The following is a 55,863-nucleotide window of genomic DNA, read 5'->3' as shown; positions in this document are numbered from 1 at the left end:
ATGGGTCGTGCTGGTGGTCTGGCGCCTGCGCGTGCGTCCCACCGCGCTGTGGCGCGGTACGGTCATGTCGGCAGCGGGCCTGGCCGCCACGTGGATACTGCTGGTACTGCTGTGGCAGCCGCCGGTCGACTATGCCCGCAGCTATCGCCAGGTATCGGGCGAACTGGCCGCCGCGCTGGCGCGCAATGTGCGCCCGGGTGAATGCGTACGCGGCCTGGGGCTGGGTAACGGGCAGCGCGCCTCTTTCCTGGTCTTCGACAACCTGAGCTTCCCCTACGACAACCGTTGCACGCTGATCCTGCAGCAGACCACGCGCAGCAGTCTGCGCGACGGCACGGCGGCGTATAGCGATGGCGCGGACGTCCTGTGGCAGGGCGGACGCCTTTCCGACCGCACCGAGGTATTCCGCCTGCTGCGAGTGCCCGCGGGGCCACGATGACAATCGCACTATCGACGGCGGCGCCTTTCCGCGCCGCCCTGCGTGCCATTGTCCGCCAGGCCTGGCCGGTGCTCATCAGCCAATGGGCCGGCATCGCCTTCGGCGTGCTGGACACCGCCATGACCGGCCACGCCAGTCCGGACGACCTGGCGGCCATGGCGCTGTCCGCGTCCGTGTACATCACCGTGTTCGTCGGGCTGATGGGGGTCATACACGCGTTGATTCCCATCCTGGCGCAGCATTACGGCGCTGGCCGCCACTCTGCGGTGGGATCAATGTGGGGCCAGGGCGTGTGGCTGGCCATCGCGCTGTCCGTTGTAGGCGGCGCGCTCATGCTGTTTCCCGACCTGTGGTTATCCATGTCGGGCAATGTGGCGCCGGATGTGCGCGCCCGGGTCGCCAGCTATCTGCAGGCCTTGACCATCGCCCTGCCCGCTTCGCTGGTGTTCCGCACCATCTACTCGCTCGGCACGGCAGTATCGCGGCCCAAGCTGGTCATGGGAATCAACCTGGCGGCGGTGCTGTTCAAGGCCTTGTTCAACTGGGTGCTGATCTACGGCAAGTTCGGGCTGCCGGCGCTGGGAGCGACGGGGGCGGGTCTCTCGTCCGCGCTGGTATCCTGGATGAGCCTGGGGGCCGGCCTTTGGATCATCACGCGCGACCGCTTCTACAGGCGGTTCAACCTGCGCATCGGCCGCCCGGACTGGACCGCCCAGAAGGAACTGCTGCGGCTGGGACTGCCCATGGGCGGCTCTTACCTGGTGGAAGTCTGCGCCTTCACGTTCATGGCGCTGCTGGTGGCGCGCGAGGGCACGTATGTGACGGGCGGCCATCAGATCATGTCGAACCTGGCGGCGCTGTGCTACATGATGCCGATGGCGATCGGCGTGGCCAGCGCCGCGCTGGCGGCGCAGGCGATCGGCGCGGGACAGATGACGTTGGCCTACCGTACCGGCCTGGCGGGCCTGACCGTCGGACTGGGCGGCGCGGTGTTGACGGCGCTGGTACTGTGGACCGGCCGGCCGCTTATCCTGGAAGCCTATACCGACAATGCCGAGGTCGCCGCCGTCGCGGCCACGCTGCTGCAGATCATCCCGCTGTTCCACCTGTGCGACGCGATGCAGTGCATCAACTCCTACCTGCTGCGCGCCTACAAAGTCGCCGTCGTGCCGCTGCTCATGCAGGTGCTCGCCCTGGGCGTCATCGGCCTGGGCGGCGGCTGGTGGCTTGGATTCGGCCCGCAGGCCGGGCGGTTGGACGGGCTGCGCGAATGGCTGCTGCCTGGGTCGCCAGTGGGGGCGGGCACCATGTGGCTCATGGCCGTCGTCGGCCTGAGCATTTCCGCACTATTGCTGCACGCCTGGTATCAGCGCATCGCGCGGCGCGGGCGGATCGCCGGCTCACCCGTGCCCCGCTAAAGCCGCCATCCTGGAACCGCGACCAACCATGCCGCACCGGCCGGCCGGTGCCTCGGGGGTCTCGCGCAGATCCGTAGCGTGGGCTTGCGGGGCGCCCCGGCGGTGTCCCTGCAACGGACATGCGCCCTACTTCGGCCGCCTGTCGACGACACGGCGGGCCTTCCCCGTCAAGGTACGTTCCACTGCCCCGCATTCCAGCACGCGGACCGACGCATTCACGCCGATGTGCGCCTTGATGGCATGGGCCAGTTGCGCGCCCAGCGCCGCACGTTCGCCCTCCGGCATCCCGTCGAGCTCCGGTCGCGGTTCGGCCAGTATTTCCAGCTCGTCCAGCGCGCCGCTGCGGGTCAAGACAAGCTGATAGTGCGGCGCCAGCCGGCCTGTCTTGAGGACAAGTTCCTCCACCTGGGTCGGAAACAGGTTGACCCCGCGCACGATCAGCATATCGTCACTGCGGCCGGTGATCTTGCCCATGCGGCGCATGCTGCGCGCGGTCGGGGGAAGCAGGCAGGTCAGGTCGCGCGTGCGATAGCGGATGACCGGCATGGCCTGCTTGGTCAGGGAAGTGAACACAAGCTCGCCCGCCTGCCCCTCGGGCACCGGCTGCCCGGTGTCGGGGTCGATGATCTCGGGATAGAAATGGTCTTCCCAGATCACCGGCCCATCCTTGGTTTCGACGCATTCGTTGGCCACGCCCGGGCCCATCACTTCGGATAGCCCATAGATGTCCACCGCGTCGATGCCGCCCCGTGCCTCCAGTTCTTCGCGCAGGCGTCCGGTCCAGGGTTCGGCGCCGAAGATGCCGACACGCAGGGAGGACGCGCGCGGGTCCAGGCCCTGGCGTTCCATCTCCTCAAGGATGTTGCAGAAGTAGGACGGCGTGACCATGATGATGTCCGGCTGGAAGTCCTGGATAAGCTGCACCTGCTTTTCGGTCTGCCCGCCGGACATGGGAATGACGGTGCACCCCAGGCGCTCGGCGCCGTAGTGCGCCCCCAGCCCGCCGGTGAACAGGCCATAACCATACGCAATGTGCACGATGTCGCCCGGCTTGCCACCCGAGGCGCGGATCGAGCGCGCCACCAGGCCGGCCCAGTTGCCCAGGTCCTCGCGGGTATAGCCCACCACGGTCGGCTTGCCCGTCGTTCCGCTGGAGGCATGCACGCGCGCCACCTGATCGCGTGGCACGGCGAACATGCCGAAAGGATAGTTGTCGCGCAGGTCCTGCTTGACCGTGAAGGGAAAACGCGCCAGGTCGGACAACTGTTTGAGGTCGTCCGGATGCACGCCGGCCGCGTCGAAGGCTCGACGGTAATGCGGCACGTTGCCGTAGGCGTGCGCGAGCGTCCACTTCAAGCGTTGCAACTGCAGCGCCTCGATCTCGTCCCGACTGGCATGTTCGATGGGATCCAGTCCCGGTTTGCTGAGCGTGGCCATGATGCTGTCTCCGTGATCCTTTTATCGAGGCAGCCGGCCGGTCGCCTCGCGGATTTTCATACCCCTTGCTGTCCTGTCCCTTGCCCGCGGCCAGCCAATTGCCTGCGTGCCGCTTTGGCACGCTAGGCCTCCACGATCTGCCCCTTGATGCGATACGAACGTCCGCGAAACAGCGCGACCGCACGCCCGTCCTGGTTAAACACCGTCACGTCATAAACACCGGTGCGGCCGGCCAGGGAGCGCTCCTGCGCCTCGGCCGTCAGCACATCGCCTTCCAGCGCGGGGGCCAGAAAATCGATGGTGCAGCCCGACGCCACCGTGCTGACATTGCGCGAATTGCATGCGAAAGCGAACGCGCTGTCCGCCAGCGAAAAGATCAGGCCGCCATGACAGGTCCTGTGGCCGTTCAACATATCGGCCCGCACCTGCATGGTCAACGTGGCGCGCCCCGGGCCGACCGCCAGCACGCGCATGCCCAGCGCCTGGCTGGCGGCGTCCGCCGCGTACATGGCCTGCCCCACGGACCACGCCAGGGCATCCGCATCCGTGTCGTTCATCAGCGTCCCTTGAAACGCGGTTCACGTTTATCCAGGAAGGCGGCGACACCTTCGGCATAGTCTTCGCTGCGTCCCAGTTCGCGCATCATCTCGCCTTCCATGGCCAGCTGTTCGTCCAGGCTGTTGCCCAGGCTGGCCTGCATGGCGCGCTTGGTGTAGGCCAGGCCCTTGGTCGGCGCCGCGGCGAAATGCCGGCACAGGCGGTCCAGCGTGGCATCGAAGGCGTCGTCCGCCACGCATTGCCAGATCAGTCCCCACTGCTCGGCCTGGCGGGCGCTGAGCTTGTCGCCCAGCAGCGCGAGCCCCATGGCGCGCGCGTGGCCGACCAGGCGTGGCAGGGCGTATGTCCCGCCGGTGTCCGGAATCAAGCCCAGGCGGCAGAACGCCTCGATGAAACTGGCCGACTCCTTGGCGATGACAATGTCACCGGCGAGCGCCAGATTGGCGCCCGCCCCGGCCGCCACGCCGTTGACCCCCACCAGCACGGGCAGCGGCAAGGCGTGCAGGCGCCGCACCAGCGGGGCGTAGTACTTCTCCACTGTCTCGCCCAGGTCGACCGGCGGCGCGCCGGCCGTGGGGCGCCGCTCGCTCAGGTCCTGTCCCGCGCAGAAGCCGCGTCCGGCGCCGGTAATCAGCAGCACCCGGGCTTGGCCGCTCTCCACCTCGTCCAGGGCCTGGGCAACCTCGGCATGCATGCGCGCGGTGAAGCTGTTCAGCTTGTCCGGACGGTTCAACGTCAAGCGGGCGATGCCATCGTCGAGGGTGAAGCGGATGTCCTGATATGAAGGGATCATGATGCGGGCGTTCCGGGTTCGGTGGAAAGGATCATGCCTGTCGCGGCAAGCGGGGACGCGCGGCCGGCACGACCGCGCAACGCAGGCGTGACGTTACACGTGCCAGCGCGTCTGCACGACGCGAAAACGGCTCGCCACGAAGGCCGTATCGCACAATGCCGCGTTGGCCGCGGGGTTCGCGCCGGTACCGTGGAAGTCGCTGAAGGCCGCCGACTGGTTGACGAAAATGCCGCCGGTCAGGTTCAGCGACAGCGACACGCCCGCTTGCTCCGCGGTCTCGCGCACTGCCTGCGCGACGGCCTGGTCGGTGGTATAGGCCGACAGCGTCAAGGCGCCGTGGGTGCGCGCGCCGGCGCCAGCCAGCGCGATGCTGTGCGCGGTGGAATCGGTAGCCACGACGAAAGCCACCGGGCCGAACCATTCGCGCTGGATGGCCGGATGCCCGGCTTCCGCGCGCAGCAGCAAGGGCGTACGGATGCGGGCTTTCGGGAATTGCGAATGCACCAGCGGGCGGCTCTGCGCCAGCACCGGCAAGCCTAGTTCCTCAGCGGCCTCGATGCGCGCTTCGGTGGCCGGGCTTTGGATGGCACCCAGCAGTTCCGGTGCCTTGGCCGCATCCGCCGTCAGGTTCTCGAGCGCCGCGGCGATTTCTCCTGCCACCTCGTCGAAGCCGACGTGCCCTCGAGCCGTGCGGATGCCGTCCCTGGGAACGTAGATGTTCTGCGGCGCGGTACACATCTGGCCGCTGTACAGGGTGAGCGAGAACGCCAGGTTGCGCGCCACTGCCTTGACATCGTCGGCCGAGTCCACGATGACCGCGTTCACGCCGGACTTCTCGGTATAGACCTGCGCCTGCCGTGCGTGCTGCTCCACCCACTCGCCGTTCGCCTTGCCGCCGGTGAAGTCGACGATCCGTACCTCCGGATGCGTGGCCAGTACCTGGGCGGTGTCGTCCCCGACGGCGTGCACCGCCAGTTGCACGACATCCGGATCGACGCCCGCCTCGGCCAGCACCTCACGGGCGATGCGCACCGTAATTGCCAAAGGCAGAATGGCCGTCGGATGCGGCTTGACAATGACCGTATTGCCGGTGGCCAGGCTGGCGAAAAGGCCGGGATAGCTGTTCCAGGTAGGAAAAGTGGAGCATCCGATAACCAGCGCCACCCCGCGCGGGACGATGGTGTACTGCTTCTCCATGCGCAGTGGTTCCTGCTTGCCCTGCGGCTTCTCCCAGCGCGCCTGCTGCGGTATGCCGGCCATCTCTTTCCAGGCATACGCGACGGCCTCCAGGCCGCGGTCCTGGGCGTGCGGCCCGCCCGCCTGGAACGCCATCATGAAGCCCTGTCCGCTCGTGTGCTGCACGGCGTACGCAAGCTCGAAGCTGGCGCGATTGAGACGATGCAGGATTTCCAGCGATACACCGACCCAGGTTTGCGGGCCGGCGCGGCGCCATTCGGCCAGCGCGCGCGCGGCCGCACCCACGGCCTGTTCTGGAGACAGGCGCGGATACGCGACGTTCAGGTCGAGGCCGAAGGGCGACGCCTCGTCGCCCGGCATGCGAGTCGCGCCGGGCAGGTCCAGTGGAAAGTCCGTGCCCAGCACGGCTTCGAACGCCCGGCGCCCCTCCTCGTTCGCCGTTTCGCCATAGTTGCGTGGGCTGGGCGACTCGGGAAAAGGCGTCCAATATGCGCGGCTGGCCGCCGCGCGCACGGCTTCTTCCAGGACAGCCTGGTGGCGCGCGAAAAAATCTACGGTCACGATAGTCTCCTTGTGTTCTGTTGGGGGGCGTGCCTGCTCAGGTTTCCTGGTCGAAGTCCAAAACCAGCGTATCGCTGACCGGATAGCTCTGGCAGCTCAGCACGAAGCCGCGCGCCACCTCATAGTCTTCCAGCGCGAAATTGGCGTCCATATCGACTTCGCCCTCCACCACCTTGCAACGGCAGGTGGAACAGACGCCGCCCTTGCAGGAATACGGCAGTTCGATACCTTGCGCGAGCGCCGAGTCCAGCACGCTGTCGCGGTTCTTGTCGAGCGTAAAGCTGCGGCTGTGGCCATCCTGGATCACGGTGACACGGCATTGCGCCTTCCCCGCCGCCTGGCGCGTCTGGCCTCCAGTACGCAGGCTGCGGGGGCCGCGCGGCGCGCCGAACAGTTCGAACTTGATACGCGCGCGCGGAATGCCCAGCCCTTCCAGGGTCGGGACCACGTCCTCGATCATGCCCTGCGGTCCGCACAGGAAGACCTGGTCGACGTGCTCGGCCGGCAGCCATTGCGTCAAGAGCCGGCGCACCTTGGCCCCATCCAGGCGGCCGTTGAACAACTCGATGTCCTGGGTTTCGCGGCTCATGATGTAGACCAGCGAAAAGCGCGACATATACCGGTTCTTGAGGTCTTCCAACGCTTCGCGGAACAGCACCGCCGACGAGGCGCGGTTGCCGTAGAACAGGGTGAAGCGGCTGTCCGGCTCGGTGGCCAGCGCCGTCTTGACCAGCGAATACACCGGCGTGATGCCGCTCCCCACGGCGAACGCCACGTAGTGGCGGGCATTGCCCGGCGCGAAGTCCACGGTGAATTCGCCGTCCGGCGGCATCACGTCCAGCACGTCGCCTGGCTTGATCGCCTGGTTGGCCCAACTGGAGAACGCGCCGTCGTCCATGCGCTTGATGGCGACACGCAGCACTCCGTCGCCGGGCGACGAACAAATGGAATAGGAACGCCGCAGCTCCTGGCCTTGCACCCGCGTGCGGAGCGTCAGGTATTGCCCGGGCCGGAAAGCGAAATCCCGCGCCAGCGCGGGCGGCAGGTCGAAGGTCAGCACCACCGCATCGCGGGTATCGCGCGATACGTCGGCGACCTTCAAGGGGTGAAACGGGCTGGACATGGCGATGGATCAATGGGCCTTGAAGTAATCGAACGGCTCGCGGCAGGCATTGCAACGGTACAGGGCCTTGCATGCCGTCGAGCCGGAACCGCTCAGCATGCGGGTGTCATGGGCGCCACAGCGCGGGCATGGGACCCGGGGCCCGGCGCGGCGCCCGATGCCCGATACGTCTATGGCGCGCTCCACCGGCGCCGCGATCCCATAGGCCTGCAGGGCCCGGCGCCCGCTTTCGGTGAGCCAGTCGGTGGTCCAGGCCGGCGCCAGGCGCGTGCGGACCATTACCTTCGGTACGCCATGCGCGCGCAACACGCGCTCGATGTCCATGCTGATTTCGCGCATGGCGGGGCAGCCCGAGTACGTCGGCGTCACCGTCACGACGCAGATGTCGCCCTCCCAGCCGATGTCGCGCACGATGCCGAGGTCCATCACCGACAGCACCGGGACTTCAGGGTCGCGCACGGCGTGCAGCCAGTGTGCGACACGCGCCGGGTCGCCGGCGCCGACCGGCGCCGCACGGCCGGGGATGGCGGCGGCTACCATGACGCCCCCGGATACGCCCGCTGCAGGAATTGCATCTCGGCCAGCAAGGGCCCCAGCGCTTCCGTATGCCGGCCCTGCCTGCCACCCCGATAGGCTGCATGCCGTGCCAGGTCCTCGGCGGGCAGCGCCAGGGTGGCCTCGTCCACCACCGCGCGCACATGCGTGATCCATGGCTCGCGCAGACTGGCCGGCAGCGGGGCGACGCCGCGCGCCGCCAGATCCGCATCGACGTCGTCGTCGACGAACAGTTCGCCGGTGTACGGCCACAAGGAGTCAATGGCCGCCTGCATGCGGCGGTGGCTTTCTTCGGTCCCGTCGCCGAGCCGTACGACGATATCGGCGGACCGGCGCGCGTGGTACGCCGCTTCCTTCACCGCTTTCGCGGCGATGTCCGCCACCCGCGCTTCCGTGGAGCCAGCCAGCGCCTGCAGCTGGAAATAGTGCCAGGCGTCGAAAAAGAACTGCCGCGCCATCGTGTCGGCGTAGCTGCCGTTGGACCGCTCCACAAGCAACACGTTGCGGAACTCATGCGCATCGCGCAAATACGCCAGCTTGTCCTCGTCGCGGCCGGCGCCTTCGACTTCGCCCGCCAGCGACAGCCACAGCCGCGCCTGGCCGAGCAGGTCCAGCGCGGTATTGGTCAGGGCCAGGTCTTCTTCCAGGATGGGACCATGGCCGCACCAGGCCGAGAGCCGCTGGGCAAGGACCAGCGTGGTGTCGCCCATGCGCAGCGCGAAGTCGTACAGGGACCGGTCCATCGCGCCTCCTACAGGTGCTTGACTTCGTCAGGCATGGGGAAGAACGTCGGATGCCGATACACCTTGCCGCGCGCCGGCTCGAACAGCGCGTCCTTGTCGGCGGGATCGCTGGCGACGATGTCCGCCGCAGGCACGACCCAGATGCTCATGCCTTCATTGCGCCGGGTATAGACGTCGCGTGCATTCATGATGGCCATTTCGGCATCCGGCGCATGCAGGCTGCCGACGTGCTTGTGGGCCAGGCCGTGCTGGCTGCGTATGAACACTTCCCAAAGCGGCCAATCCTTGCGTTCCATTGACGTGTCTCCTGCGATATGGCAGCGCCCGGCCGGTTTCATGCGGCCTTGCGCAGGCGCTGCTTGTCGGCGTAGGCCACCATGGCGTCGCGCACCCATGCGCCCTCTTCATGGGCCCGCACGCGCGCGTTCAGGCGATCGCGGTTGCACGGTCCGTGGCCATCGATGACCGCGCGCAGTTCCGACCAGTCGATCTCGCCAAAGTCGTAATGACCGCGCTCCGCGTTCCAGCGCAAGGACGGGTCGGGAATGCGCAGCCCCAGGTATTCGGCCTGCGGCACGGTCTGGTCCACCATCTTCTGGCGCAGCTCGTCGTTCGAAAACAGCTTGATGCGCCATTGCACCGAGCGCGCGCTATGCGTCGACTCGGCATCGGGCGGCCCGAACATCATCAGGGCCGGCCACCACCAGCGATCCAGCGCATCCTGGCACATGGCTTTCTGCTCCGGCGTGCCATGCCGGCACATCTGGATGAGCAGATCGTAGCCCTGGCGCTGGTGGAAGGATTCCTCCTTGCAGATGCGGACCATGGCGCGCGCGTAGGGGCCGTAGGAGCAACGGCACAGCGGGATCTGGTTGATGATCGCGGAGCCGTCGACCAGCCAGCCGATCATGCCGATGTCGGCCCAGCTGAGTGTCGGGTAGTTGAAGATGCTGGAGTACTTCGCCTTGCCGCGCAGCAGGTCGCCGATCATCTCGTCGCGCGACACGCCCAGGGTTTCGGCGGCGCTGTACAGGTACAACCCGTGACCGCATTCATCCTGCACCTTCGCGAGCAGGATGGCCTTGCGCTTGAGCGTCGGCGCGCGGGTAATCCAATTGCCTTCGGGCAGCATGCCGACGATTTCGGAATGCGCATGCTGCGAGATCTGCCGTATCAACGTCTTGCGATACGCCTCCGGCATATCGTCCTGCGGCTCGATGCGCACGCCGGCATCGATACGCCGCTGGAAGGCCTGCTCCGCCTGCCCGGCGTCCGCGGGACCCGGCGGCGATATTCCTGTGTCGAGCGCTTGCGCGTCCATGATCGTCTCCTCCATGGCGCGTCGATCGCGGATGCGGAACCCGCCCTTCGGCCGCCGGATGATGCATCGATTATTTAATACAGATTTTTGTCTGTCAAACGTATTTCTGTATCACATCCGATTTATGTATCATGTGGCGGTCGCCCCGAAGCCCGGCCTTCTTGCACCATCATGGCCCTTGCCGCCTCTGCGCTGGATCGCCTTACCGCCCGCCTGCTCAAGACGGATCCTCCACGCGCCAAATCGCTGTGCGTCACCCTGCTGGGAGACGCGCTGGAACCGCATGGCGGCGCGATATGGCTGGGCGACCTGATCGCCCTTTTGCAGCCCCTGGGCATCAACGAACGGTTGCTGCGCACCAGCGTCTTCCGGCTGGTGGCCGAAGGCTGGCTGCATGCGGAGCGCCACGGCCGCCGCAGCCTCTATCGCCTTGCCCCGCAGGGCGTGCGCAGTACGGCGCATGCGGCCCAGCGCATCTATGGCGGCACGCAGCCAGCGTGGAACGGGGACTGGACCGTGGTGGTGGTTCCTCGCACTGGCAACAACGGGTTGGCCGAACGCACCGAACTGCGGCGGGCCCTGGAATGGGAGGGATTCGGCATGGTGGCGCCCGGGGTGTTCGCCCATCCTTGCGCCCATTCGGATACCGCGGGGACCATCCTGCGATCCCTGGATATCGCGGACAAGGCACTGGTCCTGGCGGCGCGGGACTTGCCGGGCGCCACGGCCCTGCCCTTCGCGGAATTGGCGCCGCAGTGCTGGGATCTGGCTGGCCTGGCCGAGCAATACCGGGCGTTTATCCGGCAGTTCGGGTCCCTGGGCAAGCTGTTGCAGGAAGGCAGCGAGGCGGCGCAGCCGGCGGCGGCCTTTGCCACGCGCATGCTGCTGCTGCACCGGTGGCGCCGGATCGTCCTGCATGACCCGCAATTGCCGGCGAGCATGCTGCCGCCCGACTGGCCGGGACACACGGCACGAGCGCTATGCCGCACCGTCTACTGGGCGCTGTTCGACGCGTCGGAGATCCATCTGGCCGAGATCGCCGGCCGGGCGGGCGGGGACTATCGCCCCCTCTCCCCGGTCGCGCTGCGACGATTCGGCGGGCCCGTCACACCTTCAGGAAATGCTCCCGGTAGTGCTTGAGCTCTTCGATGGAGTCGTAGATATCGGCCAGGGCTTCGTGGCGGCTTTTCTTTTCGAAAGACTTGTAGACATCGGGCCGCCAGCGCCGCGCGAGTTCCTTCAGCGTGCTGACATCCAGGTTGCGGTAATGGAAGAACTGTTCCAGCCTGGGCATGTAGCGGAACATGAAACGCCGGTCCTGGCTGATGGTGTTGCCGCACAGCGGCGATTTGCCGGCGGGCACGTGCTGCGCCAGGAAGGCAATCAGGATGTCCTCTGCCTCGGGCTCCGAAATCGCGGATGCCTTGACCTTGTCGATCAGGCCGCTTTTGCCATGCGTGGACTTGTTCCAGCTGTCCATGGCGTCGAGCAGTGCGTCGGGTTGGTGAATTACCAGTACCGGACCTTCGGCGACCACAGTAAGATCGGGCTCGGTCACGACCACCGCCACTTCGATAATGCGTTCTTTTTCCGGATCCAAGCCCGTCATTTCCATGTCGAGCCAAACCAGGCGGTTGTCGTTCAGAGCCATATAATTTGCCTTTTAAAACCCGATTTTCTCATATCGGCCCGCGCCGGCGATCCTCCCCATGCTGACACTGTTGTTCGTTGTACTGCTGCTGGTCGATATCGGCGTCAGGCTCTGGCTGTCCACCCGGCAGATCCGCCATGTAGCGCGCAATCGCGACCATGTGCCGCCGGAATTCGCCGACCGGATCGGCCTGCCCAGCCACCAGCGTGCCGCCGACTACACCGTCGCTCGCGTGCGGCTCGGCATGTTCGAACGCGTCTTTGACGCCGCCGTGCTGGTCGGGCTGACCCTGCTGGGGGGCTTGCAGATGATCGATGTGCTGGCCGCCCACGTCACCGACAGCGATTTCCTGCGCCAGTTGCTGCTGCTGACCATGGTGGCCGTGTTGCTCGGAGCGCTGGAATTGCCGTTCACCTTGTGGCGCCAGTTCAGGCTGGAAGCGCGCTTCGGCTTCAATCGCATGACGCCGGCCCTGTTTTTTTCGGACGCGGTAAAGGGCATCCTGCTTACCGCCGTGATCGGGCTGCCATTGGCCTCGGCGATTTTATGGCTGATGGCCAAGGCCGGCAGCTTGTGGTGGATATGGGCCTGGGGCCTCTGGGTCGGCTTCAGCCTGCTGACGCTGCTGCTGTTTCCCATGGTGATCGCGCCGCTGTTCAACAAGTTCACGCCCCTGGCGGACGCGGATCTGTCCGGCCGCATCCAGCGGCTGGTGCAGCGCTGCGGCTTCGCCATCAACGGTTTGTTCGTCATGGACGGCTCGCGCCGTTCCGGACATGGCAACGCGTATTTCACGGGCTTCGGCAAATCGCGCCGCATCGTGTTTTTCGACACGCTGCTGTCACGCCTGAACGGCGACGAGATCGAAGCCGTGCTGGCGCATGAACTGGGCCACTTCGCGCGCCGGCATATCGTCAAGCGCATCGTGGTCAGCTTCGCGGTGGCCCTGGGCTTCTTCGCCGTGCTGGGGTGGCTGGCGCGCCAACCCTGGTTCTACGAGCAGTTGGGCGTCCTGCCGCGCATGGACGGTCGCAACGATGCCATGGCGCTGCTGCTGTTCTTCCTGGTGGTGCCGGTGTTCACCTTCCTGTTCACGCCGGTCGCCAGCTGGTACTCGCGGCGCGACGAGTTCCAGGCCGACGACTATGCCGCGCGCCAGAGCTCGGCCGACCAGCTCGTGTCCGCACTGGTCAAGCTGTACGACGACAATGCCGCCACGCTGACGCCCGATCCGGTCCATTCCGCCTTCTACGATAGCCACCCACCGGCCGCCGTGCGCATACGGCATCTCGGCGCGGCCGCTCGATGAGCCGGCACGACCGCAATTTCCGCACTGCGCGGCAAACCCCCGTCCCGGCGGACAAGCCGCCCGTCCAGGCCGGCGCCGACACCGCCGGGGACCCGAGCGGCACCGGCGGCGGTGCATCCCAGGGATTGCTGCCGGGACGTATCGTCGCCGCGCATGGACGGCATTACTCGGTCGAAATGGCGGATGGCACGCTGCGCCAATGCTATCCCCGCGGCAAGAAAGCCGGCGCCGCCGTGGGCGACCATGTGGAAATCGCCCCGCAAGGCCGTGACGAAGGCGCCATCGAACGCATTCTGCCGCGCAGCAACCTGCTCTACCGATCCGACGACATGCGCGCCAAGCAGTTTGCCGCCAATGTGGATCGGCTGTTTATCGTGGTCGCGACCGAACCGACTTTTTCCGACGACCTGGTCGGGCGCGCGCTGGCCGGCGCCTGGAGTGTGGGCATCACCCCCTTCATCGTGCTGAACAAGATCGATATTCCGCAAGGACTCGAACACGCTCGTGCCCGACTGGCCCCGCTCGCCCGGCTGGGCGTTCCCGTGCTGGAAGTCAGCGCCGTCGACACGGCAAGCGCCCGGCGCGCGCTGTTTCCCCACATGGCGGGGCATGTCAGCCTGCTGCTCGGCCAGAGCGGCATGGGCAAATCCACGCTGCTCAACGCGCTGGTGCCCGACGCGAACGCGGCCACCCGGGAACACTCGACGGCTCTGGACATGGGCCGGCACACGACCACCAGCACGCACCTGTATCACTTGCCGGAGGGCGGCGACCTGATCGACTCCCCGGGATTCCAGGCCTTCGGACTGCAGCACCTGACCCGCGATGAAATCGCTCGCGGCTTCCCGGAATTCACCGCCCCGGCAGAGCATTGCCGCTTCTACAACTGTACGCATCAGCACGAGCCCGGCTGCGGCGTGTTGGCGGCGTTGGCCGCGGGAACGATAGACCGCGCCCGTCATGCCTTGTATCTGCGCATCCTGGAAGAAAACGCGGCGGCGCCGCGTTATTGAGGCCGCACGCCGGTGACCGCTATTCCGACGGTCCGCGCAGCAGGTAATACAGGTTGCGCAACATCGCGGCCGTCGCTCCCCAGATGAAATACCCACCCCATGGCATGGAATAGAACTGCCGCACCCGGCCGTCGGGCAGTTCGACGCGATGCAGGCGATGGTTATCCGGGTTGGCGATGAAGGACAGCGGTACCTCGAATACCTCGGCCACTTCGAAAGTGTCGGGGGCGAGTTCGAATCCCGGGCGCACCAGGGACACCACCGGCGTGATGGAGAAGCCGGTCGCCGTGAGATACGGCGGCATGGTACCCAGTACGTCCACCCATTCCGCGCTCAGGCCGGTCTCTTCCTGCGCTTCGCGCAGGGCCGCGGCGACCGGGCTGGCGTCGGAGTCTTCGATTCGCCCCCCCGGGAAGCTGATCTGGCCCGCGTGGTCGTACAAATGCGCCGTGCGCTGCGTCAGCATGACCGTCACGCCCTGCTCCCGCGCGACCAGGGGAATAAGCACTGCAGCCAGCACGGGAGCGCCTTCGCGGCCGGGATAACGGCTATCGTCGTTCAGCGGCATTTGCACGGACCAGCTTTCCGGGCGCCCCAGGACGCGCCGCAGCGCATCCGCCGTCAGCGCCTCCGGCGGCAGGGCCCGCAGGCCCTCATTGGCAACGATCCAGGGTTGCTCGGCCGCATCGAAAGAAGGCCGGACGGCGGAACGGCGCGGTCGCGAGGACGGTTGGTCAGGCATGGTCGGTATGGCAGCGTGGAAGGCGGGGAACTTGAGGCAACAGGAAAAGAGCGAGCGGGAACGAGCGAAAAGCCAGGCCGCATCAGGATACCGCGAGGCGCGACACAAGGGGCCGCGACGGAAAAGACCGACAAAAAGACGGCTGGCCCCTTCGGGGGAAAACAAAAAGGCACCCGCGGAGGGTGCCTTTGCTGCTCGGGGACCGGCTGGGAAAGCCAGTCATCCCGATCAGTCCGCTGAGGCTTCGGCGGCGCGGGCCGATTGGGCGGCAGCCTGGCGGCTCACCAGCTTTTCCTTGATGCGAGCCGACTTGCCCGAACGGTCGCGCAGGTAGTACAGCTTGGCGCGACGCACGTCGCCACGGCGCTTGACCTCGATGGAGGCGATCTGCGGCGAGTACAGCTGGAACGTACGCTCCACGGCCTGGCCCGACGAGATCTTGCGCACGATGAAGGCCGAATTCAGGCCGCGGTTGCGCTTGGCGATGACGACGCCCTCAAAGGCCTGCACGCGCTTGCGCGTGCCTTCGACGACGTTCACGTTGACAATCACGGTGTCACCCGCGGCGAAGGACGGAAGCGTCTTGTCGCCCATCAGGCGCTTGATTTCTTCCTGTTCCAGGATAGCGATAAGGTTCATGAAAACTCCGGAATCATCATTTCTGTGCGGTGCCGTGCCAGGTGGCCCGATGTCGGGCCTGTACTAACTTTGCCGTATGTATTGCCTGTTCACGACGTTTTGCCGGGGCGGGATAAACCATGCGCTGGAACCGGGAGGTTGAAACCGCGCGATCAAATCCACATCGCAAGGTTCCCGCACCGTTCCGTTCCGCCGCACCTGCCGCCACCTTTTGCGCTTTTGCGTTATGAAGCCCGCACGCAGAGGATGAGTTTTGGCAAACCCAGCATTTTACATGAAATCAGCAGCTTAGGTAAGTCCGCGGGGCGTAGTCAGAACCCGGCGGCGGCGCCCAGCCACATCAGCGCCGGGATCATGGCGCCCCACATGGCCACGAGCAGGATATCGACGATCATTTGCCGCAGGCTGACGCTTTGGGATGCCATCCCAGCGGAAGGACCGGACGCCGCCGCCGACACAGGACCGCCCAGCGAAGCCCCCGAAAAGGCGTCCGGGGCGCCCTCCTGACGGCTGAAGTTCGCCCTCGGCGTGGCGCGCCCACGGCCGGACCGGCTCCAGCCTGGCAGGCCCCAGCTGCGTCGCGCCGGCGGCGCGGGTGGAAACGGCCACTTGGCGGGGAATTGTTGTTCTGCGGCGACGTTCATGCGAGTTCTCCTTGGGAGACGACGTTCAGTCGAATAGACCCAACTGCCGCGCGGCCGCTGGTCCATGGGAAAAGACCGGCCCTTGCGTCGGAGCCGGAGGTACGAATTGGTGGGTGTCCAGCTGCAGGCGCTGCTGGTTCAGTCCAGCCTTGCGCACGGCCAGGGCAAACCGCTGGCGCAGCAGATCCGCCCAGATTCCTGTGCCCCGCATCCGGGTACCGAAACGAGGATCGTTGCGCCTGCCTTCGCGCATGTCTTCGATCCGGTGCAGCACGCGGTCGGCGCGATCCGGGAAATGGGCTTGCAGCCACTGCTCGAAGACCGGCCTGACTTCCCAGGGCAGCCGGACGACGGTATAGCTGGCGTGATAGGCACCCGCCTGGCCGGCGGCCTCCACGATGCGTTCCAGGAATTCGTCGTTGATGAACGGAATCATGGGCGCGGCGAGCACGCCCACCGGCACGCCGGCATCGGCCAGCGCCCGCACTGTTTGCAGGCGTCGCCAAGGGGCCGAGGCACGCGGTTCCAGCACACGGGAAAGGTCCGCGTCCAGCGACGTGACGCTGATATAGACCGAGACCAGATTGCGCCGCGCCAGTGCCTGCAGCAGGTCGAGATCCCGCTCGATGAGCGCGTTCTTCGTGACGATGGTCAGCGGATGTCCGGTTTCCAGGAGCAGTTCGATGACGCCGCGGGTCAGGCGCCAGGCGCGTTCGATGGGCTGGTAGACGTCTGTCGCGGAACCGACATTGACGGGCGCCACGCGATACCCGGGCCGCCCCAGCTCCGCCCGCAACGCATCCACGGCGTTGGCCTTGGCGATCAGACGGGTTTCGAAATCCAAGCCCGGGGAATATCCCAGATACGCATGCGTAGGCCGCGCAAAACAATAGACGCAGCCGTGCTCGCATCCCCGGTAGGTATTGATGGCCCGGTCGAACGGCACGTCCGGTGAATCGTTGCGCGAGAGCAGCTTGCGCGCCTGCTCCACGGCGACCGTGGTGACCGGCCCTGGCGGCGTCGCGGCGGACGGCCGGACAGGGTATATGGGAACGATCTTGGGCGCGGGTTCGTCGGCCAGTTCAGCCGGATCGACCGCCGGATCGACCGCCGTGCGGTCATCCTGCTGGAAACGATGCCGTACATTAGTAACCGCACCCCGACCGCGCAAGGCGGCGGGGGCGGCAGCCGGGGACCCAGAACCGGCAAAAACGGAATGATCGGTACGCGCCATGAATCTACTGTACATCCATACAGTAGTTCTGGCAAGTACCTGCCGCCAATACGCCGGCGACGCCCCACTTTACCCCAAGTTGGATGACCTCGACCGGCGTTTTTTTCGCAGTGTGGCTTTACCGCAAAACCGCGCCAGATAAGGCTTTCCGGCCGATGGGGAGCTGTCGCGGCCGGTGCTGTGTCCGCGCCAGCCAAGGCCTAGCGCAACATTCCCGCCGCCGCCGTCTGGTGGGTGGATTCGTCGATCAGAATGAAGGCCCCTGTGGCCGCGATCTCGTCATAGCGATCCATTGCCAATGGATCCCGTGTAACGATGCGCAGCCTGCCGATGTCGTTCATCGCCAATGTGCCGCCTTCGACATCCACTTCACGCAACTCATGTATGTCGCGCCGCGAGCGCACCTCGCGTATCCGCGCACTCGTCAGCCTCGTGCCCTGCTTGAGCAAGTATTTCCGCGCGGGATTGAGTGCCTGCGTGTCGAGCCAGCACACCTCGGCATCGAACTCCTTGTCTACGCTCGCCGGTGCATCGGCGTGAGCCAGCACATCGCCGCGCGATACGTCGACATCGCGGTCCAGCACCACAATGACCGAATCGCCCGCAACGGCCGCGGACAAGGCGCGGTCATGCACGCGCACTTCAGCCACCCGCGCGGTCATGCCCGAGGGCTGCACGACGATGGCATCGCCGCGCCGCAACGTGCCGCTGGCGACACGGCCGGCATAGCCGCGGAAGTCCTGCGCACTGCTGCCGTCGTGGCGCACCACCCACTGCACCGGGAAACGCAAGGGCGCGGTCCCGTTTTCCGCGGCGGGATCCAGCGCCTCGAGCAGCGCGAGCAGCGGCGGTCCGTCGTACCACGGCGTATGCGCGGATGGCGTCACCACGTTGTCGCCGTTCAGGGCGGACAAGGGCAGCGCCTGGAAGTGCGCGATGCCGACACGGTGGGCGAGGTCGGCATAGGCGGCGCGGATGCGCTCGAACACGGCACGGTCCCAGGACACCAGATCCATCTTGTTCACGGCCACGACGACATGGCGTATCCCGAGCAGTCGCGCGATGGTGCTGTGCCGTTTGGTCTGTGGCAACAATTGGCCGTCGATGGCGCGCGTGGCATCGATAAGGATCACCGCGACATCGGCATTGGAGGCCCCCGTGACCATATTGCGCGTGTACTGCTCGTGGCCCGGCGCGTCGGCGATGATGAATTTGCGACGGGGGGTGGCGAAATAACGGTACGCGACGTCGATGGTGATGCCCTGCTCGCGTTCGGCCTCCAGGCCGTCGGTCAACAAGGCAAAGTCGATACCGTCGCCGGCCACGCGCTTGTACTTGGCACGGGCGATGGCGTCGAGCTGGTCGGCATACACGCTCTTGCTGTCATACAGCAGGCGGCCGATCAAGGTGGACTTGCCGTCGTCCACCGACCCGGCGGTGATCAGGCGGATGACCGCGGTCTCGGCCGGCAGGAAGGATTCGCTCACTGCATTCATTCGGTGCTCCTGGCGCCAGGCGCCATTAGAAATATCCTTCTTTCTTCCGGCGCTCCATCGACGCCTCCGAAGTCTGGTCGTCCATGCGGGTGGCGCCGCGTTCGGTGATATCGCTCAGCGCGGTCTCGGCGATGATGGCCTCGTTGTCGGCGGCCTCGGACGCCACCGGGCAGGTGCACGAGATATCCCCCACGGTGCGAAACCGTACCGAGAGGGTTTCCACCTGTTCGTCGGCAAGCGGCGGGGTCAGGGGCGTGACGGGCACCAGCAGGCCGCGGCGGCGCACCACCTCGCGACGATGCGCGTAATAGATGGAGGGCAGCGCGAGATTCTCGCGGGCGATGTATTGCCAGACATCCAGTTCGGTCCAGTTCGAGATCGGAAACACCCGCATGTTCTCGCCGCGGTGCACGCGCGTGTTGTACAGGTTCCAGACCTCCGGGCGCTGGCTCTTGGGATCCCACTGCCCAAACTCGTCGCGGAAAGAGAAGATGCGCTCCTTGGCGCGCGCCTTTTCCTCGTCGCGGCGGGCACCCCCGATGCAGGCGTCAAAGCCGAATTCGGCGATGGCCTCCAGCAACGTCACCGCCTGCGCGGCGTTGCGCGAATCGGTTTCCCGCCGCAGGACGACGGAGCCCCGTGCGATGGAATCCTCCACGCTGCGCACGATCAGGGTCTCGCCCAGTTGCGCGACACGGGCGTCGCGAAACTGGATGACTTCGGGGAAATTGTGCCCCGTGTCGATGTGCATCAGGGGAAATGGGAAGCGCGCCGGACGAAAGGCCTTCTCCGCCAGGCGCAGCAGCACGCAGGAATCCTTGCCGCCGGAGAACAGCAGGACCGGCTTTTCGCACTCGGCCGCGACCTCGCGCAGAATGAAAATTGCCTCGGACTCCAGCCAATCGAGATGGCTGCGGGTTTGTACGATGGACATGGTTTTCGTCTCGTCTTGCTTCGATCGTTTACGTCAGGCCTTGGCGGCGGTTCGATTGCCGGCATGCAGGCCGCATTCCTTGCTGTCGGAGGACTCCCACCACCAGCGGCCGGCCCGCACGTCCTCGCCGGGGCGGATTGCGCGCGTACAGGGCTCGCAGCCGATGGAGGGGTAGCCGCGGTCGTGCAGCGGGTTGTATGGGATGCCGAGGATGCGGATGGCGCCCCAGACTTCGTCTTCGGTCCACGCGGCCAGGGGATTGAACTTGTGGAGACCGAAAACGGGATCGTGCTCTTCCTCGGGCAGGCTGCCGCGCGTGGCTGCCTGCTGGCGCCGCTGCCCCGTAATCCAGGCGCCGCGACCGGCCAGCGCGCGCGTCAGCGGCTCCACCTTGCGGATGTGGCAACAGGCCTTGCGCAGGTCCTGGCTTTCGTAGAAGGCGAACGCGCCATGGGCCGCCACGTGCGCCTTGATTGCCTCGGGCTCCGGGCGGTACACGGTGGGCCGGCGGCCATAACGCTGCTCGATGGTATCCAGCATGGCCAGCGTTTCGGCGTGCAGCCGCCCGGTATCCAGCGAGAAGATTTCCAGCGGCACCCCGGCCGTATGAATGGCATGGGTCAGCACCATGTCCTCGGCGGCCAGGGAAGAGGCCAGCGCAGCGTCGGGATGGCGGCGCGCGATCTCGGCGAGCTGCCTTATCAGGCTGTCCCAGCGCGGGACAGCCGCCGGCATGGACGGCTCGGCGAGGGGGGGATCGATGTGCAAGCCAGGCATGTTGTCGTCGGATTCGTTGCGCGCGTGATCGTCCCGTCAGGCGCTCGCGGGAAAAATACGGCCCCGGCGTGGACGCGCCAGCAGCATTGCGCCTTCGCGCAGGTCCAGGCTGCGGTAGTCTTCCTCCGGCAACTGCGCCTCGAGCAAGGCGCCGTCTTCGCGCTGTAGTTCCAGGTGCGCGCTGGGACCGGCCAGATACGCGTGGTTGAGCTTCACGGCGATGCCTTCGGCCGCCGGCGCGTAAGGCAATACTTCGAGCTCATGCGGCCGCACATAGGCGACCGCGCGCTGTTCGTCCAGTCCATCGAACGCCGGCGCAGGCAAGGACACGCCGCGCGCCCGCCATTGGCCGCCTGCGGCATAGCCTTCGATCTGGTTCACGTCGCCGAGAAAGCCATAGACGAAGGGCGTGGCCGGGTGTTCCCAGACTTCGCGCGGCGTGCCCACCTGTTCCACGCGTCCCGAGTTCATCACCACGACGCGGTCCGCCACTTCCAGCGCTTCCTCCTGGTCATGGGTGACGAAGACGCTGGCCACTTGCAGCTCATCGTGCAGACGACGCAGCCAGCGCCGCAGTTCCTTGCGCACCTTGGCATCCAGCGCCCCGAAGGGCTCGTCCAGCAGCAACACGCGCGGCTCCACCGCGAGAGCCCTGGCCAGGGCGATGCGCTGGCGTTGGCCACCGGAGAGCTGCCCCGGATAGCGGTCCGCCAGCCAATCCAGCTGGACCAGGTTCAACAGCGCATGCACCTTTTCCTTGATCTGCGCTTCGGCGGGACGCTGGCCGCGCGGCTTGATGCGCAGGCCGAAGGCCACGTTCTCGAAGACCGTCATGTGGCGAAAAAGCGCGTAATGCTGGAAAACGAAACCGACCTGGCGCTCGCGCACATGCACGCCCGTGCTGTCCTCGCCGGAAAAATAGATACTGCCGCTGTCCGGCGTTTCCAGGCCGGCGATGATGCGCAGCAAGGTGGTCTTGCCGCAGCCCGAGGGGCCCAGCAAGGCCACCAGCTCGCCGGAGTCGATGTGCAGGTTGACGTCGCGCAATGCGTTGAAGGTGCCGAACCGCTTGTTGATCGATCTGATCTCGATATCCATGCCTGTTTTCCTGGAATATGTTCGTGGCCCTATCCCGCCGTGCCGGGAAAGGCGACCGTACTGGCGCCCGATGCCGGCGCCAGCGCCAGCGCGGGCGCTTCGTCCAGTCGTGCCAGCAGGCGTGCGTGGCGCCATTGCACCACGGTCTTGATAATGAGGGTAGCGAGGGCGAGCACTGCGAGCAGCGACGCGACGGCAAAGCCTGCCTGGATCTGGTACTCGTTGTAGAGAATCTCGACTTGCAGCGGAATGGTGTTGGTCAGGCCACGGATATGGCCCGACACGACCGACACCGCGCCAAACTCGCCCATGGCGCGCGCATTGCAAAGAATCACCCCATACACCAGGCCAGACCGGATATTGGGCAAGGTCACGCGCATGAAGGTTTGCCATCCGCCGGCGCCCAGGACGATTGCGGCTTCTTCTTCCTCCTTGCCCTGGGCCTGCATCACCGGGATCAGCTCGCGGGCCACCAGGGGCAAGGTGACGAAGGTGGTCACCAGGACGATGCCGGGGACCGCGAACACGATCTTCAGGTCGTGCGCCATCAGCCACGGTCCCAGCCAGCCCTGCGCACCCAGCACCAGGATGTACGACACGCCCGCCACCACGGGCGATACGGAAAACGGCAGGTCTATCAGGGTAATGAGCAGCGACTTGCCGCGAAACTCGTGTTTGGCGATCGCCCAGGCGGCCGCGATGCCGAAAACGACGTTCAGGGGCACGGAGATCGCAGCCGTCAGCAGGGTCAGCGCAATGGCAGCGGCCGCATCGGGCGCAGCGAGCGCGGCCACATAGGCGTCGATCCCCTTGCGCAGCGCCTCGGCAAACACCACGCACAGCGGCAAGACCAGGAACAGGATCAGGAAAGCCGCCGCGCTGGCGACCAGCACGGCCCGCCCCAGGCGCCCGCCGCCCTTATCCTGCGATGCGAGACGCGGCATCATGCCTCGCCCCCGTAGGCGCGCCGCTGCCATATCTGCAAGCCGTTGATGGCCAGCAGCATCAGGAAGGACAAGCCCAACAGCACCGCGCCGATGGCGGCGGCGCCCGCGTAGTCGAATTGTTCGAGCTTGACCAGTATCAACAATGGCGCGATTTCGGAAACCATGGGCATATTGCCGGCAATGAAAATGACCGAACCGTATTCGCCGATAGCCCGGGCGAACGCCATGGCAAAGCCGGTCAGCAAGGCCGGCGCGAGCACCGGCAGGATGACGCGCGCGAAGGTCTGCAGCGGGGTGGCGCCCAGGCTGGTGGCCGCTTCTTCCAGCGATGCCTCCAGGTCTTCCAGCACCGGCTGCACCGTACGGACCACGAACGGTATGCCGATGAAGATAAGGGCGATGACGATGCCGGCCGGCGTATAGGCCAGCTTGATTCCCAGCGGCGCCAGCAGGTGGCCGATCCAGCCGCGCGGCCCCAGCAAAGCCGCCAGCGAGATGCCCGCCACCGCGGTCGGCAAGGCGAAGGGCAGGTCCACCAGCGTATCGAGCAGGCGCCTGCCCGGGAAGCGGTAGCGCACCAGTACCCAGGCGACCAGCAGGCCGAACACCAGGTTGACGAGCGCGGCCACCAGCGAGGCGCCGAACGTCACGCGGTATGCCGACAGGACGCGTGGCGAGGACACCGCCGCGACGAACGCATCCCAACTCAGCCCCGCGGCCTTGATGACCAGCGCCGACAAAGGCAGCAGCACCAGGACGCCAAGATAGAACACCGTGAAGCCGAGCGTCAGGTTCAGCCCCGGCAGGACCCGTGGCGTGCGCACCGGCGTCTTCGCCAGCTTGGAAGCGCCCGACATGGGCGGCAACACGCCCGCCCCTGCGTCCGATGCGGGGCGGGCCGTTTCCGGGGCGATGCCCCCTATCGCCAGGCGACTACCTGCTGACATAAATCTGATCGAATATTCCGTTGTCCGCGAAGTGTTTCTTGTTGATGGCCGCCCAACCGCCAAGGTCGCGGTCGACAGTCACAAGATCGATGGCAGGGAATTGCGACGCGTATTTCGCCCTGGCCTTTTCGGCAGTCGGCCGGTAGTAATTGCGTCCAATGAGGTCCTGCGCCTCATCGGAATACAAATAACGCAGATAAGCCTCGGCGACGGTACGTGTGCCCTTGCGGTCGACATTCTTGTCCACGACCGCGACGGTCGGCTCGCATAGGATGCTGAGGCTGGGAGCAACGATTTCGAATTCGCCGGGACCGAACTCCTTGAATGCCAGGAAGGCATCGTTTTCCCAGGAGATCAGAACATCGCCAACGCCGCGCTGCGCGAACGTGATGGTCGAACCACGCGCGCCGGAATCCAGTACCGGCACATTGCGATAGAGCGATGCAATGAAATCCCGCGCGCCAGCTTCACCACCGTGCTTGCGCCGCGCGAACTCCCAGGCCGCCAGGTAGTTCCAGCGGGCGCCGGCCGAGGTTTTGGGGTTGGGAGTGATGACCGAGACGCCGGACTTCGCCAGGTCATCCCAGTCCCGGATGTTGCGAGGGTTGCCTTTGCGGACCAGCAGGACGATGGTCGATGTATAAGGCGCTGAATTTTCCGGCAGCCTGGCCTGCCACCCCGGCTTCACCAGTCCGCCATGCTCCACAAGCGCATCGATGTCGGGGGCCAGGCCCAGGGTGACGACGTCCGCATCCACGCCATCGATCACGCTGCGAGCCTGCTTGCTCGATCCGCCGTGGGAGTTCTTGATCACCACGTCCTGCCCGCTCTGCGCCTTCCAGTATTTGGCGAAGAGCGCGTTGTACTGGGCGTAAAGCTCGCGCGTGGGATCGTAGGATACGTTCAACAATTCGATCGGAGCCCGCTGCGCATACGCGCCCGCGCCCAGCCACTGCGTGGCGAAGCCGGCCGCCGCCAGGGACGCGGCATGCTTGAGAAAACTCCGTTTATGCGGATCGTGGGCCATCTTCGTTGTTCCTGCATTGTGCCGGCATGGCGTAGTAGCGGATCACCACACGCCGCCGGCACGGCATCGTGCGTGTGAGCCGGCATTGTGCAGGCAAGCCCGCGCGGGCCCAACGAAGAAGTACTTGTTTGGTTATTACGCCGCCGTTGTATGGCAGCGTGCGGCGACCGCCCGGCGGCGATCCTTGCATCAGATCTCCCTCGGATCCCTGCGTCGGAGCCCTGCAGCGGACCCTTGCAGCAGACCATTGCATCAGACGCCAGAATCAAATTCCTGCATCCGGTCCCTCCAATGAAGGACCCTGTGCGGCAACGCCGCCATGAACGCATAACGCCCCCGACGGGGGCGTTATGCATGATGCGGATCTGTGGACAGGCGCGTCGCCTCGCCGCCGGTCCGGCGCGCCGATGGCACGCCGCTGGCCGGCTCGCTTCCTACTTGTTGGGCTGCGGCGTGATACGCAGGTAAGGCCGGACCGCCTTATACCCCTTGGGGAACTTCTGCTTGATGACTTCTTCGTCCTTGAGCGAGGGCACGATAATGACGTCGTCACCGTCCTGCCAGTTGACGGGGGTCGCCACGCTATGGCTGTCGGTCAACTGGAGCGAATCGATGACGCGCAATATTTCATTGAAATTGCGACCGGTGCTGGCCGGATACGTAATGATCAGCCGCACCTTCTTCGCCGGATCGATGATGAATACCGAACGCACCGTCGCCGTCGCACTGGCATTCGGGTGGATCATGTCATAGAGCTCGGAAACCTTGCGGTCCTCGTCGGCCAGGATGGGAAAGTTGACCGTGGTGCCCTGGGTTTCGTTGATATCGTCGATCCACTGGGTGTGGGAGTCGACGGGGTCCACCGACAGCGCCAGCACCTTGACCTTGCGCCTGGCGAACTCGTCCGCCAGCTTGGCGGTGTAGCCGAGTTCGGTCGTGCAAACGGGTGTGAAGTCGGCGGGATGCGAAAAGAGAACGCCCCAGCTGTCGCCGAGGTACTCGTGAAAACGGATAGGCCCGATGGAGGATTTCTGTTCGAAATCGGGGGCGGTATCGCCCAGGCGAAGTTGTCCCATGATAGGTCCTTTTTTCAGGTGGAGAAACACCGGTCGCAGCCCGGCCTTTCGAGAATGGACGCCTCCCCCGGCGCGCGATTCAGCCAGGAATTCTCGCACCAAACATCCACGCCCGATAGTAGGCAATATATATAACCTTATGCAATATCCGCCTTGCGGGCGCAGGCGTCGACGACCGTACCGGCCTGCACCGCCGACGACAACGCGGCGGCGCGCGGCAGGATGTGGGCGCCGTAGAAAAGCGCCGTCGCCAGCTTGGCCTGCAGGAACTGACGCGGCCATTCCGACGCGGCGCCATCGGCAGCGGCCAGATGCCGCTGGCAGGCCACCGCCGCCCGCGCCATCTGCCAGCCCGCGCATAGCACGCCCGTGAGCATCAGGAAAGGTACGCTGCCCGCGAAGACCGCCCGCACATTGCCCATGGCCGTGCGCGCCATGAACTCCAGGGCTTGTTGCTGCGCCTGCATGGCCTGCGCCAGATTGGCGCGCATCAGGCTGTAGCCCTGGGCCTCGTCGCCGGAGGCCGCCGATGCCGCCGCCTCCAGGTCATCGAGCGTTGCGCGCATGGCCTGCAGCGTGCGCCGTGCCGTCTCTCCGCCATCGCGCAGCAACTTGCGGCCGATCAGGTCGTTCGCCTGGATGGCCGTGGTGCCTTCGTAGATAGGCAGGATGCGAGCGTCCCGATAATGCTGTGCGGCCCCGGTTTCCTCGATATAGCCCATGCCGCCGTGCACCTGCACGCCCAGCGAAGCCACTTCGACTGCCGATTCCGTGCAGAAGCCCTTGACCACAGGGACCAGGAATTCGTAGAAAGCGCGGTTGCGCGCGCGCACCTCGGCGTCCGGGTGATGGCCCGCCATGTCGCAGGCCGCCGCGGCCACATACGACAACGCGCGTCCGCCTTGGGTCAATGCCCGCATGGTCAACAGCATGCGCTGGACATCGGGGTGGTGGGCGATGGTAACCGGGCCGGGCGACCCTTCCACCGCACGCCCCTGCACCCGTTCGCGCGCATATGCCAGCGCCTGCTGTGTCGCGCGTTCGGAGATCGCCACGCCCTGCTGGCCGACGGCGAAACGGGCGGCATTCATCATGATGAACATGTACTGCAGGCCGCGGTTTTCCTCCCCGACCAAATGGCCGATGGCGCCCTCGCCCACGTCGCCCTTGCCGGCACCGTAGATCAGGACCGCTGTCGGACTGCCATGTATGCCGAGCTTATGCTCCAGCGAGGCGCACCAGACATCGTTGCGCGCGCCCACGCGTCCTTCGGCGTCCGGCAGGAACTTGGGTACCACGAACAGCGAGATCCCCTTGACGCCCGCAGGCGCGCCGGGCGTGCGGGCCAGCACCAGATGGACGATGTTCTCGGCCATGTCGTGCTCGCCATAGGTGATGAAAATCTTCTGGCCCGTCAGCCGGTAGGTGCCGTCGGGCTGCGGCACCGCCCGCGTGACGACCTGCGCGAGATCGGATCCCGCCTGCGGTTCGGTCAGGTTCATGGTGCCGGTCCACTGGCCCGACACCAGCTTGGGCACATAGGCCTGGCGCAACGCATCGCTGCCGACGCTGAGCAGCGCCTCGATGACGCCGTCGGTCAACAGCGGGCACAGGGAAAACGCCAGGCACGCCGAATTGATGCTTTCGTTGGCGGTGGCGGCCACCAGCTTGGGCAGCCCCTGGCCGCCCCAGGCGGGCGGATGCTGCAAACCCTGCCAGCCGCCAGCCGCGTAATCGCGAAAGGCATCGACATAGCCCGGGCTGGTGGTGACAACGCCGTCGCGCCAGCGCGGCGGCTCGCGGTCACCGCCGCGATTGAGCGGCGCGACTGCCTGCTCCACAAAACGGGCATTTTCCTGCAGGACGGCGTCCACCAGATCGGCAGATGCATCCTGGTATCCGGGCAGTGCAAGGACGTCGTCCAGCCCCGCGAGTTCCTTGAGGGTGAAGCGGATATCCGCCAGCGGTACCTGGTAGCTCATATCGTCTCCTCGATGGCCCGGTCGGGCCAGCACGCGCGCCCCCGGGATCGGAAGAGGCACGGCGGGCCCAGCCCGACGCCGACGTGGTGCTGCGAACCGAACGCAGCCCGACAACGGATGCCATGCCAGCCCGCCTGTATGCCGGACGGCCACCCGAAAGGGCGACCGTTGTGCGCGTCCGCGACAGCGGACGCCGCGCCAGTCGATATTAAAGCGCGTTGGCCAGTTCCGGCACGACCTGGAACAAATCGCCCACCAGGCCATAGTCGGCCACGCCGAAGATGGGCGCTTCGGCATCCTTATTGATGGCGACGATGACCTTGGAGTCCTTCATACCGGCCAAATGCTGGATGGCGCCGGAAATCCCCACCGCCACATACAACTGCGGGGCGACGATCTTGCCGGTCTGCCCGACCTGCCAGTCGTTGGGCGCGTAACCCGCGTCCACCGCCGCGCGCGAGGCCCCAAGCGCCGCGCCCAGCTTGTCGGCCAGCGGGTCGAGGATCTTGAAGTTTTCCGCGCTGCCCAGACCGCGGCCGCCGGACACCACGACGCGGGCTCCCGCCAGCTCGGGACGATCGCTCTTCGCCAATTCGCGCCCCACGAAGGACGACACACCGGCGTCGGCCGCCGCGGCGATGGTTTCGACCTGCGCCGAACCGCCTTGCGCCGCCACCGCATCGAAGCCGGTGGTACGGACGGTGATGACCTTGACCGGATCGGCCGACTGAACGGTGGCGATCGCGTTGCCCGCGTAGATCGGGCGCTGGAAGGTGTCGGGCGATTCGACCGCCGTGATGTCGGAGATCTGCGCCACGTCGAGCTTCGCCGCCACGCGCGGGGCGACGTTCTTGCCCGAGGCCGTCGCGGGGAACAGGATATGGCTGTAGGCCTGGGCCACGGCCAGTACCTGGGCCGCCAGGTTTTCGGCCAGGCCATCGGCCAGATGCGGAGCGTCGGCCAGCAATACCTTGGACACGCCTGCAATCCGGGCCGCCTCGTCCGCGACGGCCTTGGCCCCGCTGCCGGCGACCAGCACGTGCACGTCACCGCCCACGCGGGCGGCGGCGGCCACCGTGTTCAGCGTGGCGCCCTTGAGCTGGGCATTATCGTGTTCCGCAATAACCAGGTTCGTCATCTTCAAACCACCTTCGCTTCGTTCTTGAGTTTGTCCACCAGCGCGGCCACGTCGGGCACTTTGATGCCGGCCTTGCGCGCGGGCGGCTCGGCCACCTTCAGCGTCTTCAGGCGCGGCGCCGGGTCGACACCCAGATCCTGCGGCGTCATGGTGTCCAAGGTTTTCTTCTTGGCCTTCATGATGTTGGGCAAGGTGACGTAGCGCGGCTCGTTCAGGCGCAGGTCGGTGGTCACGATGGCGGGCAGCTTCAAGGCCACCGTTTCCAGGCCACCGTCGACTTCGCGCGTCACGGTTGCCTTGCCATCGGCAATTTCGACCTTGCTGGCGAACGTGGCTTGCGGCCAGTCGAGCAAGGCCGCCAGCATCTGGCCCGTCTGGTTGGCGTCATCGTCGATCGCCTGCTTGCCCAGGATGACAAGTTGCGGCTGCTCCTTGTCGACGACGGCCTTCAGCAACTTGGCCACGGCCAGGGGCTGGAGTTCCGCATCGGTCTGCACGAGTATGCCGCGATCAGCCCCGATGGCCATCGCCGTGCGCAGGGTCTCCTGGCATTGGGTGATACCGCATGACACCGCGACGACTTCGCTCGCCGTGCCTTTTTCCTTGAGCCGGGTGGCCTCTTCCACGGCGATTTCGTCGAACGGATTCATCGACATCTTGACGTTGGCGATATCGACGCCCGTTTGATCGGATTTCACGCGTACCTTGACGTTATAGTCAACCACGCGTTTGACCGGAACCAGGACCTTCATCCAGCAGCCTCCACAAATAATCGAATGGTGCGCGGCGAGCCGTGCAGTGCTTGGGGAATCGATTGATTCTACAACCTTGGCTCGCGCGGGCCCGGACGGCCGGACCCCAGCCATGCCGCCCTGCAGGCTACAGGCGCGCGAGTTCCCGTATATGGGCCACGGCGCTGCGACCCAGGGCGGACAAATCGTAGCCGCCTTCCAGCATGCTGACGATACGGCCGTCCGCGTGGCGGTCGGCCACCTGCACGATCTGCGCGGTGATCCAGGCGAAATCAGCCTCTACCAACGCCAATTGCCCCAGGTCATCATCGCGGTGCGCGTCGAAGCCCGCGGAAATCAGGATGAGCTGCGGGCGGTGCTCCTGCAGCCGCGGCATCCACCGGCGGGTAACGATGTCGCGCACGACCGGCCCGGCGCTGTACGCCGGCACGGGCACGTTCACCATGTTGGCGGCCGGCGCGTCGGTTCCGCTATAGGGATAGAACGGATGCTGGAACACGCCGCACATCAGCACGCGGTCGTCGCCCGCGAAAATGTCCTCGGTGCCGTTGCCATGGTGCACGTCGAAGTCCACGATGGCAATCCGTTCGAGGCCGTGCTCTGCCATGGCATGGTGGGCAGCGACGGCCACGTTGTTGAACAGGCAGAAACCCATGGCGCGGTCGCGGCAGGCGTGATGCCCGGGCGGACGCACCGCGCAGAAGGCCGTGGACGCCGCGCCCGCCATCACGGCATCGACGGCCTGCACGCCGGCGCCCGCGGCATGGAGCGCGGCTTCCAGGGAATGCGTGTTCATCGATGTATCGGGGTCCAGCGCCCGGTGGCCTTCGGCGGGAACCATTCCCGCAAGGCCATCGACATAGGCGGCGCTGTGCGCGCGCAACAAGGCCGCGCGCGGCGCAGCGGCGGCCTCCCGCACGTCCAGGTACGGCATGATGCCGCTGGCCAGCAATTGATCCGAAATGGCATCCAGGCGGCGCGGGCACTCGGGATGCCACTCGCCCATTTCATGCAGGCGGCAGGACGGGTGGGTAAGATACAGGGTCTCCATAGGGAAGATTATGTTCATCTGGCGGTACTTACTGCAACTCGGCATTATTGCGGCCCTGCTGACGGGCTGCTCCTCCGCGCAAAATCGACCCGACGCGTCCCCCGCGCCGGGGACCCAGGGGCGGGCCCTTGCCGATGCCTCCGTGCCACGGCTCCGTATCGGTCCGCCGCCCGAACAAGGTGCGGCGTCCACCATCGGCAGCGAGGGCGGCGTCGACACTACGGAGACGCAGCGCTCGGCCGTGGCCACGCCCGACGGACGCATGCGCGCCGACGTACTGGCTTACATGCAAGAACTTGCCGCGGCCCGCGGGCTGTCGCTGGATCGGCTGAACGGCGTGCTGACCGATGCGCGCTACAGTCCGGCGGTGGCCCGGTTGATCGCGCCGGCTCCCGGACGCAAGATCTCGCGCAGTTGGCTCACCTACCGGGCCCGCGTCGTGGAGCCCAAACGGATCGGCTGGGGCATGACATTCTGGCAGGACAACGCCGACACGCTGGACCAGGCCGCACAGCGCTTCGGCGTACCGGCATCCATCATCGTGTCCATCATCGGCGTCGAAACCTTGTACGGCCGCAATATGGGCAGCTTCCGCGTGCTGGACGCGCTGTCTACACTGGCCTTCGATTATCCCGACCCATCCAAACCCGAGCGGGCCCAGATGTTCCGGGACCAGTTGGGCGATTTCCTGACGTTGACGCTGCAAGGCAGGCTGGACGCGCAGACCGTGGGATCCTACGCCGGCGCGATCGGCATGCCGCAGTTCATGCCGGGCAGCATCATGCGCTATGCCATCGACGGCGACCGGGACGGCCATATCGACCTGGCGAACAGCCCGCGCGACGCCATTCTTTCAGTGGGCAACTTCCTGATGGAGCATGGCTGGGCGCGCGGCATTCCGGTCTTCGCGCCGGTGGCCCTGCCGGCCGATCCGGCGCCGCTGGTGGATGGCGGCCTGGCCCCCACCCGCACCTGGCCGCAGCTGCAAGCCGCGGGCGCGACGGCGGCACCGATCGCCAGCACGGCAAGCGATAACAGCGACTGGCAACGCGGCATGCTGGGCGTCATCGATCTGCCCGAAGAATCGGCCGGCACCGCCGAGTACCGCACGGCGACCGTCAATTTCTTCGCCTTGACCCAGTACAACCGCAGTTATTTCTATGCCGCCTCGGTCGCCGACCTGGCGGCTGCCATACAGGCAAGAATGCGCGCCGTGGCGACGCGCCCCGCTCAGTTGAACACGCCGGTAGACAGGTAGCGGTCGCCGCGATCGCAGACGATGAAGGCGATGGTGGCGTTCTCCACGCGGGACGCCACGCGCAATGCCGCGATCAGCGCGCCGGCCGAGGAAATGCCGGCGAATATGCCTTCCTCCGCGGCCAGGCGGCGGGCCATCTGTTCGGCTTCGGCCTGGACGATGTATTCGTAGGCATCCACGCGGCCACTTTCGAAGATCGCCGGCATATAGGCTTCCGGCCACTTGCGTATGCCCGGGATCTGCGACCCTTCGGCGGGCTGGGCGCCGATGACCTGGATCGCCGGATTGCGGGACTTCAGGTACGTGGACACGCCCATGATGGTGCCCGTCGTCCCCATGGCGCTGACGAAATGGGTAATGCCTCCCTCGGTCTGATTCCAGAGCTCCGGCCCGGTGCCCTCGATGTGCGCCCGTGGGTTGTCGGGATTGGCGAACTGGTCCAGCACCTTGCCCTTACCTTCGCTCTGCATGGCGGTCGCCAGGTCGCGTGCGTATTCCATGCCGCCCTTGTCGGCGGGCGTGAGGATCAGCTCCGCGCCATAGGCCGTCATCGCCGCGCGCCGCTCCACCGACAGGTTGTCGGGCATGATGAGGATCATGCGGTAGCCCCGCATGGCGGCGACCATCGCCAGCGCGATGCCGGTATTGCCGCTGGTCGCCTCGATAAGCGTGTCGCCCGGCTTGATTTCACCGCGCGCCTCGGCCTGGCGGATCATGGAAAGAGCCGGCCGGTCCTTTACGGAACCGGCAGGGTTGTTGCCTTCCAGCTTGGCCAGGATGAGGTTGCCCCGCTCGACATTGTCGTTGCCGGGGATGCGCTGCAGGCGAACCAGCGGCGTATTGCCGACGGTCTGCTCGACGGTGGGATAGGTGGCGGTTTTCATGTCGCCACTATAACGCCACGAAAAACATACCGTGCCGATGGCCGCGTCAACGCCATGGGTACGGACACAGGGCGATCAACGTGTGCCGCGAGGCGGCTGCCGCCCGTTCCTGGCGTCCTTGCCGCCCTCCTTGCTCGCTTCCGCGCCTCGACGGCCCGGAGCGGCCCCCCCCGGCGGCGACGGCGGCACAGCGGAAGCCCCGGCCCTGCCCGCATCGCCCCGGAAGCCCCCGGATGGCGCGCCGCTTTCCACCCGCAGGCCCGCCGCCTCGAGCGCCTGGGCGCGGCGACTGCCTATGCCCCGCACGCGGTCCGACAGGTCCTCCATCGATTCGAATCGGCCGCCACGCTCGCGTTCCTTGACGATGGTCTCCGCGGTCTTTGGGCCCACGCCGCGCACGGCGCGCAATTGCTCGATGGTGGCGCTGTTCACGTCCAGCGCCCGGGTCGGCATGGAGGCCAGCGACAGACCGGCAGCCAGTGCCAGGCTACCGATGGCGCGCGGCCAGCGCGATCGTCGAGGCCGCCGTGCGGGCGGCGCGACCATACGGGCGGACAGCACCTGGATGGGCGCCACGGGGTTATGCAGAAAGGGATTCATGGAAGCCTCCGGACAGCGTGGTGAAGGGGTCGTTGGGGAATGGCGCTGCCAAATGGCATCGCCAGCCGGCGTTGCAGGCGGCGCGGGGGCGCGCCCTGGAAACGCCTGGACCATCATCGCGTGTCGCTGTCCGTGGCGGGACGCGAGTGAACGAAACCGTCCACTCGTGAAACTACGGGGGTGAGAAGACTGCCGGGGAAAATACGCTTACTTGCGTGCGCGCCAGTAGCGCACGTATTCGGCAACGCCGGTCTGCACGTCCCGCATGGGCTGGTCGAATCCGGCCGCGCGCAGGCGACTGGTGTCGGCCTGCGTATAGCTCTGGTAGCGGCCCTTGAGGTCGTCCGGGAATGGGATATAACGGATCAAACCCTGGCTGACGAGCTGGTCCAGGCCGAGCGCCGCTTCACCGCGTTCCTCGCGCAGCGTATTGACGACCGCCATCGCCACATCGTTGAACGGCTGCGCGCGCCCGGTGCCGCAATTGAAAATGCCGGAGCATTGCGGGTTGTCGAGGAAGTGCAGGTTGACGGCCACCACGTCGTCCACCGAAATGAAATCTCGGCTCTGGCCGCCATCCGGATAGCCATCCCAGCCGGCGAACAAACGCACATGGCCTTCCGCCAGGAACTGGTTCATGTTGTGGAAGGCGACCGAAGCCATGCGACCTTTATGCTGCTCGTAGGGTCCGTAGACGTTGAAATACCGCAACCCCACCGCTTGGGCGGTCAGCGCATGCAGGCGGGTACGCAATACCTGGTCGAACAACAGCTTGGAATAACCGTAGACGTTCAGCGGCCGTTCATTGGCTGGGTCCTCGGCATACACCGAGGAACCGCCGTAGGTCGCGGCGGACGACGCATACAGGAAAGGTACGCATTCGGCCTGGCAATAGTCGAACAACTCCAGCGTGACGCGGTAATTGTTGTCCATCATGTACTTGCCGTTGCGCTCGGTCGTATCGGAGCAGGCGCCCTGATGAAACACGGCACGGACCTGAGGCAAGGCGCGATCGCGCACCAACCCGCGGAAATAGTCCTTGTCCATGTAGTCCGCGATCCTGCAATCCACCAGGTTGGCGAACTTGTCGCCTTCCGTCAGATCGTCGACCGCGATGATGTCCTGGATGCCGCGCCGGTTCAGCCCACGCACCAGGTTGCTGCCTATGAACCCTGCCGCTCCCGTAACGACGATCATGACAAATCTCCCAGTTCCTGCGCAGTGACGGTGGAGGTTCCCAGCTTGCCGACCACGATGCCGCCGGCGCGGTTGGCCCAGCGGATGGCCTGTTCCCACGGCATGCCGGCCGCGCGCGTTACGGCCAGGGTGGCCAGCACGGTGTCGCCCGCGCCCGACACGTCGAAAACTTCGTGCGCCTGCGCATCGATGTGTTCGCGCCCGGTATCGGTGAATAACGTCATGCCCTGCTCCGAACGCGTCACAAGCAGGGCTTCCAGATCCAATTCTGCGCGCAGCGCCTGGGCACGCTGGGCGAGGTCCTGCTCGGATGCCCAACGGCCCACGGCCTGCTGCATCTCGCTGCGGTTGGGGGTGACCAGCGTGGCCCCCCGGTAATGTCCATACTGGTCGCCCTTGGGATCGACCAGCACCGGAATGCCGGCCTTGCGCGCCTGCGCGATCAGGCCGGGCACGCGGGTCAGCGCACCCTTGGCATAGTCCGACAGCACCACCACGTCGTGGCCTTGCAGGTGTCGGGCGAATTCGGCATCCAGCGCGTCCAGCGCCGCGCTACCGGGCGCTTCCTCGAAATCCACACGCAATAGCTGCTGCTGGCGCCCCAGTACACGCATCTTGAGCGTGGTGGGATGGTGCGCATCGGCAACCAGGCCCGGCGCGATGCCTGCATCGCGCGCCAGGGCGTGTATGCGTTCGGCGGCCTCGTCCGTGCCCACGACACCGACCAGCGTGGCATGCCCGCCCAGCGCGACAATGTTGCGCGCGACGTTGGCCGCACCGCCCAGCCGATCCTCGCGGCGAGCGACCCGGACGATGGGTACCGGCGCCTCCGGCGAGACGCGGTCGACCTCGCCGAACCAATAGCGGTCGAGCATGACGTCGCCGACGACCATGACGCGGCAACGCCTGATTTTTTCAACAGGAAATACGGTCATTCCAGTTCTTCCAACCGGCGCGGGGCATAGGTCTCCCATGCGTTGCAACCGGGACATTGCCAATAATAGCGGCGCGCCTGAAACCCGCAGCTGCGGCAGGCATAACGATCGAGGCGCTGGGTGTGCTTGTGGATCAGGCTGCGCAGCAGGCTGAGGTCGGCCCCAGGCACCGGGCTGACTTCCCCGTCACCGCCAGGTGCCGCCAGTTCGGCCTCCAGCAGCCGGTCCAGGCCCAGCAGCGAAGGGTGCAGGCGCAAGGCGGAACGGGCGAAGGCCCAGGCCGGGGCAGCGCCCTGCTGCGTCCGCAGTTCGCGGAACACGATATTGAAAAGATCCAGCGAAGGATATTTGGCGTATTGCTTCTGCAACAGGTCCAGCACGGCGGCGGGTTCGCCCGTGGTCCTGTAGCTGGCCAGCAGTGCATCGGCGACCAGCCCGGCATATTCGGGCTCGTCGGTAAGCACGGACTCCAGGTGCATGCGCTCGCGCTTGCCATCCCCTTCCTGTGCCGCCAGCCGGGAGCGCAGCATGGCGATGCGCACGCGCGATCCCCTGCTGCTCGTCGCTGCGTCCGTGGCGACGTCGGCGGCGTGGTCCGCCGCGTCCAGGGCGGTCTGCGCGGCGTCCGTATCGGGAGGTTGAGCCGACAGGGCCTGCTGCGCCAGCTCGCAGTGATAGTGCACCAACTGCGGCACCGGCTCGTCCACCAGGCCACGCAGGGTCTTGACGGCTTCAATGGCCCGCGGCCAATCGTGCTCGGATTCGTAGATGCGGATGAGAGACCGCAGGGCCTGCAGGGAATACCGGCTATCGCGCAACTGCTTGAAGCCGGCTTCGGCGCGGTCCAGCATGCCGGCCTTGAGGAAATCCTGCGCCAGCTCATGCTGCGCGTGCTCGCGTTCGGCCACGGGCAGGTCGGCGCGATTGAGCAGGCTTTGATGCACGCGGATGGCCCGCTCCATTTCACCTCGGCGGCGGAACAGGCTGCCCAGCGCGAAGTGCAGTTCGGTCGTTTCTGGATCCAGCTTGGCCACTTCGACGAAGGCGTCGATGGCCCGGTCCGGTTCCTCGTTCAACAGGAAGTTCAGCCCGCGAAAGTACGAATCCGGCAGGACGCGCGTTTCGGACAGCATCTGCCGGATATCGAAGCGTGCGGCCAACCAGCCCAGGGCGAACAACAACGGGACGAATATCAACCACCAGGGCTCAAAATCCACGGCGCTCGCTCTCTAGGGTAATGGGTACGCGTGGCAACACGGCGGGAACGGGGACCACGGGCATCAGAGCGGCGACATGGGGGCGATGGTTTCGGGCGGCACGTTGGTGGCGGAATTGGGCTGGTTGTTCACCGCGGCCTGGATGCGGTCCAGTTCGCGGCGCAGGCGTACGGCTTCGCGCCGACGCCGCATGGCCGCCGGCACGGTGAGCAACAGCCCAAAAATCGCGCCGACCACGAAAGTGACGAGCATGACAACGATGAGCGGCACATCGTGCATGATGTAGTCGCCATAGAAATTGACCGCCACCGGGTTGGTGTTCTTGAGCGCGAACATCAGCACCGCGATGAAAACGATCAATCGCAGCGCCCAGACGAGATAGCGCATGACACATGCTCCAGAGGGTTCAGTACCGAGATTGTAAGCGCAAGCCAGTTCGATACCCGATAAAAAAAGCCGCCGGATCGGCGGCCTTTTCGCGGAAATTACAGAGCGCAAGGAGAGCGGTATGGTCCGCCGTCTTCGCCCGGGTCAGAGCATCGCATGGGCGCTGACGCCGGAGACGGCGGTTTCCACGGTTTCCCCCGAAGACGAGGACGATGCATCGTCATTGCCTTCGAGGTCGACGCGCTCGCGCAGCTCCTTGCCTGCCTTGAAGTGCGGCACCTGCTTGCCAGGCACCAGCACCTGTTCCCCCGATTTGGGATTGCGCCCGATACGGGGAGAACGGCGAGATAGCGAAAAGCTGCCAAAGCCGCGGATCTCGATGCGTTGGCCCGAGGCAAGTGCCTGGGCCATCGCATCCAGTACGGTCTTGACCGCGTAATCGGTATCGCGGGCGGCCAGCTGGGGATAGCGGGCCGCCAAGGCGGCGATAAGCTCCGACTTGGTCACGACGACTTAACCGTCGTTGCGCTGTTGGTCCAGCTTGGCCTTCAGCAGGGCCCCAAGGTTGGTGGTGCCCGACGAAGCGCTGGCTTCCGACATGCGCTGGATCGTGTCCGCGGTTTCGGCGTTGTCGCGCGCCTTGATGGACAACTGGATCGAACGCGTCTTGCGGTCGACGTTGACAATCATGGCTTCGATGTTGTCGCCGGCGTTCAGCACGGTCGTGGCATCCTCGACGCGGCCCGAGGAGATCTCGGAAGCGCGCAGATAGCCTTCGACGTCCAGCGACAGCGTGACCACGGCGCCCTTGGGTTCGACCGACTTGATCGTGCCCGGAACAACGGCGCCCTTGTCATGCGTGGCGACGAAGTTGTTGAACGGGTCGCCTTCCAGCTGCTTGATGCCCAGCGAGATGCGTTCCTTGTCGGTATCGATGCCCAGCACCACGGCTTCGATTTCGTCGCCCTTCTTGAAGTTGCGAACGGCTTCTTCGCCGGTTTCGGTCCAGGACAGGTCGGACAGGTGCACCAGGCCATCGATGCCGCCAGGCAGGCCGACGAACACGCCGAAATCGGTGATGGACTTGATCGCGCCCTGCACCTTGTCGCCGCGCTTGAAGTTGACGGCGAACTCTTCCCACGGATTCGGACGGCACTGCTTCATGCCCAGCGAGATGCGGCGACGGTCCTCGTCGATTTCCAGGACCATGACTTCGACTTCCTCGCCCAGCGTCACCACCTTGCGCGGATCGACGTTCTTGTTGGTCCAGTCCATTTCGGAGACGTGCACCAGGCCTTCGATACCTGCCTCGACCTCGACGAAGGCGCCGTAGTCGGTCAGGTTGGTGACCTTGCCGAACAGGCGCGTACCCTGCGGGTAGCGACGAGCCAGGCCCACCCACGGATCTTCGCCCAGTTGCTTGACGCCCAGCGAGACGCGGCTCTTTTCCTGGTCGAACTTGAGGACCTTGGCTTCGACTTCCTGGCCCACCTGCAGGACCTCGGAGGGGTGACGCACGCGGCGCCATGCCATGTCGGTGATGTGCAGCAGGCCGTCGATACCACCCAGGTCGACGAACGCGCCGTAGTCGGTGATGTTCTTGACCACGCCCTTGACCACCGCACCTTCGTGCAGCGTCTCGAGCAGCTTCTGGCGCTCTTCGCCCATGCTGGCTTCCAGCACCTGGCGGCGCGACAGCACCACGTTGTTGCGCTTGCGGTCCAGCTTGATGACCTTGAATTCGAGCGTCTTGCCCTCGTAGGGCGTCGTATCCTTGACCGGACGCAGGTCGACCAGCGAGCCCGGCAGGAACGCGCGAATGCCGTTCGTCATGACGGTCAGGCCGCCCTTCACCTTGCCCGTGATCGTGCCGGTGACGAGTTCGCCGTTGTCGAGCGCCTGCTCCAACTGCAGCCACGCCGACAGACGCTTGGCGCGGTCACGCGACAGGATGGTGTCGCCATAGCCGTTTTCCAGCGAGTCGATGGCCACGGACACGAAGTCGCCGGGATTGACCTCGACTTCGCCCTGGTCGTTCAGGAACTCTTCCAGCGGGATCAGCGCTTCGGACTTCAGTCCGGCGTTGACGACGACGAAGTTATGGTCGATACGCACGACTTCGGCGCTGATGACCTCACCGGACTTCATGTCCTGGTTCTTGAGGCTCTGGGCAAACAGGTCGGCAAAGCTTTCGCCGCCCATGACAGCGGAATCGGCAATGGAGGGATTGGAAGACATTGAGTTGAAATCCATAGGCCGGATGGCCAGGTTATATATGTGCACGCCAACGCGGGTTGCCCGCACCAGCGGAGTGGAACAAAACCAGCAGGACGGCGCCATTCGGGGGCGACGTTCATGCCGGGACCGGTACTTCTGGTACTGCTTACTGCTGTTCTCTTTACTGCTCGCTGCGCTTTTGCTTCTGCTTTACTACTTCTTTTACTGCTCTTCTTTTACTGCTTTTCCTTGCTGCTCTTCTTTACTGCTCTTCCTTTACTGCCCTGCTCCTACGCCCCCTTATCGCGGGCCCCTGGCGCCCCGGCGCCACCCCGGGCGCCGGCATTCCAGAGATCGAGTATGGCCTGCACCGTTTCCTGGGCCGTCATCTTGGACGAATCCAATACCTTGGCGTCTGCGGCGGCCACCAGGGGCGCCACCGTGCGCTGGGTATCGCGGGCGTCGCGCTCGCGCATATCTCTCAGAAGGTCGTCTAGATTAGCAGAAATACCCTTTTCCATCAACTGCTTACGCCGCCTTTCCGCCCGTGCGGCCACATCGGCCACCAGGAATATCTTGAGGGCGGCGTCCGGAAACACGACCGTGCCCATATCCCGTCCGTCCGCCACCAGGCCCGGCGCGCGGCGAAAGGCCCGCTGGCGCTCCAGCAGGGCCTGGCGCACGGGCGCAAAGGCAGCCACCCGCGAGGCGACGTTGCCGACCCGCTCCTGGCGGATGTCATAGCCGACCTCGCGCCCGTCCAGGTAAATGTGGCCGCCCTCGAAGCGCACCTGCAGCGTGCGGGCAATCTCAGCCATCGCGGCTTCGTCTTCCGAGGAAATGCCCCGATCCAGGGCGGCGAGCGCGGTCAAGCGATAGAGCGCGCCGCTGTCCAGCACCGCCCAGCCGAGACGGCGCGCCACTCCATGCGCGACAGTCCCCTTGCCGGAGGCGGTAGGTCCGTCGATAGCGATGACCGGCGGCAGTGGCGAGCCGCTGGCCTGCGAAACCGGATCGGCCTGCGTCATGGGCGTTCCTCGCCGCCGACCAGGGCGGCATAGACCTCGAAGTACGTGGGAAAGGTCTTGCTGACGCAGCCTGGATCCAGGATGCGCACCGCCACCGGCCCGAACGCGGCCAGTGACATGGACATGGCCATGCGGTGATCGTCCCAGGTGCCGATCTCTGCATCGCGCCAGGCCGACACCGCAGGCGGCGTCACTTCGAGCCAGTCCGGGCCGGCGCTTACACCGGCGCCCAGCTTGGCGAGCTCCGTCTGCATGGCATGGATGCGGTCGGTCTCCTTCACGCGCCAACTGCCGATATTGCGCAGGCGGCACGGGCCGTCGGCGTACAGGGCCAGTGCGGCCGCCGTCATGGCGGCGTCGGGTATCAGGTTGAAATCGGTATCGAAGGCGCGCAAGCGTTCACCCCGCCCTACGCGCACCCCGCGCGACTCGATCCAGTCCGGGCCGAAATCGACGTGCGCGCCCATGTCCTGGAGGGTGCGCGCGAACGCCACGTCGCCCTGTATGCTGTCGCGCCCTACTCCGGTGACCCGAACGGGACCGCCGCCGATCACCCCCAGCGCCAGAAAATAGGAGGCCGAAGACGCATCGCCTTCCACGGTGATCGCACCTGGACTGCGATAGGCGACGCCGGCGGGCACGGTGAAACGCGACCACCCCTGGCGCTCGACGTCGACCCCATAGCGGGCCATGAGGTTGAGCGTGATCTCGATATAGGGCTTGGAAATGAGATCGCCCACGATATCGACGACCAGCGGTGTGCCGGTACGGCGGGTATACAGGGGCGCCGCCAGCAGCATGGCCGTCAGGAACTGGCTGGAGACACTGCCCGGCATGCTTACCTGGCCGCCGGCGCGCAGCGCCGCCTCGCCGATTCGAAGGGGCGGATAGCCCGCATTGCCCTCGTAGACCACCCCGGCCCCGAGCGCGCGCAGTGCGTCGACCAGATCGCCGATCGGACGCTCGTGCATACGCGGTACGCCCGAAATCCTGTAATCGCCGCCGAGCATGGCCAGGGCCGCGGTGAGCGGCCGTACCGCCGTGCCGGCATTGCCCAGGAACAAGTCCGCGGACGGAACCGGAAAGCGCCCCGCCCCGCGCACGGTGACCTGCCCCCCGCCCCGCTCGTCCAGCCCGACGCCCAACGCACGCAGCGCGGCCAGCATGACGCGCGTATCGTCGGAGTCCAGCAAACCGCTTATTTCGGTCGTTCCCTCGGCCAACGCCGCCAATAACAGGACGCGGTTCGAAATGCTCTTGGAGCCCGGCAGCGCAACGACGCCGCGGGCCACGTCGGCGTGGGGAAGATCGAGATAATTTGGTCCGCTCATGTAAGCCGTGTCCTGTCGCATTGATGGCCCGCGTCCGTGCAGGGGCGCCAGCACGGACGCACTACTGTTCCGCCTTCCAGGCCCGTCTCAGGCGCGCCGCCTGGTCCAGCAAGGCGAGTATCGACGCGCCGTCTTCCTGATCCAGCGCCCGCTCGGCCTCGTCCAGCACCGCGCGCACCTGTTCGAGTTCGGCTTTCATGGCGTCGCGATTCGACAAGAAGATGTCGCGCCACATTTCCGGCGACCCCGCCGCAATGCGGGTGAAATCGCGGAAGCCGGACCCGGCGATCGCCAGGCGATCGGTGCTGTCGTTCGCGCGCGCGACCTGGGCAACATAGGCGGACGCCAGAAAGTGCGGCACGTGACTGACAGACGCCAGCACCCGGTCATGCGCGGCGGCGTCCATGTCGAGCACACGGGCGCCGCAGGCTTCCCATGCGGCGCGAACCCGGGCGACGTCCTCCGGCGCATTCTCCGGCAAGGGCGTCAGCACCACATTGCGTCCAGTATAAAGATCCGCGTCGGCGGCGTCAGGTCCGACCCGCTCCGCCCCCGCGATGGGGTGGCCGGGGACGAACGCGCCGATGCGGCTTCCCAGCGCTGCGCGTGCCACCCGGACCACTTCCGCCTTGGTACTTCCGGCGTCGCTGATGACCGCGCCTGGATTCAACGCGGGGCCCATGTCCGCCAGGATCGCGCCGAAGGCGCCCACGGGCGCCGCCAGCAGAATCAGATCCGCCCGCGCCGCCGCATCGGCGGCCGTGGCGATCTCGTCGATCAGGCCCAATTCCCGTGCGCGGACCAGCGAAGGGCCATTACGCCCCACCCCCAGCACCCGGCCTACCCGGCCCGCGCGCCGCAAGGCGGCGGCGAAGGAACCACCTATCAGCCCCACGCCGACGATCGCCAGAACGGGGATGGACCCCGCCGGACGCCGTGAATGCGTATCCGCCGGGCCAGCCGTCATGATGCCTTGAGGATCTCGGTGAGCGCGGTGATGAAGCGCGTGTTTTCTTGCGGCAGGCCGATGCTGACGCGCAGCCACTCAGGCAGCCCGTCGCCCGCCACGGGGCGCACGATGACACCGCGCTTGAGCAATTCCAGGTTAATGCGCGGCGCGTCGCCGACGTGCACGAGCACGAAATTGCCGTAGCTCGGGACATAGCGCAACCCCAAGGCATCGAAGGCCCGGCACAGCTGGTCCTTGCCTTCCTTGTTGACGCGATAGGATTGCGCCAGGAACTCGCTGTCCTGCAAGGCGGCGACGGCGGCCGCCTGTGCCAGCGTGTTCACATTGAACGGCTGGCGCACGCGGTTCAGCAGATCGGTCAGCGCCGGCTGCGCCGTGCCGAAGCCCACCCGCAGCCCCGCCAGGCCATAGGCCTTGGAGAACGAACGCGAAACGACCAGATTGGGGAACTCACGCACCCACGCCACGCTGTCGAAACGCAGTTCGGGGTCCAGGTACTCGTTGTAGGCTTCGTCCAGCACGACCACCACCCGCTGCCCATGGCGGGCGCGCACCTGCTCCAGGAAGGCCTGGATCCGCGGCGCCGGCAGAAAGGTGCCGGTGGGATTATTCGGATTTGCGATGAAGACCACGCGCGTATCGTCCGCGATGGCAGCCAGCATGGCGTCCAGATCGTGCCCATAGTCGCGCGCCGGCACGACGATATGGCGGGCACCGCGCGCTTGCGTGGCCAGGCGGTAGACCGCGAAGGAATGCTGTGCGTATACCGCCGACGTGCCCCGCTCGAGCAGCGCGAGCGCGACCAATTCCAGGATATCGTTGGAGCCGTTGCCCAGCGTGATCCAGTCGGTGGGCACGCCATAACGGGCGGACAGCGCGGCTTTCAGGTCGAAGCCGTTGGGATCGGGATAACGTCCCAGGGACGAAGCGGCCTCCAGCATTGCCGCGCGCGCCGACGCGGGCATCCCCAGCGGGTTCTCGTTCGAAGCCAGCTTGACGATGGTGGCTGGGTCCAGGCCGAACTCGCGCGCCAGCTCGTCGATGGGCTTGCCGGCCTGGTAGGGGGCGATAGCCCCGACATGGGCGGGCGCAGCCAGGGATTTGTTCGTATCGGTCATAGCGGATAAGGTTGCAACGTCATGGAGCGGAGCCGGGGCAGCCAGGGAAGGCAAGGCCGGCCATCAGCCGCGCCCCGCGAGAGGTCTGCCCGCCGATTATTGCGCGGGATAGGAGCCGAGAATCTTGAAGAAGGCCACCTGGCTGCGCAGCGCGTCGAAAGCACGTGCGACATGCGGGTCCTGCGCGTGGCCCAGTACGTCGACGTAGAAATAGTATTCCCACTGGCCCGTGCGCGCCGGGCGCGATTCGAAGCGCGTCATGGACACTTTGTTCTCGGCCAGCGGCGCGAGCATCTCGTACACGGCGCCGGCGCGGTTCGGCACGGCCAGGATGAGGCTGGTCTTGTCGTTACCGGTGGGCTGGGGCGCGATGTTGCCCAGGGCCAGGAATCGCGTGCGGTTCTGTGGATCGTCCTGGATACCTGCGCTGACGATCTGCAGCTTCCAGGCGCTGGCGGCGGATTCGCCCGCAATGGCGGCGACCGTGGGATCCTGGGCAGCCACGCGAGCGGCCTCGGCATTGCTGGCCGCGGCGGTGCGCGCCAGCTCCGGATGGTTGCGGCTGAGCCAGCCCTGGCACTGCGCCAGCGCCTGCGGATGCGCCATTACGGTCTTCACGCCGTCGAGCGATCCGGACTGGGTCATGAGGCAATGGCGGATCACCAGGGAACGTTCCCCCATGACCGTCAGCGATGTATTCAGCAGCAGGTCCAGTGTGCGGTTGACCGCGCCTTCGGTGGAGTTTTCCACTGGCACCATCCCGACGTCAGCCTGGCCGGCTTCCAGTGCCCGAAAGACCTCGTCGAAGGACGGACAGGGCAATTTGTTGACGGCATCGCCGAAATGCTCCAGCGCCGCCTGCTCCGAATAGGAGCCTTCGGGCCCCAGATACGCCAGGGCGAGCCCACGCTCCAGGCCGCGGCACGCCGATATGATCTGCGTCCAGACCGAAGCCACCGCGTCGGGCGGCAGCGGGCCTGCGTTCAATTGCTGCAAGCGGCGAATGACCTCGGCCTCTCGGTCGGGGCGCAGCACCGGGCCATCGGCGTGCTCGGCGTGTTTCACTTCGCCGACCTCCACCGCGGTGCGGGCCCGCTGGTTCAACAGGTCGAGGATCTGCACGTCGAGCGCGTCGATACGCTCACGCAAGGGTCGCAGCTTGTCGGCAAGGGAGTCAGCCATGTCGTCGTTCGAAATCCTGCATATAGGCCACCAAGGACTGCACCGCCTCCAGTGGCACGGCGTTGTAGATCGAAGCCCGCATGCCCCCCACGCTTTTGTGCCCCTTCAGTTGGGTCAGTCCCGCCTGGTCCGCGCCCTTGAGGAAGGCGTCGTTGAGCGATTCGTCATGCAGGACGAATGGCACGTTCATGCGCGAACGCACCGGGGCGTGGATCGGGTTGCGGTAGAAATTCGTACGGTCCAGATAACCGTATAACAGTTGGGCCTTGGAAATATTCCGTTGTTCCAGCGCGGCCACCCCGCCCTGCGCCTTGATCCACTTGAACACCAGGCCGGCGACATAGATGGCGTACGTCGGCGGCGTGTTGAAGCGGGAATGCTCCGGCGCCACATTGGCATAGTCGAAGGCGGATGGGCACACAGGCAGGGCATGACCGATCAGGTCGCGGCGGATGACCACCACCGTGACGCCGGCCGGGCCCGCGTTCTTCTGCGCGCCGGCGTAGACCATGCCGGTCCGGGAAACATCCAGTTGCCGGGACAGGAAATGTGAAGACGCGTCCACGACCAGCGGCACATCGTCCGACACGCCGAGGCGATCCGCCGTCGGCCAATCGCTGAACTCCACGCCGCCCACCGTCTCGTTACTGCAGAAATGCAGGTAGGCCGCGTCCTGGCGGACCTTCCACGTTTCCACCGGCGGCACCCAGGTCCAGGGTTTCTGCAATTGACCGTCGAGTTCGACCTCGCTGCCGCTGGTAGCGGCCACATGGATGTCCCCGTACTTGGCGGCCTCTTTGTGGGACTTAACGGACCACTGGCCGGTCAATACATAGTCGGCCGCCGCACGGCCGCGCCGGCCGATCAGGTTCATGGGAACGATGGCGTTTTCCGCGGTCGCGCCGCCCTGCATGAAGAGGATGGCATAGTCGTCCGAGACCCCGAGCAGATCACGCAAGTCCTGTTCGGCCTCGTCGCAGATCTGCACGAACTGCTTGCCCCGATGGCTCATTTCCATCACGGACATGCCGCTGCCGTGCCAGTCGAGCATTTCGGCCGCCGCCTGTTGCAGCACGGCTTCGGGCAGGGCCGATGGCCCCGCCGAGAAATTCCATGGACGCGCCATCACTCCTCCGTGGGCTCAGTCGATTCGCCGTTGTCGGCCGCGTCGGCCGGCGTTTGGCCTTCCTCGGTGTCGGCCTCGATATCGAGGTCGGCATCACTTTCAACCACGCGGCGGACGCCCGAGAGGTGGCTGCCATCGTCGACACTGATCAACGTGACGCCCTGCGTGGCGCGGCCCATTTCGCGGATCTCCGATACGCGGGTACGGACCAGCACGCCGCCGGTGGTGATCAGCATGATTTCATCGGACGGCGTGACGAGCACCGCTCCCACGACCTTGCCGTTGCGCGAGCTGGTCTGGATTGCGATCATGCCCTTCGTGCCACGCCCGTGGCGCGTGTATTCAGTGATGGGCGTACGCTTGCCAAAGCCGTTTTGCGTCGCCGTCAGCACGCTCTGCGCTTCGTCCCCCGCCACCAGCATGGCGATGACCCCCTGGCTATCCTCCAGCATCATGCCGCGGACGCCGCGGGCGTTGCGGCCCATGGGGCGCACGTCGTTTTCGTCGAAACGCACGGCCTTGCCGGCATCCGAGAAGAGCATGACGTCGTGCTTGCCATCGGTCAGGTCGGCGCCGATGAGGAAGTCGCCCTCATCCAGGTCGACGGCGATGATGCCCGCCTTGCGTGGATTGGAGAAGTCCGAAAGCGGCGTCTTTTTCACGGTACCGCGCGAAGTCGCCATGAACACGTAGTGATCCTCGCTGAACTCCTTGACCGGGAGCACGACGTTGATTTTTTCGCCGTCGATCAGCGGGAACATGTTGACGATGGGCTTGCCGCGCGATGTACGCGTCCCTTGGGGGACTTCCCAGACCTTCAGCCAGTAGACCCGGCCGCGATTGGAGAAGCACAGCAGGAAATCGTGCGTGTTGGCGATGAAGAGCTGGTCGATCCAGTCGTCTTCCTTCATCGCGGTGGCCTGCTTGCCGCGACCGCCACGTTTCTGGGCCCGATATTCCGACAGAGGCTGGCTCTTGATATAGCCGCCATGCGACAGCGTCACCACCATGTCGGTCGGCGTAATGAGGTCTTCGGTATCCAGCTCGGTCGCGTTGAGCTCGATCTCCGAGCGGCGCACATCCTTGGCGCCGGTGGAAAACTCCGCCTTGATGGCCTGCAGCTCGTCGCCGATGATGCTCGTAATACGCTCGGGCCGGGCAAGGATATCGAGCAGGTCGGCGATGGTCGCCATGACCTCCTTGTATTCGCCGACGATCTTGTCCTGCTCCAGACCGGTCAGGCGCTGCAGGCGCATATTCAGGATTTCCTGCGCCTGCGTATCGCTCAGCCGATACAGGCCGTCGCTCTGCATGCCGTAGGCCGGCAGCAGGTCGTCCGGCCGGTACGCCGCGATACCGCCCGGCGTGTCGCCATCGGCGCGCGACAACATCTCGCGTACCAGTGACGAATCCCAGGTCCGGGCCATCAATTCCTGGCGCGCCACCGGCGGAGTCGGCGCCGCCTTGATGATGGCGATGAATTCGTCGATATTGGCCAGGGCCACCGCCAGGCCTTCCAGCACATGGCCCCGCTCGCGCGCCTTGCGCAGTTGGAACACCGTGCGGCGGGTCACCACTTCCCGTCGATGCTGCAGGAAGTACTCCACCATCTGCTTCAGGTTGAGCAGGCGCGGCTGGCCATCCACCAGCGCGACCAGGTTCATCCCGAAAGTGTCCTGCAACTGCGTATTCTTATAGAGGTTGTTCAGCACCACCTCTGGGACTTCGCCGCGCTTGAGCTCGATGACCAGGCGCATCCCGTCCTTATCCGATTCGTCCCGGATATCGGAAATGCCCTCGATCTTCTTTTCGTTGACCAGTTCGGCGATGCGCTCCTGCAGCGTCTTCTTGTTGACCTGGAAGGGGATGGCGTCGATCACGATCGCCTGCCGGTTCCCCTTTTCCATGTCCTCGATGTGCGTCTTGGCGCGCATGACCACACGCCCGCGGCCGGTACGATAGCCTTCCCGCACGCCAGCCAGCCCGTAGATGATCCCCCCCGTGGGGAAATCCGGCGCAGGAATCAGTTCGATCAACTCCTCCACGCCGCATCCGGGATTGCGCAGGCAATAAAGGCACCCGTCGATGACCTCCTGGAGGTTGTGCGGCGGGATATTGGTGGCCATGCCGACCGCGATCCCCGAGCTGCCGTTCACCAGCAGGTTGGGCAGGCGCGAGGGTAGCAGCAGCGGTTCTTTTTCGCTGCCGTCGTAGTTGGGCCCGAAGTCGACCGTTTCCTGGTCGATGTCCGCGAGCAACTCGTGGGCGATCTTGGCCAACCTGATTTCGGTGTAACGCATCGCCGCGGCGTTATCGCCGTCGATCGACCCGAAGTTCCCCTGCCCATCCACCAGCATGTAGCGCAGCGAGAAGTCCTGAGCCATCCGGACGATGGAGTCGTAAACCGCCTGGTCGCCATGCGGGTGATACTTACCGATGACGTCGCCCACGATACGGGCCGACTTCTTATAGGGTCGATTCCAGTCATTGTTCAGTTCGTGCATGGCGAACAGCACGCGCCGGTGCACGGGTTTCAGCCCATCCCGAACATCGGGCAGGGCCCGCCCCACGATCACGCTCATGGCGTAATCGAGGTAACTGCGACGCATCTCTTCTTCCAGCGATACCGGAAGCGTCTCCTTGGCGAAGGAATCCATATATGTAAGTAAGTGGCGACTCGAGTGATGCCGTGGCCCGTGGCGACCCGTGGCGACTTTACGACCGAAGCCCGGGCAGCCGCCGCGACGCCATAGGTGTCGACATTGCGGCTGCACACTGCCGGGCCGTGCCACGCGGCATGCCCGCCGGGCAAACAGGAAATTCTATCATTCGTAGCCCTCGCCACGCTTCGGGGCAGCAGTCTGCCGGCACGGCGGCGAGCACCCGTGACGCGCCGCGCTACACATTTGGCGGCCGTCAGAGGCCTGTTGCCAAAAACCAACATAGGGCGTGGACTGGGCGGGGAAATACTCCCGTCCGGCATGAATGCGCGGGCCAGGGCACGACAAATGCCTTAAGATTGTTTCCAGCACGCAGGAAACCCAGTCGCAATTCTTTGAACCTATTCTTGGCGTTGCTATACTGGCCCCGTTTTCCTGATAGCGGCGGGGGTTCGCTGCGAGTCACTTATCCAGCTTCAAGCTCAACGAGGAGAAACATGAACAAACCCTCCAAATTCGCTCTGGCGCTCGCGTTCGCCGCCGTCACGGCCTCCGGTGCAGCCTCGGCCCAGACCGTCGACAACTGGCGCAACCCGTTCGGCAACGTGTGGAAGAACGGCACCAACGAATTGTGCTGGCGCGATGCGTTCTGGACCCCCGCCACCGGTATCCCCGGATGTGATGGCGTGCCGGTCGCCCAGGCGCCCCGTGCTCCGGCCCCCACGCCGGTCGCCGCGAAGGTCGTCTACAACGCCGACACCTTCTTCGACTTCGACAAGTCGACGCTGAAGCCGGAAGGCCGCCAACTGCTGGATCAGGTTGCTCAGCAAGCGAACGGCATGAATCTCGAGACCATCATCGCCGTGGGCCACACCGATTCCATCGGTACGGAAGCCTACAACCAGAAGCTGTCCGAGCGGCGTGCCGCCTCGGTCAAGACCTACCTGGTCAGCAAGGGCGTCGATGCCAACCGTATCTACACGGAAGGCAAGGGCGAGTCGCAACCCATCGCGACGAACTCGACCGCTGCTGGTCGTGCCCAGAACCGCCGCGTGGAAATCGAAATCGTGGGCACGCGGGCTGGCACCGCTGCGCCGGCGAGCACGGCACCTGGCACTACGGCTCCCCGTCGCTAAGCGATACGGGCGCTACAATGAAAGGCCTCGCTCAGCGAGGCCTTTTTTTATGTCCGCCGCCCGGGGCGACTGGCCCGGGCGCACGTTGAGCGCCGGCCAGGAAATTGCGTGCGGTGTCTGCGGTTCTACCGCAGCCGGGCATCCCATTCCAGCGCTGCCGGGCGCCGGCGGCCCTCCTGCCCCGCGCTGGCGGACAGCCCTCTAATATATAGACTCCAAGAACACAGCCGTTCCCGCCATGACGCACACGCCCTCTTCCGCCCCGCCCGCCAACGCCGATCAGGCCGAACTGGCCAAGTTCAGCGCCTTGGCCGCACGCTGGTGGGACCCGGACAGCGAGTTCAAGCCCCTGCACGCGATCAATCCACTGCGCCTGGACTGGATCCGGCAGGCGACCGGCGGGCTGGCAGGAAAACGGGTGCTGGACGTGGGATGCGGAGGCGGCATCCTGTCGGAAAGCATGGCCGTGGATGGCGCCGCCGTCACCGGCATCGACCTTGCCGAAAAGTCGCTCAAGGTTGCGCGCCTGCACGGCCTGGAATCCGGGGTGAAAGTCGACTATCGTGCGGTGGCGGTAGAGCAGCTGGCGGCAGAGCAGCCCGCCAGCTATGACATCGTTACATGCATGGAGATGCTTGAGCATGTGCCGGATCCCGGCTCCGTCGTCCGCGCGTGCGCCGAGCTGGTCAAGCCGGATGGCTGGGTGTTCTTCTCCACCCTGAACCGCAACCCCAAGTCTTTCCTGTATGCCATTGTGGGTGCGGAATACGTGCTGCGCCTGCTGCCGCGCGGCACCCATAGTTACGAGAATTTCATCAAGCCCAGCGAGTTGGCGACCAGCGCGCGGGCGGCCGGGCTCCAGCCGGTCAAAATAAGCGGCATGACGTACAACCCGCTGACGCAAGTCTATGGCCTTTCGGCCGACGCATCGGTGAACTATCTGATGGCGACGCGGAAATGAGCGCCCTCATCCTGTTCGATTTCGACGGCACCCTGGCCGACACGGCCCCCGATCTGGCGGCGGCCGCGAACCGCCAACGCGTACGGCGCGGGCTGGAACCCATGCCTTATGAACTGCTGCGTCCGGTCGCCTCGCAAGGCGCCCGGGGGTTGCTGCGCGTCGCGCTGGCTATGGAGCCCGACCATCCGGAGTTCCCCGATGCGCGTGCTCAGTTCCTGGAGGACTACGCGGCCAGTTCGACGCAATACACCCGCCTGTTCCCCGGCATTGCCGAGCTGCTGGTCGATATCCGGCGCAAGGGTCACGCGTGGGGAATCGTGACCAACAAGGTCACGCACCTGACCATGCCCATCGTCGAGTTCCTCGCCCTGACCGAGAGCGCGTCGGCCCTGGTCTGCGGCGACACGGCACCCCGCGCCAAGCCGTACCCCGATCCTCTGCTCCACGCAGCGGCGCAGGCCGGGTATTCGCCGTCCCGCTGTGTGTACGTGGGCGACGACCTGCGGGATATCCAGGCTGCACATGCGGCAGGCATGCCGGGAGTCGCCGCCGGCTATGGCTACCTGGGGGGCGACCACGACATCACGCTGTGGGAAGCGGACGCACGAGCGGACACGCCGCAGGATCTCTGGCGCGCCATCGAAAGCGTTCTCCCGCCGGATGCGCCGCCTTCCTCTTGAAATCCTGCCGATTGTCCGCACGTAGTCTGCTGTCGCGGGAGCAAGTCTCCAGCGCTCGCCCGTCGCATTGCATACCGTCTACGTGCGGCAGCGGCAAAGGGGCGTTGAGGGTACAATAGCGACAACTGGGGCCGATCCGGATTCGACGTGGGTCGCGAAACAGTGCAGGGCATGCCGAGCACCAGTTCGCTCGTAAATCCACTGGAAAACCATAAACGCCAACGACGCGTTCTTTGCCCCTCAACTCGCGAAAGCGGCTTAAGTAGGGCTCGCTGCACTGATTTGTCTTTGGGTCAGGCGGAGGGAGGCAACTTCCTAGAAGGCAACTTCGAACCGCAGCAGCGTCATTTACAAAGAATCGGTATGTACTGGGGTCACACGGTGCATGCTTAAACTACGTGAATCGCCTCGGTCCGGCCTGTCGGCTGGCTAAGTCCGAGGTTAAAACCAAATAGGCCGACTACGCATGTAGAACTGCCTGCAGAGGGCTTGCGGACGGGGGTTCAATTCCCCCCGGCTCCACCAGAATAGACAGCAGTAACCAGTGACAGACAGGGCGGACGGGTAGCACCGTACCGCCCTTTTCTGTCTATGACAGGCTACGGTTTCGTACCGAATTCGCACCAGATTCGCACGAGCGTCAAGCGAACCGCGAGGATTTAGTGCGCAGACCGTGGCCATCCTTTTCACCCCGGGGCGACCGCGTTTAAAGACACTTCCAGGCTGCGACGTTTACGACATAGAGCGCAACGCCAGGACATTCCAGGGCGGTAAGCCTGTAGCGGCGGCACTCAAGGAGGCGGTCAATGAAAGAGCGCGCCATCCTGGCCGCCACGACCTTAGTAGGTCAGTGGGTAAGGCACCCCGTTTTCATCGACGGATTCGATGCGCTCCACAACAGCATCAGCAGCGGTCTTCGCATCGCTAAGCTGCAGGAACGTGTGATCCGTGACGACTCGAAAGAACCGGCCCGAATCAGGGCGGCCTTCCTTCTGAGTCGTGACATCGGCAATTGCGGGCACATCGCCCGATTGGAACGCGCCGCTATACACAGTCCAACCATCAATTTCACGTGCGCTCATCCTTCTCTCCATCCTTTTATGTCAGCAAGGATCGTAGCATGCCCCCCCAAACCCGCCCTCGACGTCCTGCTGTCCACTGCACGCCACCTGACCGAAGACGGAGACGGCGCGATCGAGTTGTGCTGGCAGCCACAGCGTTGACGCATGGATTGACACTGGTCACGTGCAAGGAACGAAATTTCATCACCCGGGCCCGGATGTCACCAATCCCCGGGACGCCTGAATCGATAGAAGAATCCTCTCCGGGAATGGACACGCCACCGCAAAGGCGCCGCGCGAAGCCTCAAGATAAGCTTGGCCTGCCATGGGGCGAGTCATGCCCTGCCACGACATATGGAGAACCATGAGCGCCATCCACTTGAGCCGCGTTATCCGAGCCGATGCCGCGGAACTGATTGCGGCCAACCTTGCGAACCAGGCCTACCATTCGCCTTGGGTGACGCCTTTCACCGACGTCGCTGGATTCGATAATTGGTTCTACCGCTGCCTCACCGGCCCGAACATCGGTCTCGTGGCACGGGAATCCGTATCGAACCGCGTGGTTGGCGTGATCAATCTGAACGAGATTGTGGCGGGCGCGTTCAACAGCGCCTATCTCGGCTATTACGGAATGTCCGAGTTCAGCCGCCAGGGGCTGATGACGGCTGCACTGCGCGAGGCCATACGCTTCGCCTTCGTGGACATGGGACTGCATCGACTGGAAGCCAACATACAACCCGGCAATGTCGCCTCGCTGGCATTGGTGCGTCGATTAGGCTTCAGGAAGGAAGGCTTCTCGCCGAAATATCTGCGCATAGATGAGGTGTGGCGCGACCATGAGCGATGGGCGCTGCTCCCCCACCTACCGGCCTGAACTCCATCCCGAATGGCACCAACGGTTCGACGGGCGTACCGTTCCACCGTCCCGCCGTGCCCGACCACGTGCCGGAAAGCCGTCCCGGGCGGTACAGACGGAACGGCGCCGGCCGCCTATGGAAACGTCCGCATACTGCGCCATAGCCGAGCCGACCATTTATTCCCCAATCAATTGCTGCAAACGATCCAGCAGGGGCCGTTGGCCTGCCAGTATCTTTTCTGCGGCTAGCGGCAGGGTAAACCACTCGGCGCGGTCGACTTCGGGGAAGGTACGGATGCGGCCGCTGCGCGGGGGCCACTCCATCTCGAAGGTGTTGCTGCGCAGCGCCGCGGTATCGAAATCGCCTTCCACCGCGAAGGCCGTAACGCGCTTGCCGCCAGCTTGGCGCACTTCACCCAGGGGTTGCAGCAGGCCCTGCGGCGGTGCACCGAGCTCTTCGGCGAATTCGCGCACGGCGACATCCCGAAGTTGCTCGCCCAAATTCGCCTCCCCTTTGGGGATGGACCACGCGCCCGTATCCCGCCTGGCCCAGAACGGGCCGCCGGGATGGACAAGCAAGACGGCAAGCCCATTGTTGCCGCGGCGGTACATCAGGATTCCTGCGCTGGCCAAGCCCATACGTGTGATTGATCAGGATGCGCTCCGTGCGGCGCATGCGGGCACGTGGCGAGTCGGTCAAGTCTATCAAGAACGCCGGGCGCAGCCCCGTTCCCGCCTGACAACGGAAACAGATCAACCGCGCGGCCCTCATACATCGGCGCCAAGGCAGCCTCGCAATTCCCATCAGCCTGAGCAACGGAACAGTCTTGTGCCCGCGAAGGCCAAACCGTCCCGGCCGCCGTGGCGCCAGGGCGGCCGGCCCACGGGGGGGTCCGACAAAGCAGCGTCGCTCAGCTCGCGACGGAAGCCGCTCCCGGTACCGGGTCGGTGACTCGGGCGTCGGCGGGCGCGTCGAGCAGCCAGCGGTAGATCAGGCCGCCCAGGACGCCGCCCACCAGCGGTACCAGCCAGAACATCCACAATTGTGCGATCGCCCAGCTGCCCTGGAAAATGGCCACCCCCGTGCTGCGCGCCGGGTTGACCGATGTGTTGGTCACCGGAATGCTGATCAAGTGGATCAAGGTCAGGGCCAGCCCGATGGCGAGCGGAGCGAACCCGGCAGGGGCGCGCTTGTCCGTCACGCCATGGATGACGATAAGAAAAAACGCCGTCAGCACGAGTTCGGCCACCATGCACGCCAGCAGGCTATAGCCGCCGGGCGAGTGGGCGCCATAGCCGTTGGACGCGAAACCGGCCGTCGGATCGAAGCCCGTCTTGCCACTGGCGATGAGGAACAGCACGGCGCCCGCCGCGATGCCGCCGATCACCTGGGCGATCACATACGGGGCGACATCCTTGGCCGGGATGCGCCCTCCGGCCCACAGGCCTACCGTCACCGCGGGATTGAAGTGTCCGCCGGAGACATGTCCGACCGCATAGGCCATGGTGACGACGGTCAGTCCGAACGCCAATGCCACACCCGCGAAACCTATGCCCAGTTGCGGATATGCGGCGGCAAGCACCGCCGAGCCGCAGCCGCCAAACACCAGCCAGAACGTGCCCAGGAACTCCGCGAAACAACGCTTGCCCATCATCATCTCCTCGTGCGTGTTGCTGTCCGCGGCCCCCATGAAGCCTTGGACGAGTCAAGCCACGATGCCGTGGCCACGTGCCGACGCCGCCCAGCACAGTTGGCAAACGTAACAGCGGCGGTAGCGTGACGAGTGTACAAAGAATGTGACAAATCGCGTAGCCACTGGATGAGCACGGCCCTTGAGCACCGCGCCCACAATACGTGCCGCGCACGGGCACGGCCGGGCACGGCTCATGGGTACCGCAGCAGCCTTGGCGCAGCGGTGCAATAATCGCGGATTCCGCCGGAGTAAGCCGTGAATCGCCTGGACGACCCTTCTCATGACCGCGAAGTCGGCAATGCCGACTCCACGCTGGATACCACCCGCATCGACGACGTACGCATCGGCGCGGTGCGGCCGCTGATTTCCCCCGCCCTGCTGCTGGACGAATTGCCGGTGTCGCCCGCCATCCAGGACCTGGTGGAAGGCACGCGCGGCGCCATCGCCGATATCCTGCATGGGCGCGACGACCGCCTGGTAGCCGTGGTGGGGCCCTGCTCCATCCACGACCATGACCAGGCCATGGACTACGCCCGCCTGCTCAAGTGCGCCGCCGACGAGCTGTCCGAGGATCTGTTGATCGTCATGCGCGTGTACTTCGAGAAGCCGCGCACGACCGTGGGCTGGAAGGGCTACATCAACGACCCGCGCCTGGACGGGAGTTATCGCATCAACGAAGGCCTGCGCCGCGCCCGCGAACTGCTGCTCGACATTGCGGACATGGGCTTGCCCACCGGCACGGAATTCCTGGACCTGCTCAGCC

55 protein-coding genes and 1 other RNA gene (2 of these 56 running past the window's edge) are annotated in these 55,863 nt (G+C 65.5%); 12 read left to right on the top strand and 44 right to left on the bottom strand.

Translation table 11 applies throughout. The features are described from left to right. A protein-coding gene (locus BAU07_RS08500) for an ArnT family glycosyltransferase (protein WP_066656048.1) crosses the window boundary here: on the top strand, positions 1-439 show its 3' portion. The gene continues 1,295 nt to the left of window position 1, outside the view; only the last 439 of its 1,734 coding nucleotides appear in the window; its start codon lies beyond the left edge, outside the window; its stop codon occupies positions 437-439. After that, on the top strand, positions 436-1,857 hold the full coding sequence (locus BAU07_RS08495) for an MATE family efflux transporter (protein ID WP_066656046.1): 1,422 nt from the start codon (positions 436-438) through the stop codon (positions 1,855-1,857). The genes BAU07_RS08500 and BAU07_RS08495 overlap by 4 nt, the downstream gene beginning before the upstream one ends. A 126-nt stretch (positions 1,858-1,983) precedes the next feature. Here the strand turns inward: BAU07_RS08495 and paaK are convergent, their stop codons facing one another. The 9 genes from paaK to paaA all read right to left on the bottom strand — a co-directional run bounded on the left by paaK (position 1,984) and on the right by paaA (position 10,145). Next, the gene (gene paaK, locus BAU07_RS08490; RefSeq protein WP_157122118.1) at positions 1,984-3,297 is read right to left on the bottom strand and encodes a phenylacetate--CoA ligase PaaK; all 1,314 of its coding nucleotides are present in this window, start codon (positions 3,295-3,297) and stop codon (positions 1,984-1,986) included. 119 nt (positions 3,298-3,416) lie between these two features. After that, positions 3,417-3,851, bottom strand: a complete 435-nt coding sequence (paaI, locus tag BAU07_RS08485; protein ID WP_066656043.1) for a hydroxyphenylacetyl-CoA thioesterase PaaI — start codon at positions 3,849-3,851, stop codon at positions 3,417-3,419. Further along, a complete protein-coding gene (paaG, locus tag BAU07_RS08480; protein WP_066656041.1) occupies positions 3,851-4,645 on the bottom strand; it encodes a 2-(1,2-epoxy-1,2-dihydrophenyl)acetyl-CoA isomerase PaaG in 795 nt (264 codons plus the stop codon). The genes paaI and paaG overlap by 1 nt, the downstream gene beginning before the upstream one ends. A 93-nt stretch (positions 4,646-4,738) precedes the next feature. Continuing rightward, positions 4,739-6,403, bottom strand: a complete 1,665-nt coding sequence (paaN, locus tag BAU07_RS08475; RefSeq protein WP_066656037.1) for a phenylacetic acid degradation protein PaaN — start codon at positions 6,401-6,403, stop codon at positions 4,739-4,741. 37 nt (positions 6,404-6,440) lie between these two features. Beyond that, positions 6,441-7,526: a 1,2-phenylacetyl-CoA epoxidase subunit PaaE gene (paaE, locus tag BAU07_RS08470; RefSeq protein WP_066656036.1), complete on the bottom strand. Its 1,086-nt coding sequence runs from the start codon at positions 7,524-7,526 to the stop codon at positions 6,441-6,443. Positions 7,527-7,535: 9 nt separating this feature from the next. Further along, the gene (gene paaD / locus BAU07_RS08465; RefSeq protein ID WP_066656035.1) at positions 7,536-8,066 is read right to left on the bottom strand and encodes a 1,2-phenylacetyl-CoA epoxidase subunit PaaD; all 531 of its coding nucleotides are present in this window, start codon (positions 8,064-8,066) and stop codon (positions 7,536-7,538) included. Beyond that, a complete protein-coding gene (gene paaC / locus BAU07_RS08460) occupies positions 8,060-8,824 on the bottom strand; it encodes a 1,2-phenylacetyl-CoA epoxidase subunit PaaC (protein WP_066656034.1) in 765 nt (254 codons plus the stop codon). The genes paaD and paaC overlap by 7 nt, the downstream gene beginning before the upstream one ends. A gap of 8 nt (positions 8,825-8,832) precedes the next feature. After that, positions 8,833-9,120, bottom strand: coding sequence for a 1,2-phenylacetyl-CoA epoxidase subunit PaaB (gene paaB, locus BAU07_RS08455; RefSeq protein WP_066656033.1), 288 nt, complete (start codon positions 9,118-9,120; stop codon positions 8,833-8,835). Between the two features lie 38 nt (positions 9,121-9,158). Further along, positions 9,159-10,145, bottom strand: a complete 987-nt coding sequence (paaA, locus tag BAU07_RS08450) for a 1,2-phenylacetyl-CoA epoxidase subunit PaaA (RefSeq protein WP_066656030.1) — start codon at positions 10,143-10,145, stop codon at positions 9,159-9,161. A 171-nt stretch (positions 10,146-10,316) separates the two neighbouring features. Here paaA and paaX point away from each other — a divergent pair, with 171 nt between their 5' ends. Continuing rightward, positions 10,317-11,285, top strand: coding sequence for a phenylacetic acid degradation operon negative regulatory protein PaaX (gene paaX, locus BAU07_RS08445; protein ID WP_066656028.1), 969 nt, complete (start codon positions 10,317-10,319; stop codon positions 11,283-11,285). On the opposite strand, the gene orn is transcribed toward paaX, so the two are convergent. Next, the gene (gene orn / locus BAU07_RS08440; protein WP_066656026.1) at positions 11,251-11,796 is read right to left on the bottom strand and encodes an oligoribonuclease; all 546 of its coding nucleotides are present in this window, start codon (positions 11,794-11,796) and stop codon (positions 11,251-11,253) included. The genes paaX and orn overlap by 35 nt on opposite strands. A gap of 58 nt (positions 11,797-11,854) precedes the next feature. Between orn and BAU07_RS08435 the strand changes: the two genes are divergently transcribed. Together BAU07_RS08435 and rsgA are read left to right on the top strand one after the other, a co-directional pair. Then, the gene (locus BAU07_RS08435) at positions 11,855-13,105 is read left to right on the top strand and encodes a M48 family metallopeptidase (protein ID WP_066656024.1); all 1,251 of its coding nucleotides are present in this window, start codon (positions 11,855-11,857) and stop codon (positions 13,103-13,105) included. A gap of 176 nt (positions 13,106-13,281) precedes the next feature. Continuing rightward, positions 13,282-14,118 carry a ribosome small subunit-dependent GTPase A gene (gene rsgA / locus BAU07_RS08430; RefSeq protein WP_066665083.1) on the top strand — a complete coding sequence of 279 codons (837 nt, stop codon included), beginning with the start codon at positions 13,282-13,284 and terminating at the stop codon, positions 14,116-14,118. A gap of 19 nt (positions 14,119-14,137) precedes the next feature. Here the strand turns inward: rsgA and BAU07_RS08425 are convergent, their stop codons facing one another. The 16 genes from BAU07_RS08425 to BAU07_RS08350 form a co-directional block, all read right to left on the bottom strand. Next, positions 14,138-14,860, bottom strand: a complete 723-nt coding sequence (locus BAU07_RS08425; RefSeq protein WP_066656022.1) for a CoA pyrophosphatase — start codon at positions 14,858-14,860, stop codon at positions 14,138-14,140. Positions 14,861-15,088: 228 nt separating this feature from the next. After that, positions 15,089-15,499, bottom strand: a complete 411-nt coding sequence (gene rplS, locus BAU07_RS08420) for a 50S ribosomal protein L19 (protein ID WP_066656019.1) — start codon at positions 15,497-15,499, stop codon at positions 15,089-15,091. 311 nt (positions 15,500-15,810) lie between these two features. After that, on the bottom strand, positions 15,811-16,143 hold the full coding sequence (locus BAU07_RS08415; RefSeq protein WP_066656016.1) for a hypothetical protein: 333 nt from the start codon (positions 16,141-16,143) through the stop codon (positions 15,811-15,813). Positions 16,144-16,168: 25 nt separating this feature from the next. Continuing rightward, complete coding sequence (locus tag BAU07_RS08410; protein WP_066656013.1) at positions 16,169-17,377, bottom strand: PA0069 family radical SAM protein; 1,209 nt, start codon at positions 17,375-17,377, stop codon at positions 16,169-16,171. A gap of 200 nt (positions 17,378-17,577) precedes the next feature. Next, on the bottom strand, positions 17,578-18,873 hold the full coding sequence (locus BAU07_RS08405) for a sulfate adenylyltransferase subunit 1 (RefSeq protein WP_066656010.1): 1,296 nt from the start codon (positions 18,871-18,873) through the stop codon (positions 17,578-17,580). Between the two features lie 25 nt (positions 18,874-18,898). Then, a complete protein-coding gene (gene cysD / locus BAU07_RS08400) occupies positions 18,899-19,807 on the bottom strand; it encodes a sulfate adenylyltransferase subunit CysD (protein WP_066656007.1) in 909 nt (302 codons plus the stop codon). A 33-nt stretch (positions 19,808-19,840) separates the two neighbouring features. Further along, a complete protein-coding gene (locus BAU07_RS08395; protein ID WP_066665081.1) occupies positions 19,841-20,542 on the bottom strand; it encodes a phosphoadenylyl-sulfate reductase in 702 nt (233 codons plus the stop codon). 78 nt (positions 20,543-20,620) lie between these two features. After that, positions 20,621-21,682 carry a sulfate/molybdate ABC transporter ATP-binding protein gene (locus tag BAU07_RS08390; RefSeq protein WP_066656004.1) on the bottom strand — a complete coding sequence of 354 codons (1,062 nt, stop codon included), beginning with the start codon at positions 21,680-21,682 and terminating at the stop codon, positions 20,621-20,623. Between the two features lie 29 nt (positions 21,683-21,711). Beyond that, the gene (gene cysW / locus BAU07_RS08385; protein WP_066656001.1) at positions 21,712-22,629 is read right to left on the bottom strand and encodes a sulfate ABC transporter permease subunit CysW; all 918 of its coding nucleotides are present in this window, start codon (positions 22,627-22,629) and stop codon (positions 21,712-21,714) included. Further along, positions 22,626-23,486, bottom strand: a complete 861-nt coding sequence (gene cysT, locus BAU07_RS08380) for a sulfate ABC transporter permease subunit CysT (protein WP_066665080.1) — start codon at positions 23,484-23,486, stop codon at positions 22,626-22,628. Before cysT ends, cysW begins: the two co-directional genes overlap by 4 nt. A 76-nt stretch (positions 23,487-23,562) precedes the next feature. Next, positions 23,563-24,603, bottom strand: a complete 1,041-nt coding sequence (locus tag BAU07_RS08375) for a sulfate ABC transporter substrate-binding protein (RefSeq protein ID WP_084025502.1) — start codon at positions 24,601-24,603, stop codon at positions 23,563-23,565. A 434-nt stretch (positions 24,604-25,037) separates the two neighbouring features. After that, positions 25,038-25,679: a peroxiredoxin gene (locus BAU07_RS08370; protein ID WP_066655998.1), complete on the bottom strand. Its 642-nt coding sequence runs from the start codon at positions 25,677-25,679 to the stop codon at positions 25,038-25,040. A gap of 137 nt (positions 25,680-25,816) precedes the next feature. Beyond that, entirely contained in the window at positions 25,817-27,661 is a 1,845-nt protein-coding gene (locus BAU07_RS08365; protein WP_066655995.1) for an acyl-CoA dehydrogenase, read from the bottom strand. 208 nt (positions 27,662-27,869) lie between these two features. Beyond that, on the bottom strand, positions 27,870-28,799 hold the full coding sequence (locus BAU07_RS08360; protein ID WP_066655992.1) for an electron transfer flavoprotein subunit alpha/FixB family protein: 930 nt from the start codon (positions 28,797-28,799) through the stop codon (positions 27,870-27,872). 2 nt (positions 28,800-28,801) lie between these two features. Next, a complete protein-coding gene (locus tag BAU07_RS08355; protein WP_066655989.1) occupies positions 28,802-29,551 on the bottom strand; it encodes an electron transfer flavoprotein subunit beta/FixA family protein in 750 nt (249 codons plus the stop codon). Positions 29,552-29,678: 127 nt separating this feature from the next. Then, on the bottom strand, positions 29,679-30,602 hold the full coding sequence (locus BAU07_RS08350) for a histone deacetylase family protein (protein WP_066655987.1): 924 nt from the start codon (positions 30,600-30,602) through the stop codon (positions 29,679-29,681). A gap of 10 nt (positions 30,603-30,612) precedes the next feature. Here BAU07_RS08350 and mltB point away from each other — a divergent pair, with 10 nt between their 5' ends. After that, entirely contained in the window at positions 30,613-31,860 is a 1,248-nt protein-coding gene (gene mltB, locus BAU07_RS08345; RefSeq protein WP_066655984.1) for a lytic murein transglycosylase B, read from the top strand. Here mltB and cysM read toward each other — a convergent pair. The 15 genes from cysM to gyrA form a co-directional block, all read right to left on the bottom strand. After that, on the bottom strand, positions 31,833-32,744 hold the full coding sequence (gene cysM / locus BAU07_RS08340; RefSeq protein ID WP_066655972.1) for a cysteine synthase CysM: 912 nt from the start codon (positions 32,742-32,744) through the stop codon (positions 31,833-31,835). The genes mltB and cysM overlap by 28 nt on opposite strands. Positions 32,745-32,819: 75 nt before the next feature. Beyond that, positions 32,820-33,344, bottom strand: a complete 525-nt coding sequence (locus tag BAU07_RS26735; protein ID WP_232338268.1) for a ComEA family DNA-binding protein — start codon at positions 33,342-33,344, stop codon at positions 32,820-32,822. Positions 33,345-33,551: 207 nt separating this feature from the next. Beyond that, on the bottom strand, positions 33,552-34,541 hold the full coding sequence (gene rfaD / locus BAU07_RS08330) for an ADP-glyceromanno-heptose 6-epimerase (protein ID WP_066655969.1): 990 nt from the start codon (positions 34,539-34,541) through the stop codon (positions 33,552-33,554). Further along, the gene (rfaE1, locus tag BAU07_RS08325; RefSeq protein ID WP_084025500.1) at positions 34,538-35,476 is read right to left on the bottom strand and encodes a D-glycero-beta-D-manno-heptose-7-phosphate kinase; all 939 of its coding nucleotides are present in this window, start codon (positions 35,474-35,476) and stop codon (positions 34,538-34,540) included. Before rfaE1 ends, rfaD begins: the two co-directional genes overlap by 4 nt. Then, the gene (lapB, locus tag BAU07_RS08320) at positions 35,473-36,693 is read right to left on the bottom strand and encodes a lipopolysaccharide assembly protein LapB (RefSeq protein WP_066655963.1); all 1,221 of its coding nucleotides are present in this window, start codon (positions 36,691-36,693) and stop codon (positions 35,473-35,475) included. Before lapB ends, rfaE1 begins: the two co-directional genes overlap by 4 nt. A gap of 63 nt (positions 36,694-36,756) precedes the next feature. Beyond that, the gene (locus BAU07_RS08315; RefSeq protein WP_066655961.1) at positions 36,757-37,080 is read right to left on the bottom strand and encodes a LapA family protein; all 324 of its coding nucleotides are present in this window, start codon (positions 37,078-37,080) and stop codon (positions 36,757-36,759) included. A 144-nt stretch (positions 37,081-37,224) separates the two neighbouring features. Beyond that, positions 37,225-37,587, bottom strand: coding sequence for an integration host factor subunit beta (locus BAU07_RS08310; RefSeq protein ID WP_066655959.1), 363 nt, complete (start codon positions 37,585-37,587; stop codon positions 37,225-37,227). 6 nt (positions 37,588-37,593) lie between these two features. Then, the gene (gene rpsA, locus BAU07_RS08305) at positions 37,594-39,333 is read right to left on the bottom strand and encodes a 30S ribosomal protein S1 (RefSeq protein ID WP_066655957.1); all 1,740 of its coding nucleotides are present in this window, start codon (positions 39,331-39,333) and stop codon (positions 37,594-37,596) included. Between the two features lie 254 nt (positions 39,334-39,587). Then, a complete protein-coding gene (cmk, locus tag BAU07_RS08300; protein WP_066655954.1) occupies positions 39,588-40,325 on the bottom strand; it encodes a (d)CMP kinase in 738 nt (245 codons plus the stop codon). Beyond that, positions 40,322-41,656, bottom strand: a complete 1,335-nt coding sequence (aroA, locus tag BAU07_RS08295) for a 3-phosphoshikimate 1-carboxyvinyltransferase (RefSeq protein WP_066655951.1) — start codon at positions 41,654-41,656, stop codon at positions 40,322-40,324. The genes cmk and aroA overlap by 4 nt, the downstream gene beginning before the upstream one ends. A gap of 61 nt (positions 41,657-41,717) precedes the next feature. Next, positions 41,718-42,623: a prephenate dehydrogenase gene (locus BAU07_RS08290; protein WP_066655947.1), complete on the bottom strand. Its 906-nt coding sequence runs from the start codon at positions 42,621-42,623 to the stop codon at positions 41,718-41,720. Beyond that, on the bottom strand, positions 42,620-43,744 hold the full coding sequence (gene hisC, locus BAU07_RS08285) for a histidinol-phosphate transaminase (RefSeq protein WP_066655938.1): 1,125 nt from the start codon (positions 43,742-43,744) through the stop codon (positions 42,620-42,622). The genes BAU07_RS08290 and hisC overlap by 4 nt, the downstream gene beginning before the upstream one ends. A gap of 96 nt (positions 43,745-43,840) precedes the next feature. Next, on the bottom strand, positions 43,841-44,926 hold the full coding sequence (gene pheA, locus BAU07_RS08280; RefSeq protein ID WP_066655926.1) for a prephenate dehydratase: 1,086 nt from the start codon (positions 44,924-44,926) through the stop codon (positions 43,841-43,843). Further along, a complete protein-coding gene (serC, locus tag BAU07_RS08275) occupies positions 44,919-46,052 on the bottom strand; it encodes a 3-phosphoserine/phosphohydroxythreonine transaminase (protein WP_066655924.1) in 1,134 nt (377 codons plus the stop codon). Before serC ends, pheA begins: the two co-directional genes overlap by 8 nt. Next, on the bottom strand, positions 46,052-48,709 hold the full coding sequence (gene gyrA / locus BAU07_RS08270) for a DNA gyrase subunit A (RefSeq protein ID WP_066655922.1): 2,658 nt from the start codon (positions 48,707-48,709) through the stop codon (positions 46,052-46,054). The genes serC and gyrA overlap by 1 nt, the downstream gene beginning before the upstream one ends. A 500-nt stretch (positions 48,710-49,209) precedes the next feature. Between gyrA and ompA the strand changes: the two genes are divergently transcribed. The 4 genes from ompA (at position 49,210) to ssrA (ending at position 52,014) form a co-directional block, all read left to right on the top strand. Beyond that, positions 49,210-49,848, top strand: coding sequence for an outer membrane protein OmpA (gene ompA, locus BAU07_RS08265; protein ID WP_066655920.1), 639 nt, complete (start codon positions 49,210-49,212; stop codon positions 49,846-49,848). 238 nt (positions 49,849-50,086) lie between these two features. Then, entirely contained in the window at positions 50,087-50,809 is a 723-nt protein-coding gene (gene ubiG / locus BAU07_RS08260; protein ID WP_066655917.1) for a bifunctional 2-polyprenyl-6-hydroxyphenol methylase/3-demethylubiquinol 3-O-methyltransferase UbiG, read from the top strand. Next, positions 50,806-51,489 carry an HAD-IA family hydrolase gene (locus BAU07_RS08255; RefSeq protein WP_066655915.1) on the top strand — a complete coding sequence of 228 codons (684 nt, stop codon included), beginning with the start codon at positions 50,806-50,808 and terminating at the stop codon, positions 51,487-51,489. Before ubiG ends, BAU07_RS08255 begins: the two co-directional genes overlap by 4 nt. Before the next feature lie 127 nt (positions 51,490-51,616). Further along, positions 51,617-52,014: a transfer-messenger RNA gene (ssrA, locus tag BAU07_RS08250) on the top strand. 314 nt (positions 52,015-52,328) lie between these two features. On the opposite strand, the gene BAU07_RS27115 is transcribed toward ssrA, so the two are convergent. Next, positions 52,329-52,571, bottom strand: coding sequence for a hypothetical protein (locus BAU07_RS27115; RefSeq protein ID WP_157122115.1), 243 nt, complete (start codon positions 52,569-52,571; stop codon positions 52,329-52,331). Between the two features lie 343 nt (positions 52,572-52,914). On the opposite strand from BAU07_RS27115, the gene BAU07_RS08240 reads away from it, so the two are divergent. After that, positions 52,915-53,424 (top strand): GNAT family N-acetyltransferase, encoded by a 510-nt coding sequence (locus BAU07_RS08240; protein ID WP_066655911.1) that lies wholly within the window; start codon positions 52,915-52,917, stop codon positions 53,422-53,424. Positions 53,425-53,583: 159 nt separating this feature from the next. Here the strand turns inward: BAU07_RS08240 and BAU07_RS08235 are convergent, their stop codons facing one another. Both BAU07_RS08235 and aqpZ read right to left on the bottom strand, forming a co-directional pair. Continuing rightward, positions 53,584-54,018, bottom strand: coding sequence for an NUDIX hydrolase (locus BAU07_RS08235; protein WP_232338267.1), 435 nt, complete (start codon positions 54,016-54,018; stop codon positions 53,584-53,586). Between the two features lie 299 nt (positions 54,019-54,317). Next, positions 54,318-55,064, bottom strand: a complete 747-nt coding sequence (aqpZ, locus tag BAU07_RS08230) for an aquaporin Z (protein WP_232338327.1) — start codon at positions 55,062-55,064, stop codon at positions 54,318-54,320. A 291-nt stretch (positions 55,065-55,355) separates the two neighbouring features. On the opposite strand from aqpZ, the gene BAU07_RS08225 reads away from it, so the two are divergent. Further along, positions 55,356-55,863 carry the start of a 3-deoxy-7-phosphoheptulonate synthase gene (locus tag BAU07_RS08225; RefSeq protein WP_066655900.1) on the top strand. The gene runs 608 nt beyond the window's last position, so the window shows 508 of its 1,116 coding nt (coding positions 1-508); its start codon is at positions 55,356-55,358; its stop codon lies beyond the right edge, outside the window.

The organism is Bordetella flabilis, assembly GCF_001676725.1.
GTDB classification, from domain to species: domain Bacteria; phylum Pseudomonadota; class Gammaproteobacteria; order Burkholderiales; family Burkholderiaceae_B; genus Bordetella_C; species Bordetella_C flabilis.
Note: the sequence above shows the minus strand (reverse complement) of the source record. Positions and strands in the feature narration are given on the sequence as shown.

Excerpts from the sequence above, each read along its gene's own strand:
- cmk (WP_066655954.1), bottom strand. The coding sequence starts at position 40,325 with ATGACGCAGGCCGATCCGGTTTCGCAGGCCAGCGGCTCGCCACTGCCG.
- paaB (WP_066656033.1), bottom strand. The coding sequence starts at position 9,120 with ATGGAACGCAAGGATTGGCCGCTTTGGGAAGTGTTCATACGCAGCCAG.
- mltB (WP_066655984.1), top strand. The coding sequence starts at position 30,613 with ATGTTCATCTGGCGGTACTTACTGCAACTCGGCATTATTGCGGCCCTG.
- rpsA (WP_066655957.1), bottom strand. The coding sequence starts at position 39,333 with ATGGATTTCAACTCAATGTCTTCCAATCCCTCCATTGCCGATTCCGCT.
- BAU07_RS08415 (WP_066656016.1), bottom strand. The coding sequence starts at position 16,143 with ATGAACGTCGCCGCAGAACAACAATTCCCCGCCAAGTGGCCGTTTCCA.
- BAU07_RS08395 (WP_066665081.1), bottom strand. The coding sequence starts at position 20,542 with ATGCCGGCGGCTGTCCCGCGCTGGGACAGCCTGATAAGGCAGCTCGCC.
- BAU07_RS26735 (WP_232338268.1), bottom strand. The coding sequence starts at position 33,344 with ATGAATCCCTTTCTGCATAACCCCGTGGCGCCCATCCAGGTGCTGTCC.
- BAU07_RS08495 (WP_066656046.1), top strand. The coding sequence starts at position 436 with ATGACAATCGCACTATCGACGGCGGCGCCTTTCCGCGCCGCCCTGCGT.
- paaD (WP_066656035.1), bottom strand. The coding sequence starts at position 8,066 with ATGGTAGCCGCCGCCATCCCCGGCCGTGCGGCGCCGGTCGGCGCCGGC.
- serC (WP_066655924.1), bottom strand. The coding sequence starts at position 46,052 with ATGGCGCGTCCATGGAATTTCTCGGCGGGGCCATCGGCCCTGCCCGAA.
- BAU07_RS08235 (WP_232338267.1), bottom strand. The coding sequence starts at position 54,018 with ATGTACCGCCGCGGCAACAATGGGCTTGCCGTCTTGCTTGTCCATCCC.
- BAU07_RS08410 (WP_066656013.1), bottom strand. The coding sequence starts at position 17,377 with ATGGCGCGTACCGATCATTCCGTTTTTGCCGGTTCTGGGTCCCCGGCT.
- paaG (WP_066656041.1), bottom strand. The coding sequence starts at position 4,645 with ATGATCCCTTCATATCAGGACATCCGCTTCACCCTCGACGATGGCATC.
- BAU07_RS08435 (WP_066656024.1), top strand. The coding sequence starts at position 11,855 with ATGCTGACACTGTTGTTCGTTGTACTGCTGCTGGTCGATATCGGCGTC.
- rsgA (WP_066665083.1), top strand. The coding sequence starts at position 13,282 with ATGGCGGATGGCACGCTGCGCCAATGCTATCCCCGCGGCAAGAAAGCC.
- gyrA (WP_066655922.1), bottom strand. The coding sequence starts at position 48,709 with ATGGATTCCTTCGCCAAGGAGACGCTTCCGGTATCGCTGGAAGAAGAG.
- cysW (WP_066656001.1), bottom strand. The coding sequence starts at position 22,629 with ATGATGCCGCGTCTCGCATCGCAGGATAAGGGCGGCGGGCGCCTGGGG.
- rplS (WP_066656019.1), bottom strand. The coding sequence starts at position 15,499 with ATGAACCTTATCGCTATCCTGGAACAGGAAGAAATCAAGCGCCTGATG.
- BAU07_RS08350 (WP_066655987.1), bottom strand. The coding sequence starts at position 30,602 with ATGGAGACCCTGTATCTTACCCACCCGTCCTGCCGCCTGCATGAAATG.
- BAU07_RS08375 (WP_084025502.1), bottom strand. The coding sequence starts at position 24,603 with ATGGCCCACGATCCGCATAAACGGAGTTTTCTCAAGCATGCCGCGTCC.
- BAU07_RS08390 (WP_066656004.1), bottom strand. The coding sequence starts at position 21,682 with ATGGATATCGAGATCAGATCGATCAACAAGCGGTTCGGCACCTTCAAC.
- BAU07_RS08290 (WP_066655947.1), bottom strand. The coding sequence starts at position 42,623 with ATGACGGCTGGCCCGGCGGATACGCATTCACGGCGTCCGGCGGGGTCC.
- BAU07_RS08365 (WP_066655995.1), bottom strand. The coding sequence starts at position 27,661 with ATGAGCTACCAGGTACCGCTGGCGGATATCCGCTTCACCCTCAAGGAA.
- paaI (WP_066656043.1), bottom strand. The coding sequence starts at position 3,851 with ATGAACGACACGGATGCGGATGCCCTGGCGTGGTCCGTGGGGCAGGCC.
- pheA (WP_066655926.1), bottom strand. The coding sequence starts at position 44,926 with ATGGCTGACTCCCTTGCCGACAAGCTGCGACCCTTGCGTGAGCGTATC.
- paaX (WP_066656028.1), top strand. The coding sequence starts at position 10,317 with ATGGCCCTTGCCGCCTCTGCGCTGGATCGCCTTACCGCCCGCCTGCTC.
- paaC (WP_066656034.1), bottom strand. The coding sequence starts at position 8,824 with ATGGACCGGTCCCTGTACGACTTCGCGCTGCGCATGGGCGACACCACG.
- aqpZ (WP_232338327.1), bottom strand. The coding sequence starts at position 55,064 with ATGATGATGGGCAAGCGTTGTTTCGCGGAGTTCCTGGGCACGTTCTGG.
- orn (WP_066656026.1), bottom strand. The coding sequence starts at position 11,796 with ATGGCTCTGAACGACAACCGCCTGGTTTGGCTCGACATGGAAATGACG.
- BAU07_RS08315 (WP_066655961.1), bottom strand. The coding sequence starts at position 37,080 with ATGCGCTATCTCGTCTGGGCGCTGCGATTGATCGTTTTCATCGCGGTG.
- BAU07_RS08370 (WP_066655998.1), bottom strand. The coding sequence starts at position 25,679 with ATGGGACAACTTCGCCTGGGCGATACCGCCCCCGATTTCGAACAGAAA.
- hisC (WP_066655938.1), bottom strand. The coding sequence starts at position 43,744 with ATGACCGATACGAACAAATCCCTGGCTGCGCCCGCCCATGTCGGGGCT.
- BAU07_RS08240 (WP_066655911.1), top strand. The coding sequence starts at position 52,915 with ATGAGCGCCATCCACTTGAGCCGCGTTATCCGAGCCGATGCCGCGGAA.
- BAU07_RS08425 (WP_066656022.1), bottom strand. The coding sequence starts at position 14,860 with ATGCCTGACCAACCGTCCTCGCGACCGCGCCGTTCCGCCGTCCGGCCT.
- BAU07_RS08360 (WP_066655992.1), bottom strand. The coding sequence starts at position 28,799 with ATGACGAACCTGGTTATTGCGGAACACGATAATGCCCAGCTCAAGGGC.
- cysT (WP_066665080.1), bottom strand. The coding sequence starts at position 23,486 with ATGTCGGGCGCTTCCAAGCTGGCGAAGACGCCGGTGCGCACGCCACGG.
- ubiG (WP_066655917.1), top strand. The coding sequence starts at position 50,087 with ATGACGCACACGCCCTCTTCCGCCCCGCCCGCCAACGCCGATCAGGCC.
- aroA (WP_066655951.1), bottom strand. The coding sequence starts at position 41,656 with ATGAGCGGACCAAATTATCTCGATCTTCCCCACGCCGACGTGGCCCGC.
- BAU07_RS08405 (WP_066656010.1), bottom strand. The coding sequence starts at position 18,873 with ATGAATGCAGTGAGCGAATCCTTCCTGCCGGCCGAGACCGCGGTCATC.
- paaA (WP_066656030.1), bottom strand. The coding sequence starts at position 10,145 with ATGGACGCGCAAGCGCTCGACACAGGAATATCGCCGCCGGGTCCCGCG.
- ompA (WP_066655920.1), top strand. The coding sequence starts at position 49,210 with ATGAACAAACCCTCCAAATTCGCTCTGGCGCTCGCGTTCGCCGCCGTC.
- BAU07_RS27115 (WP_157122115.1), bottom strand. The coding sequence starts at position 52,571 with ATGAGCGCACGTGAAATTGATGGTTGGACTGTGTATAGCGGCGCGTTC.
- rfaD (WP_066655969.1), bottom strand. The coding sequence starts at position 34,541 with ATGATCGTCGTTACGGGAGCGGCAGGGTTCATAGGCAGCAACCTGGTG.
- cysM (WP_066655972.1), bottom strand. The coding sequence starts at position 32,744 with ATGAAAACCGCCACCTATCCCACCGTCGAGCAGACCGTCGGCAATACG.
- BAU07_RS08255 (WP_066655915.1), top strand. The coding sequence starts at position 50,806 with ATGAGCGCCCTCATCCTGTTCGATTTCGACGGCACCCTGGCCGACACG.
- rfaE1 (WP_084025500.1), bottom strand. The coding sequence starts at position 35,476 with ATGACCGTATTTCCTGTTGAAAAAATCAGGCGTTGCCGCGTCATGGTC.
- paaE (WP_066656036.1), bottom strand. The coding sequence starts at position 7,526 with ATGTCCAGCCCGTTTCACCCCTTGAAGGTCGCCGACGTATCGCGCGAT.
- cysD (WP_066656007.1), bottom strand. The coding sequence starts at position 19,807 with ATGTCCATCGTACAAACCCGCAGCCATCTCGATTGGCTGGAGTCCGAG.
- BAU07_RS08355 (WP_066655989.1), bottom strand. The coding sequence starts at position 29,551 with ATGAAGGTCCTGGTTCCGGTCAAACGCGTGGTTGACTATAACGTCAAG.